This window comes from Sphingobium phenoxybenzoativorans, assembly GCF_018286635.1.
GTDB lineage: Bacteria > Pseudomonadota > Alphaproteobacteria > Sphingomonadales > Sphingomonadaceae > Sphingobium > Sphingobium phenoxybenzoativorans.
This window is the reverse complement of sequence record NZ_CP073910.1, coordinates 728,299-784,538: the sequence shown is the minus strand read 5'-3', so window position 1 is coordinate 784,538 and position 56,240 is coordinate 728,299. Positions and strand designations below refer to the sequence as shown.

At 63.9% G+C, this 56,240-nt stretch carries 53 protein-coding genes (2 of these 53 only partly in view); 26 read left to right on the top strand and 27 right to left on the bottom strand.

Annotation, left to right across the window (positions count from 1 at the left end):
• On the top strand, positions 1-407 hold the 3' portion of the coding sequence (gene bfr, locus KFK14_RS03880; RefSeq protein ID WP_212609938.1) for a bacterioferritin. The gene continues 73 nt to the left of window position 1, outside the view; 407 of the gene's 480 nt are visible here — the last part of the coding sequence; its start codon lies beyond the left edge, outside the window; its stop codon occupies positions 405-407.
• Between the two features lie 264 nt (positions 408-671).
• Complete coding sequence (locus KFK14_RS03875) at positions 672-995, top strand: YnfA family protein (protein ID WP_070157983.1); 324 nt, start codon at positions 672-674, stop codon at positions 993-995.
• Between the two features lie 253 nt (positions 996-1,248).
• Here KFK14_RS03875 and KFK14_RS03870 read toward each other — a convergent pair whose 3' ends face one another.
• The 6 genes from KFK14_RS03870 to panB all read right to left on the bottom strand — a co-directional run bounded on the left by KFK14_RS03870 (position 1,249) and on the right by panB (position 6,392).
• Complete coding sequence (locus KFK14_RS03870) at positions 1,249-1,686, bottom strand: Hpt domain-containing protein (protein WP_070157982.1); 438 nt, start codon at positions 1,684-1,686, stop codon at positions 1,249-1,251.
• Positions 1,687-1,755: 69 nt separating this feature from the next.
• Entirely contained in the window at positions 1,756-1,992 is a 237-nt protein-coding gene (locus KFK14_RS03865) for a sulfurtransferase TusA family protein (protein WP_425516653.1), read from the bottom strand.
• On the bottom strand, positions 1,982-3,349 hold the full coding sequence (der, locus tag KFK14_RS03860; RefSeq protein ID WP_212609937.1) for a ribosome biogenesis GTPase Der: 1,368 nt from the start codon (positions 3,347-3,349) through the stop codon (positions 1,982-1,984). The genes KFK14_RS03865 and der overlap by 11 nt, the downstream gene beginning before the upstream one ends.
• Positions 3,350-3,382: 33 nt before the next feature.
• Positions 3,383-4,732, bottom strand: a complete 1,350-nt coding sequence (locus KFK14_RS03855) for an outer membrane protein assembly factor BamB family protein (RefSeq protein ID WP_212609936.1) — start codon at positions 4,730-4,732, stop codon at positions 3,383-3,385.
• Positions 4,713-5,438, bottom strand: a complete 726-nt coding sequence (locus KFK14_RS03850; RefSeq protein ID WP_212611026.1) for a tetratricopeptide repeat protein — start codon at positions 5,436-5,438, stop codon at positions 4,713-4,715. The genes KFK14_RS03855 and KFK14_RS03850 overlap by 20 nt, the downstream gene beginning before the upstream one ends.
• An 81-nt stretch (positions 5,439-5,519) precedes the next feature.
• A complete protein-coding gene (panB, locus tag KFK14_RS03845) occupies positions 5,520-6,392 on the bottom strand; it encodes a 3-methyl-2-oxobutanoate hydroxymethyltransferase (protein ID WP_070157563.1) in 873 nt (290 codons plus the stop codon).
• Positions 6,393-6,532: 140 nt separating this feature from the next.
• On the opposite strand from panB, the gene KFK14_RS03840 reads away from it, so the two are divergent.
• The gene (locus KFK14_RS03840) at positions 6,533-7,519 is read left to right on the top strand and encodes a class I SAM-dependent methyltransferase (protein ID WP_212609935.1); all 987 of its coding nucleotides are present in this window, start codon (positions 6,533-6,535) and stop codon (positions 7,517-7,519) included.
• 92 nt (positions 7,520-7,611) lie between these two features.
• Here KFK14_RS03840 and KFK14_RS03835 read toward each other — a convergent pair whose 3' ends face one another.
• The 8 genes from KFK14_RS03835 to KFK14_RS03800 all read right to left on the bottom strand — a co-directional run bounded on the left by KFK14_RS03835 (position 7,612) and on the right by KFK14_RS03800 (position 14,772).
• Positions 7,612-10,080: a TonB-dependent receptor gene (locus KFK14_RS03835; protein ID WP_212609934.1), complete on the bottom strand. Its 2,469-nt coding sequence runs from the start codon at positions 10,078-10,080 to the stop codon at positions 7,612-7,614.
• Between the two features lie 102 nt (positions 10,081-10,182).
• Positions 10,183-10,374: a YezD family protein gene (locus KFK14_RS03830; protein ID WP_070157565.1), complete on the bottom strand. Its 192-nt coding sequence runs from the start codon at positions 10,372-10,374 to the stop codon at positions 10,183-10,185.
• Positions 10,375-10,542: 168 nt separating this feature from the next.
• On the bottom strand, positions 10,543-11,205 hold the full coding sequence (locus KFK14_RS03825; RefSeq protein ID WP_212609933.1) for an RBBP9/YdeN family alpha/beta hydrolase: 663 nt from the start codon (positions 11,203-11,205) through the stop codon (positions 10,543-10,545).
• Between the two features lie 182 nt (positions 11,206-11,387).
• Positions 11,388-11,801: an RrF2 family transcriptional regulator gene (locus tag KFK14_RS03820; RefSeq protein ID WP_212609932.1), complete on the bottom strand. Its 414-nt coding sequence runs from the start codon at positions 11,799-11,801 to the stop codon at positions 11,388-11,390.
• Positions 11,802-11,855: 54 nt separating this feature from the next.
• Positions 11,856-12,875, bottom strand: coding sequence for a glycerophosphodiester phosphodiesterase (locus KFK14_RS03815; protein ID WP_212611025.1), 1,020 nt, complete (start codon positions 12,873-12,875; stop codon positions 11,856-11,858).
• Between the two features lie 124 nt (positions 12,876-12,999).
• Positions 13,000-13,353, bottom strand: coding sequence for an ArsC family reductase (locus KFK14_RS03810; RefSeq protein WP_212609931.1), 354 nt, complete (start codon positions 13,351-13,353; stop codon positions 13,000-13,002).
• A gap of 416 nt (positions 13,354-13,769) precedes the next feature.
• Positions 13,770-14,147, bottom strand: coding sequence for a hypothetical protein (locus KFK14_RS03805; protein WP_212609930.1), 378 nt, complete (start codon positions 14,145-14,147; stop codon positions 13,770-13,772).
• A 241-nt stretch (positions 14,148-14,388) separates the two neighbouring features.
• Entirely contained in the window at positions 14,389-14,772 is a 384-nt protein-coding gene (locus KFK14_RS03800; RefSeq protein ID WP_070157570.1) for a RidA family protein, read from the bottom strand.
• A gap of 119 nt (positions 14,773-14,891) precedes the next feature.
• Here KFK14_RS03800 and KFK14_RS03795 point away from each other — a divergent pair, with 119 nt between their 5' ends.
• The 6 genes from KFK14_RS03795 (at position 14,892) to tgt (ending at position 21,303) form a co-directional block, all read left to right on the top strand.
• Entirely contained in the window at positions 14,892-15,728 is an 837-nt protein-coding gene (locus KFK14_RS03795) for an SDR family NAD(P)-dependent oxidoreductase (RefSeq protein ID WP_343227786.1), read from the top strand.
• Positions 15,729-15,796: 68 nt separating this feature from the next.
• Complete coding sequence (locus tag KFK14_RS03790) at positions 15,797-16,435, top strand: hypothetical protein (RefSeq protein WP_212609929.1); 639 nt, start codon at positions 15,797-15,799, stop codon at positions 16,433-16,435.
• Between the two features lie 47 nt (positions 16,436-16,482).
• On the top strand, positions 16,483-17,403 hold the full coding sequence (locus tag KFK14_RS03785) for a bifunctional helix-turn-helix transcriptional regulator/GNAT family N-acetyltransferase (RefSeq protein ID WP_212609928.1): 921 nt from the start codon (positions 16,483-16,485) through the stop codon (positions 17,401-17,403).
• A 126-nt stretch (positions 17,404-17,529) separates the two neighbouring features.
• Complete coding sequence (locus tag KFK14_RS03780; protein ID WP_083277056.1) at positions 17,530-19,545, top strand: putative bifunctional diguanylate cyclase/phosphodiesterase; 2,016 nt, start codon at positions 17,530-17,532, stop codon at positions 19,543-19,545.
• 79 nt (positions 19,546-19,624) lie between these two features.
• On the top strand, positions 19,625-20,119 hold the full coding sequence (locus KFK14_RS03775) for an EF-hand domain-containing protein (protein WP_246524857.1): 495 nt from the start codon (positions 19,625-19,627) through the stop codon (positions 20,117-20,119).
• 47 nt (positions 20,120-20,166) lie between these two features.
• A complete protein-coding gene (gene tgt, locus KFK14_RS03770) occupies positions 20,167-21,303 on the top strand; it encodes a tRNA guanosine(34) transglycosylase Tgt (protein ID WP_212609927.1) in 1,137 nt (378 codons plus the stop codon).
• A gap of 5 nt (positions 21,304-21,308) precedes the next feature.
• On the opposite strand, the gene KFK14_RS03765 is transcribed toward tgt, so the two are convergent.
• Together KFK14_RS03765 and KFK14_RS03760 are read right to left on the bottom strand one after the other, a co-directional pair.
• Positions 21,309-22,880, bottom strand: a complete 1,572-nt coding sequence (locus KFK14_RS03765; RefSeq protein WP_246524855.1) for a sensor histidine kinase — start codon at positions 22,878-22,880, stop codon at positions 21,309-21,311.
• Positions 22,881-22,899: 19 nt separating this feature from the next.
• Complete coding sequence (locus KFK14_RS03760; protein WP_246524853.1) at positions 22,900-23,172, bottom strand: NepR family anti-sigma factor; 273 nt, start codon at positions 23,170-23,172, stop codon at positions 22,900-22,902.
• A 340-nt stretch (positions 23,173-23,512) separates the two neighbouring features.
• On the opposite strand from KFK14_RS03760, the gene KFK14_RS03755 reads away from it, so the two are divergent.
• From KFK14_RS03755 to KFK14_RS03750, 3 genes are all read left to right on the top strand, one after another.
• The gene (locus tag KFK14_RS03755) at positions 23,513-24,307 is read left to right on the top strand and encodes a response regulator (protein ID WP_212609926.1); all 795 of its coding nucleotides are present in this window, start codon (positions 23,513-23,515) and stop codon (positions 24,305-24,307) included.
• 68 nt (positions 24,308-24,375) lie between these two features.
• Positions 24,376-24,507 (top strand): hypothetical protein, encoded by a 132-nt coding sequence (locus KFK14_RS24185; protein WP_281417175.1) that lies wholly within the window; start codon positions 24,376-24,378, stop codon positions 24,505-24,507.
• Positions 24,508-24,655: 148 nt separating this feature from the next.
• Entirely contained in the window at positions 24,656-25,273 is a 618-nt protein-coding gene (locus KFK14_RS03750) for a sigma-70 family RNA polymerase sigma factor (protein WP_070157576.1), read from the top strand.
• A gap of 32 nt (positions 25,274-25,305) precedes the next feature.
• Here KFK14_RS03750 and KFK14_RS03745 read toward each other — a convergent pair whose 3' ends face one another.
• Positions 25,306-25,449: a hypothetical protein gene (locus KFK14_RS03745; RefSeq protein ID WP_212609925.1), complete on the bottom strand. Its 144-nt coding sequence runs from the start codon at positions 25,447-25,449 to the stop codon at positions 25,306-25,308.
• A 134-nt stretch (positions 25,450-25,583) separates the two neighbouring features.
• Between KFK14_RS03745 and KFK14_RS03740 the strand changes: the two genes are divergently transcribed.
• From KFK14_RS03740 to tcmP, 7 genes are all read left to right on the top strand, one after another.
• Entirely contained in the window at positions 25,584-28,277 is a 2,694-nt protein-coding gene (locus tag KFK14_RS03740) for a bifunctional [glutamine synthetase] adenylyltransferase/[glutamine synthetase]-adenylyl-L-tyrosine phosphorylase (RefSeq protein ID WP_212609924.1), read from the top strand.
• Positions 28,274-28,735, top strand: a complete 462-nt coding sequence (gene bcp, locus KFK14_RS03735) for a thioredoxin-dependent thiol peroxidase (RefSeq protein WP_212609923.1) — start codon at positions 28,274-28,276, stop codon at positions 28,733-28,735. The genes KFK14_RS03740 and bcp overlap by 4 nt, the downstream gene beginning before the upstream one ends.
• Before the next feature lie 19 nt (positions 28,736-28,754).
• Complete coding sequence (locus KFK14_RS03730) at positions 28,755-29,567, top strand: ferritin-like domain-containing protein (protein WP_212609922.1); 813 nt, start codon at positions 28,755-28,757, stop codon at positions 29,565-29,567.
• An 86-nt stretch (positions 29,568-29,653) separates the two neighbouring features.
• Positions 29,654-30,379: a M23 family metallopeptidase gene (locus KFK14_RS03725; protein ID WP_070158215.1), complete on the top strand. Its 726-nt coding sequence runs from the start codon at positions 29,654-29,656 to the stop codon at positions 30,377-30,379.
• A 93-nt stretch (positions 30,380-30,472) separates the two neighbouring features.
• Positions 30,473-30,799, top strand: a complete 327-nt coding sequence (gene erpA / locus KFK14_RS03720; RefSeq protein ID WP_070158214.1) for an iron-sulfur cluster insertion protein ErpA — start codon at positions 30,473-30,475, stop codon at positions 30,797-30,799.
• Between the two features lie 356 nt (positions 30,800-31,155).
• Complete coding sequence (locus KFK14_RS03715; protein WP_212609921.1) at positions 31,156-33,453, top strand: DNA translocase FtsK; 2,298 nt, start codon at positions 31,156-31,158, stop codon at positions 33,451-33,453.
• A 117-nt stretch (positions 33,454-33,570) separates the two neighbouring features.
• Positions 33,571-34,287, top strand: a complete 717-nt coding sequence (gene tcmP, locus KFK14_RS03710; RefSeq protein WP_212609920.1) for a three-Cys-motif partner protein TcmP — start codon at positions 33,571-33,573, stop codon at positions 34,285-34,287.
• A gap of 93 nt (positions 34,288-34,380) precedes the next feature.
• Here the strand turns inward: tcmP and KFK14_RS03705 are convergent, their stop codons facing one another.
• The 4 genes from KFK14_RS03705 to KFK14_RS03690 all read right to left on the bottom strand — a co-directional run bounded on the left by KFK14_RS03705 (position 34,381) and on the right by KFK14_RS03690 (position 37,838).
• Positions 34,381-34,695, bottom strand: a complete 315-nt coding sequence (locus tag KFK14_RS03705) for a transposase (protein WP_343227811.1) — start codon at positions 34,693-34,695, stop codon at positions 34,381-34,383.
• Positions 34,696-34,722: 27 nt separating this feature from the next.
• Complete coding sequence (locus tag KFK14_RS03700) at positions 34,723-35,946, bottom strand: IS256 family transposase (RefSeq protein WP_066768497.1); 1,224 nt, start codon at positions 35,944-35,946, stop codon at positions 34,723-34,725.
• On the bottom strand, positions 35,912-36,751 hold the full coding sequence (locus tag KFK14_RS03695; protein ID WP_246524851.1) for a transposase: 840 nt from the start codon (positions 36,749-36,751) through the stop codon (positions 35,912-35,914). The genes KFK14_RS03700 and KFK14_RS03695 overlap by 35 nt, the downstream gene beginning before the upstream one ends.
• A 331-nt stretch (positions 36,752-37,082) precedes the next feature.
• Positions 37,083-37,838, bottom strand: coding sequence for a DUF5131 family protein (locus tag KFK14_RS03690; protein ID WP_212609919.1), 756 nt, complete (start codon positions 37,836-37,838; stop codon positions 37,083-37,085).
• 202 nt (positions 37,839-38,040) lie between these two features.
• Between KFK14_RS03690 and KFK14_RS03685 the strand changes: the two genes are divergently transcribed.
• The 5 genes from KFK14_RS03685 (at position 38,041) to KFK14_RS03665 (ending at position 42,187) form a co-directional block, all read left to right on the top strand.
• Positions 38,041-38,355, top strand: coding sequence for a helix-turn-helix domain-containing protein (locus tag KFK14_RS03685; protein WP_070157929.1), 315 nt, complete (start codon positions 38,041-38,043; stop codon positions 38,353-38,355).
• A 551-nt stretch (positions 38,356-38,906) separates the two neighbouring features.
• Positions 38,907-39,536, top strand: coding sequence for a LolA family protein (locus tag KFK14_RS03680; RefSeq protein WP_212611020.1), 630 nt, complete (start codon positions 38,907-38,909; stop codon positions 39,534-39,536).
• A 292-nt stretch (positions 39,537-39,828) separates the two neighbouring features.
• Positions 39,829-40,626 carry an exodeoxyribonuclease III gene (locus tag KFK14_RS03675; RefSeq protein ID WP_212609918.1) on the top strand — a complete coding sequence of 266 codons (798 nt, stop codon included), beginning with the start codon at positions 39,829-39,831 and terminating at the stop codon, positions 40,624-40,626.
• Positions 40,626-41,684 carry a GTP cyclohydrolase II gene (gene ribA, locus KFK14_RS03670; protein WP_212609917.1) on the top strand — a complete coding sequence of 353 codons (1,059 nt, stop codon included), beginning with the start codon at positions 40,626-40,628 and terminating at the stop codon, positions 41,682-41,684. Before KFK14_RS03675 ends, ribA begins: the two co-directional genes overlap by 1 nt.
• Complete coding sequence (locus tag KFK14_RS03665) at positions 41,681-42,187, top strand: L,D-transpeptidase family protein (protein WP_212609916.1); 507 nt, start codon at positions 41,681-41,683, stop codon at positions 42,185-42,187. The genes ribA and KFK14_RS03665 overlap by 4 nt, the downstream gene beginning before the upstream one ends.
• 15 nt (positions 42,188-42,202) lie before the next feature.
• Here KFK14_RS03665 and KFK14_RS03660 read toward each other — a convergent pair whose 3' ends face one another.
• Positions 42,203-44,983, bottom strand: coding sequence for a [protein-PII] uridylyltransferase (locus tag KFK14_RS03660; RefSeq protein ID WP_212609915.1), 2,781 nt, complete (start codon positions 44,981-44,983; stop codon positions 42,203-42,205).
• 66 nt (positions 44,984-45,049) lie between these two features.
• Complete coding sequence (mutS, locus tag KFK14_RS03655; protein ID WP_212609914.1) at positions 45,050-47,638, bottom strand: DNA mismatch repair protein MutS; 2,589 nt, start codon at positions 47,636-47,638, stop codon at positions 45,050-45,052.
• Between the two features lie 185 nt (positions 47,639-47,823).
• Between mutS and KFK14_RS03650 the strand changes: the two genes are divergently transcribed.
• Positions 47,824-50,085: an NADP-dependent malic enzyme gene (locus KFK14_RS03650; protein ID WP_070158265.1), complete on the top strand. Its 2,262-nt coding sequence runs from the start codon at positions 47,824-47,826 to the stop codon at positions 50,083-50,085.
• A gap of 201 nt (positions 50,086-50,286) precedes the next feature.
• On the top strand, positions 50,287-50,616 hold the full coding sequence (locus KFK14_RS03645) for a DUF1905 domain-containing protein (RefSeq protein ID WP_212609913.1): 330 nt from the start codon (positions 50,287-50,289) through the stop codon (positions 50,614-50,616).
• A gap of 12 nt (positions 50,617-50,628) precedes the next feature.
• Here KFK14_RS03645 and KFK14_RS03640 read toward each other — a convergent pair whose 3' ends face one another.
• From KFK14_RS03640 to KFK14_RS03625, 4 genes are all read right to left on the bottom strand, one after another.
• On the bottom strand, positions 50,629-51,129 hold the full coding sequence (locus KFK14_RS03640) for a hypothetical protein (RefSeq protein ID WP_212609912.1): 501 nt from the start codon (positions 51,127-51,129) through the stop codon (positions 50,629-50,631).
• Positions 51,130-51,158: 29 nt separating this feature from the next.
• Positions 51,159-52,097 carry a right-handed parallel beta-helix repeat-containing protein gene (locus KFK14_RS03635; RefSeq protein ID WP_212609911.1) on the bottom strand — a complete coding sequence of 313 codons (939 nt, stop codon included), beginning with the start codon at positions 52,095-52,097 and terminating at the stop codon, positions 51,159-51,161.
• Positions 52,098-53,416: 1,319 nt separating this feature from the next.
• Positions 53,417-56,146: a methionine synthase gene (gene metH / locus KFK14_RS03630; protein ID WP_281417174.1), complete on the bottom strand. Its 2,730-nt coding sequence runs from the start codon at positions 56,144-56,146 to the stop codon at positions 53,417-53,419.
• A 15-nt stretch (positions 56,147-56,161) separates the two neighbouring features.
• Positions 56,162-56,240 carry the final stretch of a homocysteine S-methyltransferase family protein gene (locus KFK14_RS03625; RefSeq protein WP_212611019.1) on the bottom strand. Its footprint extends 968 nt past the window's final position, so 79 of the gene's 1,047 nt are visible here — the last part of the coding sequence; the start codon falls outside the window, past its right edge; the stop codon is at positions 56,162-56,164.

Genomic DNA, 56,240 nt, shown 5'->3' with positions numbered 1-56,240 from the left:
ATTTCCTGCATTACCGCATGCTGAATCACTGGGGCGTCACCAAGCTCGCCAAGTTCGAATATGAAGAATCGATAGACGAGATGAAGCATGCCGACAAGCTGGCGGAGCGCATCCTGTTCCTCGACGGCCTGCCCAACTTCCAGCTTCTGGGCCGCCTGAAGATCGGCGAGACCGTAGAAGAAATCCTGAAGGCCGACCTTGAGCTGGAATATGAGGCGCTGCCGCTGCTGAAGGACGCCATCGCCCATTGCGAGAGCGTGCGCGACTATGTGAGCCGCGACCTGTTCCAGAAGATCCTCGACAGCGAGGAGGAACATGTCGATACGCTGGAAACCCAGTTCGAAATGATCGAGCGTATGGGCATCCAGAATTATATCCAGCTCCAGTCGGAAGCCGCCGAGGACTGAGAACCCGCACCCTTTCCTCCATCGGGAAAGCGCGAGACAAAAAGCCGCCGGGCGATCCGGCGGCTTTTTTGTTGGCCGGGCCGATGAACTGGCGGAACGGGATGTTGGGACGGATCGGCATTCAGCCCTGACGGCCTGCCAATGGCCGCCGCCCACCCGTCATTCCCTCCGCCATCCGGCCCGCCCCCCCCTGTGGGAAAGGCTGGCGCGAAGGCCAACGGGAAAGGCTTGCGGTATCGCTGCCGGGCTGTCACCCAACCGGCTATGGCTGTTCTTGCGTATATCGGGGCCGCTCTTGCGGAAATCGCCGGCTGTTTCGCCTTCTGGGCCTGGCTGAAACTGGGCAAGTCGCCCTGGTGGCTGCTGCCCGGCATCGCCTCGCTATGCCTGTTCGCCTATCTGCTGACGCTGGTGGAAAGCGGCAATGCCGGGCGGGCCTATGCCGCCTATGGCGCGATATATATCATGTCGGCGATTTTCTGGCTCTGGGCGGCGGAGGGCGTCAGGCCGGACCGCTGGGACATGATCGGGATGGGCATCTGCCTTCTGGGCGGCGCCGTGATCCTGTGGGGTCCAAGGCCAGCCTGAAGCGCGGTCCGGCAAGCGGGCGCCGCACCTCCTCCTGCGAAAACAGGAGTCCATCCCGAACAGGGAGCCAGATCAAAGCGGGAGGCCGGGTCCCCGCCTGCGCAGGACCGCGCGTCCCTTCACGCGGGACAAGCTCTGGCGCATTCGCACATCGGATGAACCCACCGGATGCCCTGGGCAGCGCGAGAAAACCGCGCCAGCGCCCAATATATCCATGTATGGGATGCCCCTTCCGTCGCCGGAAGGGTGCGGATCACATGCGGCCGAAGCTCGGCGCAGCGCCTTCGGGACGGCGGCCGAACACCGCGGGCTTGCGGGCGACCAGCGGGCTGCTCGCCTTTTCCAGTTCGACCAGCGTTTCGTTGAAGCAGTTGCGGATCTCGACCACGGTCTCGATCAGCTCCTCCGGGCTTTCATGATATTCGACGCAGCGGCGCGCGACCGTCTCGATTTCCTCGGCCATGTCGCCCAGCCGTTCCGCGCCGAACTGGCGGGATTCGCCCTTCAGCGTGTGGGCGGGCAATACCAGCGCGGTGGCGTTGCGGTTGCGCATCGCCTCCTCGATCGCGAGCACGGATTTGGTGCCGTCCTCCCGGAAATAGCCAAGGATGCGGACGAAGCCCGCGCCCAGTTCAGTCCGCGCCTGCGCGAACCCGGCCGGGTCGATCAGCTTTGCGTCCATATGTCCCACGAGGTGCTCCCTGCGGCAATTCCACGTCCCTACCTTCGCACTTGTAAGGCGGGCGCAGTAAACGGCCGGTTAAAGCACCGTTTTGACTATGTTTTCTTTCTCGATGAGAAAACATGGCCCCAGCGGATCGGCAATATCGGTCAGCCGCCAGCCGCTGGCGGCCAATGCGGCCAGTTCTTTCGGGGCATTGGGGTCGTCGGCCCATATCATCACGCGATCGGCCGCGCGCATCGCCTTTGCGGCCCGCAGGGCGGGCCAGGGGCAGCGCATGCCCCGCGCATCGATCCGAACCGGATCAATTATCAAAGGGGTTCTTCGTACTGCGCAGGGTGAGTCGCACCGGCACCGCGCCAAAGCCCAGTTCGCGCCGGATGCCGTTAACCAGATAGCGTCGATAACTTTCCGGCAGGGCGTCAAGCCGCGTGCCGAACAGCACGAAGGATGGCGGCCGCGTCTTGATCTGGGTGATATAGCGCAGCTTGATCCGCTTGCCGCCGGGCGCGGGCGGCGGATTGGCCTCCAGCGCCTTTTCGAACCAGCGGTTGAGCTGCCCCGTCGACACGCGCTGCGACCAGGTGGCCCGGCTTTCGAACGCCACCCGCAACAGCTCGTCCAGCCCCTTGCCGGTATAGCCGGACACGGTCAGGATCGGCAGGCCCTTCACCTGCGCCAGTCCGTCCTCCAGCGCTTTCTTGATGCCCTGATACAGGCCGGAGCCATTCTCCACCGTATCCCATTTGTTGAGCGCGATGATAAGGGCGCGGCCCTCCTCAATCACCTTGTCGGCAATGCGCAGGTCCTGCGCCTCCAGCCCGCGCGTGGCGTCGAGCAGCAGCACGACCACCTCGGCGAAATTCACGGCGTTCAGGCCGTCGGACACCGCCAGCTTCTCCAGCTTGTCCTGCACCTTGGCGCGCTTGCGCATGCCCGCCGTGTCGATCAGCCGCACATGCCGGTCCCGCTGGTCGATGTCGGTCCACACCCAGTCGACGGCGATGCTGTCGCGGGTGATGCCCGCCTCCGGCCCGGTCAGCAGGCGGTTCTCGCCCAGATAGCGGTTGATGAGGGTCGACTTGCCCGCGTTCGGCCGCCCGACAATGGCGAGCTTTAGCGGCGCGCTGTCATCATCCTCGGCGAAATCCTCCTCCGGCTCCTCATCCTCCTCCTCCCGCTCCAGCAGGGGAAGCAGCGCCTGGAACAGATCGGACAGGCCCTGGCCATGTTCGGCGGAAAAGGGGATCGGTTCGCCCAGCCCCAGCCCGAACGCCTCCATGACGCCCGCGTCGGCCGCCTTGCCCTCCGCCTTGTTGGCCATCACCACGACCGGCACGTCATTGCCGCGCAGCCAGCGGGCGATTTCCTCGTCCAGCGGGGTGATGCCCGCCCGCGCGTCGATCATGAACAGGGCGACGTCCGCCCCGTCCACCGCCGCCTGCGTCTGCATCCGCATCCGGCCCGGAAGCGTATTCTCGTCCTCATCCTCATAACCGGCGGTGTCGACCAGCCGGAAATCCAGGCCGAGCAGCGACACGTCGCCCTCCCGCCGGTCGCGGGTGACGCCGGGCTGGTCGTCGACCAGCGCCAGCTTCTTGCCCATCAGGCGGTTGAACAGCGTGGACTTGCCCACATTGGGCCGCCCGACAATGGCTACTACGGGCAGCATATGCGTGCCTTGCTTCCTTCTTTGCGCGTGGCCTTATTTCAGGGCCATCAGCTTGCCGTCATCGGCAAGGATATACAGCGTCCTGTTCGCCACCACCGGGGACAGCGACATCGGATGATGCATGTCGATCGGTTCGGCGGCCTTTCCGGTCTGCGGATCGACAGTGACCATATCACCCAGCGTCGAGACCAGATACAGTCTGTTGCCCGCCAGCAGCGGCCCGGTCCAGCGCACCGCGCCGGTCTTTTTCTTGACCTTCTTGAAGCGCTGGAGCTGGCTGATCCAGCGGATCTTGCCCGTCGCCCGCGCAACGCAGAGCAGCTTGGCGTCGTCGGTCACCACGAACACCCACTCGCCGACCACGGCCGGGGTGGAAATGCCCGCAATGTTGATTTCCCAAAGGCGCTGGCCGCTGACCAGTTCGTAGGACGCCATGCGCCCGCCCTGCCCGATGGCGAACACGCGGCCGCGGTCGATCACTGGGTCGGCGTCGATATCGGCCAGCGAGGCGACCGAGGTCGAGATGCTGGTGCGCGACAGCGCGTCGCCCCACAGCGACCGGCCATTTTCATATCGATAGGCGGAAAGCTCGCCGGAGCTGTATCCCGCGATCACCGTGCCCTGCCCTGCGGCGGGCGCGGCGACGCCGAACACGCCGGTCGCCTCCATCGTGCCGCTGTCAGTCCACTGGGTTGCGCCGTCCTGCTGCGCCAGCGCGAATATCTGGTTGTCCTGGCTCATCACATAGACCGAGCCATTGGCCAGCGTCGGCGCGCCGCGCAGCGGGCCGCCGGGGCGCTGCTTCCACACGATCTTGCCGTCCGACGCATTCATCGCGACCACATCGCCTACGCCGGTGCTGGCATAGAGGCGGTCGCCGAGCACGCTCACGCCGCCGCCGAACAGCGACCGGCCATTGCCTTCGGAGGGCAGCGCCGTCTGCCAGATTTTCGAACCCGTCGCCGCGTTCATCGCGATCACGCGCGCCGACGCATCGATGACATACAGCTTGCCGTCCGCCACGACCGGGGCGGAGGCAAGGCGCGCCTTGGGCGTGCTGCCCTCTATCGACACGCTCCACGCCTGGCGCGGCGCGTCGGACAGCGCCAGATGGCCCATCGTCTTGTAGGGGTTGCCGCCCGGCTGCGACCATTGGTCGTTCACCGCCTGCTCCGGCAGGACCACGGCGACATCGGCAATCGTCGGCTCGACCGCCACGCCCTGCTCGCTCGTCAGGATCGATGTGCGCTTGCCGACGACCGGCGTTTTCTTGCCGCCATTGCCCTTGCCGCCGCCCAGCACGGCGCAGCCCGAAAGCATCGCGACGCAGCCGAGCAGCGCGCCCAGCCGCATCATCCGTTTCTTACCCACCCGAAGTTGCATTCGCACCGCCATCCTCGCCAATCCCCACCGTCGCGTCTACCGCATCGACTCCCAATAGCCCCGCCATCTGTCGCGCACGTGAACGGACAGTTTCCGGCACCTGCGCATCCTTTGCCAGCGCCGCGAACAGCGGCCCCGCAAGGTCGGGCTTGCGCATCTTCATATAGGCGACCGCCGTCATTTCCCCGGCGCTGCCGAACCAGGGGTCGCCCGCGGCCGCGAAGGGCTTCAACCGATCGACCACATCCTGCGGCTTCATGCTGTCGAACTCCAGCGCCGTCTGGCGGATCAGGCCCAGGTCGCGATAGGGCTTGGCCAGGCTGCTGTCCGCCGCCATGCCCTTGAAGATCGCGATCGCGCCCTTCGTGTCATTCTTCTTCACCGCCACGGCGGCCTTCGCCAGCATCGCGGTCGCGCGATAACCCGGCTGGCCATCCTTGGCGAGCGCATCCAGCTTCTTCATGTCGGGCGCGCCGCCCGCGGCGACCACTTCCAGCAGGCCCTGCATTTCCTCGGCCGTTTCGCCCGACTTGCCGGCGCTGTGGTGGTTCCAGTAGAGCCAGCCGCCAAACGCGGCCAGACCCGCCGCCACCAGGATCGCGATCCACCGGCCATAGCGTTTCCAGAACCCCAGAAGCTGGTCCTGCCGCACGGCGTCATCGACCTCGCGCAGGAAGGCTTCGTTGGATTGCGGCGTCAATGCCAAGGTCATTCTCCGGGAAACACAGGGAAACGGGGCGGATAGAGAGAGGCGCCGGACATTAGCGGCGCGGCGGGCAAGAGCAAATTACTTTTTCGGCCGGTAAACCTGCTCGTCGGTCGGAAATGTCCGGGCGCGGACATCGGCGGCATAACGCTCCGCCGCGCCGGAAATCATCGTCGCCATGTCCTCATAGCGTTTCACGAACTTGGCGGTGCGCTCGAACATGCCCAGCATGTCCTCAGTCACCAGCACCTGCCCGTCGCAACGCGCGGACGCGCCGATGCCGATGACGGGGATGTCGACGCTTTCCGTGACGGCATCGGCCAGCGTTTCCATCACGCCCTCCAGCACCACCGCGAACGCTCCGGCGTCGGCGACGGCGCGGGCGTCGGCCATGATCTTGGCATGCTCCTCCTGGCTCTTGCCCCGCGCGGCATAGCCGCCCAGCGCATTCACCGCCTGGGGCGTCAGGCCGACATGGGCCATGACCGGGATGCCCCGCTGGCTGAGGAACGCAATGGTCGGCGCCATCGCCTGCCCGCCTTCCAGCTTGACCGCCGCGCAGCCGGTTTCGGCCATGACCCGGCTGGCGCTGGCGAATGCCGCTTCCGGCGAGCTTTCATAGCTGCCGAACGGCATGTCGACGATGACCAGGCTGTGATAGCTGCCGCGCACCACCGCCGCGCCATGGGCGATCATCATGTCGAGCGTGACCGCCAGCGTGGACGGCAGACCATAAATGACTTGCCCCAGGGAGTCGCCGATCAGCAGCATGTCGCAATGCGGGTCGAGAAGCTGCGCCTGCCGCGCCGTATAGGCGGTCAGCATGACCAGCGGCTCGGCGGTCTTGCCTTCAAACTTCCGCCGCTGGATCGCCGGCACGGTCAGCCGCTTCATCGGCGCAGGCGTCGGATTGGCGCGGCTGGTGGAGGTGTCGAGGGTGAAGGTCGTGGACATGGCGGCGCTTTACCGCAGCCGGGGACCGTGTGCAAACCAGACGGATCGCCCCATGCGCCGCCGCTGTCCTCCTGTCATCTGTAGATGACAGGAGCAGGCTTTGTGTTAGAGGTGAAACCCGCCTGAGTCAGGGGAATGCCATGCAAGATTGTGTGAACGGTGCCTATTTCATCGTGCGGGAAGATTGCCCGGTCTGTGCAAGCGCCCATTGCGAGACATTCTATTCCGTTCCGTTTACGCAAGACCCGGTCCGCTCTTTCTTGGAAAGCCATTTCCGTGAGCAGGGCCATATCGAATGGGCGACGCTGGAGGGCACGAATTTTACGCTGGCCGAGTGCCCTGAGTGCAAGCTGGTGTTCCAGCGCAACGTGCCCAACGACGCTATGCTGGGGCGCGTCTACACGGAAATGATCAGCCCATCTTTCCTGCGGGCCTATGAGGACGACCTGTTGACCGTGGACAATTTCCGCCAGATAGCGGGCGAGATGATGATGCTTTTCCGCATGATCGACAAGCCGGCGGGTCAGATCGCCTTTCTCGATTATGGTTTCGGCTTCGGCCGCTGGGCGCGCGTCGCCCGCGCGCTCGGCGCGACCGTCTATGCGACGGAAATCGGGGAGGAGAAGCTGGCGATGGCCGCGGACATTGGCGTGCGCATCATCCCGGATGAGGCAGTGGACGGCATGCGCTTCGACATCGTCCATACCGAACAGGTGCTGGAACATCTGGTCGATCCGCGCCGGGAATTTCGCCGCCTTGCTGCGATCACCGATGGCGTGATGAAGGTGTCGGTGCCGCCCGCCGGGCCGATCCGCAGCACCATAGAGAAAAAGGGTCTCGCAGCGGAATCGCCCTTCGTCCGGGCGCACGCTATGCGCGGCGACGATCTGGCGCATATGGCGGTGCAGCCGCTCGAACATATCAACGCCTTTTCGGTGAAGTCGATCGAGCGATTGGCATCGGAGAACCACATGAAGATCGTCGATCAGGTGCGCCGCCGCGCCACCATGATGGACATTGGCTCGCCCAAGCGCTTCTTGCGCTCCCTCGCCGATTTCGGGATAGCGCTGGGCAAGGCGGCGTTAAAGCCGCATACGGGCTATTATCTGCTGCGACCGGAGCGCTGATCCGCGCATCCCGTTCGGGTGGGCAGGGACGGCGCTGAGAGGGAGCCGCCTTCCCTGCCCTGTTTTACTGACCGGGGGGGGGGGGTCAGAACTTAAAAGCTGCCCTTGATGGTCATGCCCCATGTGCGGGGATCGCCGGGCTGGCCCGCGATCAGGCCGACATTGCCCGGCGCGACCTGCAGCAGATCGATATAGTTGACGTCGAAGGCGTTGCGGACCCAGCCGAACACATCGAACCCGTCACCCCGGAAACCGGCGCGGAAGTTGGTCAGCGCATAGCCCTTGACCTCGGTGTAGATGGACGGCGAGGCGTTGGAATTCCATTCCGACCGGTAATTGCCGTCGACGCCCAGATAGGCCTGCCCTTCCTTCGCCAGCAGCGTGACCGGCGCATTGACCTCCACACCGTAGGAGAAGGCCCATTTGGACACGCCGGGCAGGGCCTGACCGGAAATGTCGCACTGGCGCGGGCTGAGCGCACCGGGCACGCCCGGCTGCGAATAGTCCGGCGTGGCGTTGGCCCCCTGCAGCGTGCCGCCCGACAGTTCCGGCGGGCAGGGCGCGTTGGTGAACTTCTTATATTTCGCGTCGGTATAGGCGGCGTTGGCATAGGCGCTCAGCCGCTCGTTCGGCGTGACCTTGAAATCGGCCTCGATACCCTGCGAGCGCACCTTCTCTGCATTGGCCAGATAACCGCGCACCGTGCCAAACTGGCCGCCATTCACCGTCGCCTGGAAATTCTTGATCTCCGTGCGGAAGGCCGAAAGGTTGAATGTCGCCCGGCGGTCCAGGAACTGGGTCTTCAGGCCGATTTCGAAATGATTGACCGATTCCGGCTTCACCGTGCCCGCGTCGTAGTTCACCGTATTGTCGGCGTTCAGCGGCAGGCCGTTCTGGTTGATGCCCAGCGTCTTGAAGCTCTTGGCGTAGGTTGCGTAACCCAATATGTCGCGCGCGAACTTGTAATTGACGTTGAAGTCATAGGTGAAGTTCCACGCGCTGTCGGACGGCGAACTGACCTGCGGCTGGTAGACGCCGCACTGCGCCGCGAGGACCGAACCGGCGGCCGGCGTCGGCGTGCAACTGATCACTTGCCCAGCGCCGTTGGTCACGATGCGCTCGTAGAAGCCGGACTTCTTGTCATAATTGACGCGCGCGCCGGGCTGGATGGTCAGCGCGTCGGTCACTTTCCAGCTCACCTGGCCGAACAGCGCGGCGCTGGTGCTCTTGAGATACTGGGTGTTGCTGGCGGTCAGGCCGTTGAGGATGGCGGCGTTGGCGGCCTGCGTCCCGGTCAGGCTCCACCGGCTGGCATCCGCGCCCTGCTGCTCGGTGCCCTGCGTGTCGATGCGCTGCTTGAACCCGAACGCGCCCAGAACGAAATCGAACTGGTCGCTGGTGTAGTTATAGCGGAACTCCTGGCTATACTGGTCCTGCTGCGACGGGTTCTGCGACAGCGAGACGATCGACAGGCCGGTGAAGTCGCGGTCATTCTCCGGCTTCCAGTCCCAGAAACGCCAGGCGGTGACGGAGGTCAGCGTGCCGGACCCCAGGTCCCACTTCACCTTGGCGGACGCGCCGCCGATCTTGTTGCCCGCGTTCAGGCTGGAGTCGAGATCGGTCAACCGGTCATAGGGATTGCGGCTGGGCACGGCGTAGTTGCGGCCGGGATTGGCGGCGTTCACCGCCGCGACCAGCGCATCATATTGCCGGTTCAAAGCACGCTGCGTCGTGCCGACGCGCACGAACACGGTGCCGCAGCATTCCGGGTCCTGTCGGCTGTAATCGCCCGACAGCGTGATGCTCAGATCCTCGGTGGGCTGGAACAATAACTGGCCGCGCAGGCCCAGATTGTCCTGCTCGTTGATCCACTGGCCGCTGGCGACATTGTAGATCGTGCCACGGCGGCTGGTGGAGGCGATGGCGAGACGGGCGGCGATCTTGTCGGTCAGCGGACCGGAAATCGCGGCCTTCGCCTGCTTGTAGTTCAGATTGCCGACCGTCAGCTCCGCGCGGCCTTCAAAGTCGAAGGTTGGCTGGTTGGTCGTGATGTTGATCGCGCCGGCGGTGGTGTTCTTGCCGTAGAGCGTGCCCTGCGGTCCGCGCAGCACTTCCACCTGCGCGACGTCGAGGAAGTCGAAGGTCGCGGAAGCGACGCGCGAGTTATAGACGTCATCGACATAGATGCCGACGCCCTGCTCGAAACCGTCGCTGGTCAGGCCGAACGGCACGCCAAGGCCGCGGATATTTACCGAGGTGTTGCGCGGGTTCGACGTGTAGACCTGCAAAGTCGGGGCAAGCTGCTGCAGCTTGACGATGTTGAAATTGCCCGTGGATTCGATGCTGTCGCCACGGATCACGGAAATCGCCAGCGGCACTTCCTGCGCGGCTTCCTGGCGGCGGCGCGCGGTGACGATGATGACTTCGCCACGGCTCGGCTCTCCCTGATCGGCCTGCTCTGCCGCCTCGGCCGGCGCCGTCGACGCATCCTGGGCGAAGGCCGCAGGCGCAAGAATGGATGCGCTCGCCGCGGTGGCGAGCAACAGTGAACGCACGATCATAAAATTCCCCTTCCGGATGTCCGGTTGTCTGTGTGTCAACTTGGCGTCTCCGGCGACCCGGCGGATGCCTGTTTTTTCTGTTCTTTCCCTACTGGGCTGATCTCAATCCTTGCCGGCCGCGCCGTTGAACCGGCGCTTTTCGGTGACGTCGAGTTGCACGACGCGCGCATCATGGACGGTCAGGGTGATCGACCCGAACCGCAGCGACTCCAGCGCGGAACGCACGGCGTCGATGCTGCTGATAATGTCCGGCCGCACTGGCTGCGCCCAACGCTCGACTTCTTCAATGTTCATTCGCTTACCTCGTGCCGCACTCATATCTCAACTTTTTCGATAGACAAAAAAGCAATGCTCTACCCCCTGATAGTTTCTCTATCCCTTGAGTAGATTTATGCTTTGTAGATTTATGCCCGGTAGCTGTGCGCTTGTTACTTCAAGCCCTGCGGATGCGCGCCGGGCCGGTTACGCCTGGCCCAGCAGCGGCGCCTGACGGTCGCCCGTCACCATCGCGGCGGGCCGCAACTGCCGGGCCAGCGCCGTCTGGTCGGCGGCAAGGCCGATCAGCTTGTCCAGCAGCGATTGCCCGAACCGCCATTCGCCCAGGCCCGACTCCGCATTGATATGGCCGCTATGGCCAGCGTCGATGATCTGGCTGCCCCAATATTTGCCGATGCTGTGGGCGCGCTCGTAGAAGATGTACGGATCGTTCCGGCTGGCGACCATGATCGACGGGAAGGGCAGCGTCGCTTTCGGCACCGGGCCAAAACCGCCGATCGTTTCTGGCGTTTCCATCCGGTCGCAGTCGGGCGGCGCGACCAGCAGCGCGCCGACCACCGGCCAGCCATAGGCCTGGCTCTGCAGCGCGCCCCACCAGGCGACGGCAAGGCAACCCAGGCTGTGCGCCGCCAGCACGATCGGGCCGTTGACCGCGCGGATCGCAGAGTCCAGCCGGTTGACCCACGCATTGCGGTTGGGGCTGGCCCAGCTACCCAGGTCAACCCGTTCGCAATCGCCGCGCTTCTGTTCCCAGATGGTCTGCCAATGGCCGGGGCCGCTGTTGTTGAGGCCGGGAATGGTCAGCACCACCGGCTGGCGCGCGTCGCTCGCATGTCCGAATCGATCCATGTCCTGCTCCTCAAAAGCTTTGGCGGGAGCCTTCGATATAATTCTATAATTTTAATAGACAATAGGCGGGCGACGAAATGTGGCAAAATATGGGCAGCCGGAATGGCCCCGCTTACATCGTTGAATTCAGGTTAATATCCGCCGTTTCGCAAAGCGATATACCGTCGCGTTCCCCGTTGCATTTATACGGCGAACTGCTCCGCCAGGCTGATCCCGTCCAGCACCTTGGCCATTTCGTCCCGCACCCGCAGCATCACGCGATGCAGGCGGCATTCTTCTTCCGGCAGGCAGTTTTTGCAGGTTTCGTGGGCGAACCGGCTGGCGCAGGGCACCAGCGCCAGCGACCCGCGCGTCAACCGCACGATATCGCCATAGCTGATGTCGATCGGCGACAGCGCCAGCCAATATCCCCCGTCCCTGCCGCGCTGCGTGGCGACCAGCCCCTCGCGCGACAGCTCGGACAGGATAACCGTCAGGAATTTGGACGGGATATTCTGCTTTTCGGCAATCTCGGTCAGGGGGACCGGACCCTGCGCATAATGATCGGCCAGATGCTGGAGAGCGCGGATGGCGTAACGGGTCTTTTGCGACAACATCGCCGGACATTCGGCGCAACCGCGACGAAATTCAAGCGGGTTGGTTGGGAAATATCAGGGTTGGAGGGCCGCCCGCGCCAGTCCCGGAAAATCGCTGAACAATCCGTCCACGCCCGTCGCCGCAACGGCCCGCACCGCCCCTGCGAAATCGCCATGCGCGGCGGGGTCGTCGCCCTTCTGGAACGCTTTGGGCAGGAACATGTTTTCCGCCCGTAACGTCCAGGGATGCACCTGCAGCCCGGCCGCATGCGCCGACGCCACCAGCCCGCTGTCCGCCCCGTCCGGCCCGATCACCATGTCGAAGCTTGGCCCGATGCCGTCGGCATAGCCGGCGACCGCCTTCAGCCCCTCCGGCGTCATCATGTCGGCATAGGCGATGCCCGCCATGTCCGGCGGCCCGCCCTGCGACGCGACAAGCTGGATCAGGCGCAGCCGGGTCTTGCCGCGCAGCAGCTTCAGATTGCCGACTTCGAAGGACTGGATGAATACCGGATCGTCGGGCGCGCCATAGCCATATTTCTCCAGCATCGCGAGCAGCGGCGCTTCATGCGGCAGGCCGATGGAGGCGAAATAGGTCGGGTGCTTCGTCTCCGGGTAAATGCCGATCCGGCGGCCGGTTTCCGCTTCCCGCGCCTTGGCCAGCTTGATCACCTCCTCGAACGTCGGGATCTGGTACAGCCCGTCGAACCGCTTGTTCGCCGTCCGCACCTGCGCCAGCCGCTCCTTCGCGCGCAGCGTCCGCAGTTCGGCCAGGGTGAAATCCTCGGTGAACCAGCCGGCAATATCCTCACCGTCGATCTTTTTGGTCGTCCTGCGGCTGGCGAATTCGGGATGGTCGGCGACATCGGTCGTGCCGGAAATCTCATTCTCATGCCGCACCACCAGCACGCCGTCCTTCGTCAGAACCAGATCAGGCTCGATGAAGTCGGCCCCCTGATCGATGGCCCGGTCGTAAGCGGCCAGCGTATGCTCCGGCCGTTCGCCGCTGTCCCCGCGATGGGCGATGATGATCGGATCGGCCATGGCGGCTCCCGGAACGGCAAGAAGGGCGGCGGCGACCAACGCCTTGAGCATCGGCAGCGCCTTGAACATATGTGGGGCTTTGAACATCGGTCCTCCTGCCCCGGCGCTAGGCGCGCCGCATGACGGCAATATTACTGGTCGGATTATTCCTGCCCAACCTCTACTGCCCCAGCCCCTACTGCTTGGCGAATGCCTCAATATAGACGTCCGGCTTGAACCCGACGATCCGCTTTTCGCCTAGGTCGAGCACCGGCCGCTTGATCATCGACGGATTGGCCAGCATCAGCGCCACCGCCTTGTCCGCGTCGATCCCCTGCTTGTCCGCGTCGGGCAGCGCCCGGAACGTGGTGCCCGCCCGGTTCAGGATCGTTTCCCAGCCATGCTCGGCCACCCATGCGCGCAACTTCCCCTCATCCGCGCCGGAAGCCTTATAGTCATGGAAGGCATATTCGACCCCGTGCGTCTCCAGCCAGGTCCGCGCCTTCTTGATCGTGTCGCAGTTCTTAATTCCGAACATGGTTAACGACATTACTCTATCCTGTTTTCAATCGAGTAGTTGGGTCTGAGCTAATCCACCCTAGAAAATAGCGACATGCTTCATCTTCCGAGGAAAAATCGCGACGCCCAGTCTCCAAACCTCGCTCGCTGTAGTAAGTCACCCAACGATCTGGTTCGCCGGCCAAAGCCGATCTACGAAGCTGGATGACGTAAGTCTCTGGTCGCCCGTCAAAGCTATAGGCCCGAGGATTGATTTTCTCGGTTTCCAGAGATTCCGAAAGCTGCTGAATATCCATAAATCAAGCCCACTTAAGGAGCGATTTATCTACAACCATTACGGTATTGCTCGCAGTTTTTAATTCCGAAAACCGTAATGCTCACTCGCCGCTCCACCTTAAGCCCATAGCGCCCTCGTAGCCCAGAACAGTCTGCGATCAAATCGGCGCGTCAAACCTCCCGCCCGCCAATCTCACCAGCCGAGCCAGCAACATCCGTGATCTGACGGGAGCGAAAGAGGAGCATGTCGATGTCATCGACAATGTTTTCAATTTCATCGAGTGACAGAACCCAAGGTGCTGCGGCATCTTGAAGATACTGCGTCCGCTGCGCCATGCTCATCGACCACCACCCATTTTGGACGCTGTTATCGAATACGCCCTTGGCAATCTGCCATAAGTCCTGCCGATTGAAGGCCGAACCTGATGACCAATGCCCACCTTCCAGTGATCGACAAAGTTCACGTATCAGTTCGGCCAAGCGTTCATGAAAGAGCATCTCAGGGTCAAGGCGCTCTCCAAACTTCGCCTTTATGAGCAGCGTCAGCATTATGCTCGCGCAGCCGTTCAGTTCGATTGTGTCCGTCGCTGGATCATATGTTGGAAACGGGGTCATAGGCACCTGTGGTTGCCTTTGGGCGGGCAGTCGCAAGGCTGTTTTCTGCCACTCACTATAGTGTGACCGGCCTTGGTAGGCCATGTCTCAGAAACGCCCGAGCGACGGAGCGGCTTTTGTGTCTACGTGCGAAACAGATTGCGCACAATTCTTGATGCCATGGTGATGGGCATGGTCAATCCTTCCGCAGCGCGGTCACTTCTATCTCTATCTTCATTTCGGGTTTGATGAGGCCGGACACAAGGCAGGTCGCCGCAGGACGGATGCCGCCGAACGTGCCGCCCAGCACCGGGCCGATCTGATCCCAATAGGCCGGGTCAGTGATATAATAGGTCGCGCGCACCACATCCTCGAAGGAAAAGCCCGCCTGCTCCAGCGCCTTGCCGATCACCTTCAGCGCATTGGCCGCCTGATCCGCGACGCTGTCGGGCATCGCCTTCGTTTCCGGGTCATAGCCGGTGGTTCCGGCGACGAAGCACCAGTCGCCCTGAACGACGGCGCGGGAATATCCGACCTGCGCCTCGAAAGGCGAGCCGGAGGAAATCAGCGTGCGGGTCACAATCGCTATCCTTGAAAAGAGTGGCCCGGATGCCGGTCCGGGCGGGTCAGGTTTTTGATTCGGCAAATGCCGGGCGGCCATAGCATGGCTGGACAGGCAGCCAAGACGCTATCGCCCGGATGCCATTTCTTGCCCGCATCAGGCGGCTGGCCTCGACACCCGCCGGGCGCTATGCCCGCGCGATGACACGCTTTGCCAACCAGTCCGCGCTTATCACTGGCGCAGCATCGGGCATCGGCCTTGCCTGCGCGCACCGGCTGGCCGGAGAGGGCGTGTCGCGCCTGGTGCTGGCGGACATTGACGCCGCCGGGCTGAACGCCGCCTGCGCCGCGCTCGACCGGCCGGGCCTCGCCCTCGAAATGCTGTGCGGGGATGCAGGCGACCCTGCATATTGGGAAGGGACCGGCGCGGCGCTGCAGGGCGTCACCCTTGGCGTCGTCAACGCCGGGATCGCCGACAATGGCGCGATAGCCGACATGCCGTTCGACCGCTGGCGCAGGGTAATGGCGGTCAATCTGGACGGCGCATTCCTGACGCTGCAGGCGTTGATGGCGTCGATGACCGCGGCGGGCAAGGGCGGCGCGATCGTCCTCACCGCATCGGTATCGGGGATCAAGGCGGAGCCGGGAACGGCGGCCTATGGCGCATCGAAGGCCGCCATGCTGCAATTGATGCGCGTCGCCGCGAAGGAGGGTGCGCCGCATCGCATCCGCGTGAACGCCATCGCGCCCGGCGGCGTCGAAACGCCGATCTGGGGCAAGACGCCTTTCTTCGCCGATCTTGTGCAACAGACGGGCAGCGAGACCGCCGCCTATGCGGCGCTGGGCGGGGGCACGCCGCTCGGCCGGTTCGGCACGGCGGATGAGGCGGCGGCGCAGATCGCTTTCCTGCTGTCGGCCGACGCCGCGATGATAACCGGCGCGGCGCTGGTCAGCGACGGCGGCTACAGCCTTTGATACGCACCGGCTTTGGCGCGCGGCGGGCGTGGTTGAAATCTGGTGCCGCCTATGCTTTGCATCATCGCATGACCCGCTCTCCTTCCATCCGCCTGGCCCTGCCGCTGGCGCTTTCCTTCTCCCTGATGATCGCCGCCTGCGGCCGCCAGGAACCCGTGGGCGACCTGCCCTCGTCGGAAGATCTGGCGGAGGCGGCCAACGCCGCCGCGGCCGAAGCGGCGCAGAATGTCAGCCGGGACGAGACGGAGGCGGAGGACAACCGCAATTATGTGAACAATGCGCGCGGCTTCTCGATCACCTTGCCCGAAGGCTGGGTCCGCGACGCCGCCGCCAGCAACGAGAATGGCGTTGTCTCCGAAGATCCGGGCGCTGGCGCCGACATCCGCATATTCTGGTCGCAGAATGCCGGCGACAAGGATCTGCAGCAAGTCGTCGAGGGCATGACGCAGGGATCGGAAGCCGTCGACGGCGACTTCATCGGGACCAACGAATATCGCGGCACCGCCAATGACGGGGAAGGCAACAGCGTCGCCGTCCGCCTGATCCGCAAGCCTGACGGATCGCTGATCACCGCAACCTTCGTATTCCCCGAAATGTTGAGCGAACAATATCTCGCCATCGGCCAGAGGACGCTCGACAGCCTGCGCGTTTTCACGGCTTCGCCCCCAGCCGGGGAAGCCCCGGCGGACAACGCCACGGAAGGCTGATCGCAAATAGTTGACAAAATCAACTAATTTGCCCTAGCCGGTGTGGCATGGCCGACACCGTTGCATTCCTCCGCGCATTTAATCGCTTTCACACCCGTTTTTCCGGCGCTCTGCAGCCCAGTTATATGGAAAGCGGCATGGGCCTGACGGCGGCCCGCATGCTGTACGAAATCGCCCAGGGCGGCACGGCGGACGATGGCGGCGTGCTGGCGATGGAGTTGCAGAGCCGGCTCGACATTGATTCCGGCTACGCCAGCCGGATATTGCGCGGTTTCGAAAAACAGGGTTGGATCGTGCGCGGGCGGGGCGCCGATGCCCGCCGCCGCCCGATCCGGCTGACGGAGGAAGGCCAAGCCGCTTTCGACGCGCTGGACGTGCGGACGCGGGCGCACACCGAAGCGCGCATCGCGGGCCTGGACGACGCCGCGCGAAAGCGCCTGGCGGACGCGCTCGCGACCGCGCGCCAATTGCTCGGCGATCCGGTCGACGACCCCTGGCATATCCGCACGGCGGAACCGGGCGATCTGGCGCTGGTCGCATCGCGGCAGACCGTCCTTTACGACCGCGATTATGGCTGGGGGCGGCCGATGGAGGTGCTGCAGAGCGAAGTCACCACCGCCTTCCTCAGCGCGTTCAAGCCGGGGCGGGAGCAATGCTGGGTGGCGGACCGGCATGGCCGGATGCTGGGCGCGGTGATGATTGTGGACGCTGGCGACGGCGTGGCGCAACTGCGCCTGCTGCATGTAGAGCCTGACGCGCGCGGCATGGGCATTGGCGGCGCGCTGGTCGACCAGTGCATCGCCTTCGCGCGGGAGAAGGGCTATTCCAGGATGCGGCTATGGACGCACACCATATTGGAGGGCGCGCGCCGCATCTATCAGCGGGCGGGTTTTTCGATCGTCAGCGTGGAATATCACGATCATTTCGGCGAACCCATTCAGGGGGAAATTTGGGAAATGGCCCTCTGACGGCTATTCTCTCGCTATCTCATCAGCTTACTGATTTTTCGGCATAGAACCGAATTGGGTCGAATTGGTCGCGCCGGACGCCGGAAAGCGACGATCTATTAACCAGATGAAAAGACGCGCTGGGGCATGACCGGTCAAACGGCGGAGGCAGCCCGGTTGCGGGACTTTTTGAAAGATTTCTGGAAAAGATTGGCGGGACAGGGGCAGCCGGATCGCGGCGCCGGCTGGAATCCCGTCGATACCTATCGCCCGGCCGCCCTGCTCATGTCCGCCAGCACGCTTGCGGCCGCCGGTCTGTGCATCGGCATCGCCCTGCTCGCGGCGGACATGCCGATCGCCATTCTGGCGTCGCTTGCCGCGCTGGTCGCCTGCACCCGGCTGATGGCCGCCACATTGTTCCACAGGCGGCTGGGCACCGACGAGACCGAGAGTTCCCGGAAATGGGAGCAGATGCATGAGGCTGGGTCATGGTCCTGCGCCGTGCTTGCCGGACTTCTCGCCTGCACGACCCTCCTGCGTTCGCCGGATACTGTCCTCCATTTGCTCTCCATTGCGCTGGCGACAAGCTATGCGGGCGGCATCTCCGGCCGCAATGCGGGCCGCGTATCGACCACGATCGGCCAGTCGGTGCTGGTCCTCGCCCCCACCGCCGCCGGCCTGTGGCTGACCGGAGAGACGGGCTATCGCCTGCTCGCCATCGTGTTTGCGGTGATGATGTTCGGCGTTGCGGAGATCAGCGCCACCACGCAGCGCCTGATCGTCGAGTCACTGCGCGGACAGCGGGACAAGGCGCAACTGGCGGTCAAATATGAACGGCTTGCGCGTTATGACAGCCTGACCGGCGTCGAGAACCGGATGGCGATGCAGATGCGGCTGCGCGACATCTTCGAACGCAACCGGAAACCGCAGGATGCCGTCGCGATCCTGTGGATGGACCTCGACCGGTTCAAGGAGATCAACGACACGCTGGGGCATATGGTCGGCGACCAGTTGCTTTGCGCCGTGTCGGAAAAACTGGCCGAGGCGCTGGACGGGCGCGGTCATGTCGCGCGCTTCGGCGGCGACGAGTTCGTCCTGATCTGTCCGGAGACCGGCCGCGAAACCGCCCGCGCCATCGCCGCCGATGTGATGGATCATTTCCAGCACAGCTTTGAGGTATCCGGCCATAATCTGAATATCACCGCCTCCATCGGCATCGCCATCGGCCCGCAGGACGGGCGCGACATGGACGAGCTGATGCAGCATGCGGACGTCGCCCTCTATGAAGCCAAGCGCGACGGCCGCAACCGCGCGGTCATCTTCACCTGGTCGATGAAGGAAGTGTTCAACCGCATCCATGAGGTGGAGAACGGTCTGCGCCAGGCGATCGAGAAAGGCGAACTGGCGCTGCATTTCCAGCCGATCTTCGATCTGGCGACCGGCAATATCGTGACCTGCGAGGCGCTGATGCGCTGGGAGCATCCGCGCCTGGGCCGGGTGCCGCCTTCCGAATTCATCCCGGCGGCAGAACGCATCGGCATCATCGAACAGCTCAGCATATGGGCGCTGCGCGAAGCCTGCACAGCCGCCGCCGAGTGGCCGAGCGATGTGCGCGTCGCGGTCAATATCTCGCCTGCATCGCTGACCTCCGGCGAGCTGCCCCGCACCGTCATCGCCACGCTGCTGGAGACCGGCCTGCCCGCGCGACGGCTGGAACTGGAAGTCACGGAATCGCTGTTCCTGGAGGATAACCGGCACACCAGCCAGATGCTCCGGGAACTCCAGCTTATCGGCCTGAAGCTCGTCCTCGACGATTTCGGCACCGGCTATTCCTCGCTCAGCTATCTTCGCTCCTACAGCTTCGACACGATCAAGGTCGACCAGAGCTTCATGGCGGCCATCGGCAACAGCCGCGAGGATCAGGCGATCATCCAGGCCGTCAGCCATATCGCCAAGACGCTGGATATGGAGACGGTCGCCGAGGGGATCGAGACCGAGGATCAGCTCCGCCATGCGCGGGAGGCCGGGTTCAACAGCGGCCAGGGCTTCCTGCTCTGCCCGCCACAGCCGCGCGACCGCATGTCGGAAGTGCTGGCCGCCGGGACCGGCATGCCGGACGCCCTGGCGCCCGCGCGCCCCGCCGCACGCCGCCGCCGCGCATAAGGCCCATCAATTTTTCAGACATTGCGGCGCTGCCCGGCTATGCAGAGCCTCGCCTTTGCGTCCGGGGAATTAGCTGAACATGCGTTATCCGATCATCCTGCTCCTGATGCTCAATCTGGCTTCGGCCGGTCTCGCCAAAAAACCCGCTCCCGCGCCGCCGCCGACCCGCCCGACAATCACCACCTCTCCCGTCGCGCTGATGATCGCGGCGCTCGACAGCGATGACGACCTGCGCGTGACGCGGGCGGAATTTGATGCGGGGGTGAAGCGGTCCTTCGATGACGCAGCCAAGGGCAAGGGCGAAATCTCCCCTATCGATCTGGATCTCTGGGGCGCGCGATGGCTCGGCAGCAGCGGCGCCCTGCCCGGCCTGCTCGATTTCGATACGGACGGCGACAACCGGATAAGCCGGGAAGAATTTACCGCCCGCTTCGCGATGATCTTCGCGGGCTTCGATAAAAATAGCGACGGCGTGCTGGACCGTTCCGAACTCATCAACATCGGCAGGCCCCAGTCCGAACCGGGCGGCAGGCCCGGCGCGCGGCCGGGCGGCAACGGCGCGCCCCCGCGCTGACCAGCCCCGGCTAGGCATGGCGGGCGAAAGCCAGTAAGGGCCGCGCCATGACTGAACGTCCCCGTTTTTCCTTCACCATCGCCGCCACCGACGGCAAGGCGCGCACCGGCGTCATCGCCATGAAGCGCGGCGACATCCGCACGCCCGCCTTCATGCCGGTCGGCACCGCCGCCACTGTCAAGGCGATGCGCCCGGCGGAGGTTCGCGCGGCGGGCGCGGACATCATCCTGGGCAACACCTATCATCTGATGCTGCGGCCCGGCGCGGAGCGGATCGACCGGCTGGGCGGGCTGCATGGCTTCATGGGCTGGGACCGGCCCATACTGACCGACAGCGGCGGCTACCAGGTGATGAGCCTGTCCGCCCTCACCAAGATGAGCGAGGAGGGCGTCGCCTTCGCCAGCCATATCGACGGGTCGCGCCATATGCTGACGCCGGAACGGTCGATGGAGATCCAGCGCCTGCTCGGCTCCGACATTGTGATGGCGTTCGACGAATGCACGAAGAACGGCGCCACGCGCGACGAGGCGGCAACATCGATGGAGCGGTCGATGCGCTGGGCGAAGCGGTCGCGCGACGGCTTTGACGCCGGGCATGCCCATGCCGCCCGGTCGGCGCTGTTCGGCATCCAGCAGGGATCGCTGGACGAGGAATTGCGGCGGCAGTCAGCGCAGCAGCTTATCGACATCGGCTTTGACGGCTATGCGGTCGGCGGCCTCGCGGTCGGCGAGGGGCAGGAGGCGATGTTTGCCACGCTTGACTTCGCGCCCGGCCAGCTTCCAGCGGACAAGCCCCGCTATCTGATGGGCGTGGGCAAGCCCGACGATATTGTCGGCGCGGTCGAACGCGGCATCGACATGTTCGACTGCGTGCTGCCCACCCGTTCAGGCCGCAACGGTCAGGCCTTCACCTGGAACGGCCCGATCAACATCCGCAACGCGAAATTTGCCGAGGACCCGGCGCCCATCGATGCGGCCTGCGGCTGCCCAGCCTGCACGACATGGAGCCGGGCCTATCTCCATCACCTCGTCAAGGCGGGGGAAATATTGGGCGCGATGCTGATGACGGAACATAATATCCATTTCTACCAGCAGTTGATGCAGCGGCTGCGCGACGCCATCGCTGCCGGTACGCTCACCGCCTTCGCGAACCAGTTCCGGGCGGATTATTATCGCAAAGGCTGATGGGTTCAGCCGTTGACCATGATGTCGATGGCGTAGCTTCCGTCATTCTCGTCATAGAGCAGCGGCGCGCGAAGCTGCCGCGACAGGCCGGTCAGAATACGGCCGAAGCGCGCCTCCAGATAGGCATGCATGCGGGGAGAGGCGCGGTATGCCGCCGATGCGATGAGCAGCGTCGCATGCCCCGCCTCCTCCGCCGAATGCACCGATATCCGCACGGTCGATCCGGGATCGGTCAGCATCGCCAGTTCGACCAGCTCGGTAATCAGGAAGGCGACGGGAACGGCGACGTCCTGCGTGACATAAAGCTGATCGCTGTCCACCAGCAGGGAGGCGTTCCCCGCCCCGGACGGAGCGGTCGCGCGCAGGCTGGCGCACAGTTCGCTCACCAGCGCGCGGACGCCAACGCCCTTATTCTCCTCCAGCTCCGCATAATGGTTGCGGTGCACCACTGACAGCGCATCGACCCGGCGCTGGATGGAGGCATAGGCGTCGACCGCTTCCGGTGCCTCGGCAGAGCGCGAATGGAGGTTGATAAGGCTGGCGATGATCTGCAGGTTGTTCTTGACCCGATGATGGACTTCGCGGGTCAGGCGGCGCTGGCGTTCCAGGCTGTCGGCCATCTCCGCCTCATGGGTGGCGACATCCTCGCTGATTTCGCGGAAGGTGTTACCAAGGTCGGCAATCTCCAGCGCGGGAGTTCGCATCCGCTTCAGCGGCTCCATCACCTCGCCGGGGCGATAGGCGGCCACAGCACGCCGCAGCGTGACCAGCGGCCGGATAAGCAGCCGGTTCACCACAAACCAGCCGATCGCCGCCGCCGCGAACCACATGACCAGTGGCAGGAATAGCGAAAGCGCGCGCGCCAGCGTAACCGGCGGGTCGCGCACGACCATGGTGAGGGTGATGTCGGTGGGCGGCAGCGGCGCAGACACGCTGTCAACGGAACGCCCCTGCACGGCCAGCACGCCGCCAATGTCCATCCGCTTCTTTCCCTGCTGCAGCAAGGTATGGCGGTTTTGCAGGGAGGACGCCGGATCGGTCACCTGATCCAGATAGGCCCGGTCATAGAAGGTCAGAGCGACGAGGCGCTTGTCGTTGCTGAGCGTGCGGATCATCAGCAGGCCGCGATGCGGGATCAGCTCCGCCGCCGCCGGATCGAACCGGCGCTCCGGGGGGATGCCGTCCCGCCATCCGTCATAGGAGCCGCATATCCGCCTGCCGTCGCGCATATATACGGCAAAGCGGGTGTCGGACGACGCGCGGGACCGCAGGAAGGAATCCGCCCTGTGGCACATGTCCGGATCGCCCCTGCCGACGGCGAAGGTGTTGATCGCCAGCTTGAGCGCGGTCTGGTCCGACATAAGTTCGGCGCCCAGCTTCCGCGCGCTCTGCGTGGCCGCGATCCGCAGCAGCGCCTTCTTCTCCACATCCGCCGCCCGGATCGACTGCAGCGACGCGACCAGCGCCACGACGCCCAGCGGCAGCAGGGCCAGCGTCAGCAGCACAAACATCTTGAAACCGGTGGATCGGAAAAAATCGAAGCTGGAGCCTCGCAGGGGCGTGTCCGCTTGAGGCATTACGCCTATGTCCCGCCCGTCAGTCGAGTTTGCTCAGAAGATCGAGCATCTCGGCTGGAATCGCCTCGTCCACTGCCTTTTGATATACAGACCGCAGGACATTGCCGACGGCGCTATCGCTATTGGAAGCTTCGGTTTTGGGAGAAGGGGTTTTCGGAGCGGTCTTGGCGCTTTTGGGGGGGTTTTTCGGACGCGCGGATTGGGCCGGCGCAGCGCCGGATGCAGCGTTTCCGTCCCGGCCGCCGGGCGCGCCCTCCTCGACGATATTGTCCGGCCGCATATCAGAAACCAAAATTTGCCCCTCTTGCCGTCCCGCTACATTCGTACACGGTCTAATTGCCGTAACGCACCAAGACGTCAATCCGTCGTCACGTGCATCATTCCACGCTCAGTTAAAAAAACCGAACGACCGTGAAACAATTTTCTTCCTCGATGGTTCCATTGTCGTTCGAATTTTCCTTGTCTTGCTGACGGCTAGGGAAAGGGGCGAACATCGGGGTCGCGGGTTGGGCTTGCCAAGAGGGGTGTTCACCCTTCATCCTGCATCCGGTTCAAAACCCGGCGGCAATCCAATGCCGTTGGGAAGCATTATTCGGCCCGCCGTTGCGCGGGTCAGGGAGAAGTACCGCTTTATGTCGCTCGGCCAGCAGTTGCACCCGCACCTCCCCTTCCTCCGGCGCTATGCCCGCGCGTTGACCGGTAGTCAGGCCCATGGCGACACCTATGTCCGCGCCACGCTGGAAGCCATTGTCGCCGCGCCCGATGAATTTCCCCGCGATGTCGATCCCCGGCTTGGCCTTTACCGGACCTTCCACGCCATATGGTCATCCTCGCACCTGGAGGATTCGCCGGGTGCGGCATCCACTGGCGCGCGGGAGACGATCGCCAACGCTAGGCTGTCGCGCATCACGCCGCTGTCGCGTCAGGCGCTGCTGCTGACCGCGATGGAGGGGTTCAGCGACGAGGACGCCGCCTATCTGGTGGATGTCGGTCCGGCCGATATCGAATCCCTGGTCAACGAAGCGCTGAAAGCGATCGAGGAGCAGACCCGCGCCAAGGTCCTGATCATCGAGGATGAGCCGATCATCGCGATGGACATCGAAACCATCGTGCGCGACCTGGGCCATGACGTCACGGCCATCGCCGTGACCCGCGACGAAGCGGTGCGGGAAGCCAGGGCCGAACGCCCCGGCCTGGTTCTGGCCGATATCCAGCTTGCCGACGATTCCAGCGGCATTGACGCGGTGAAGGACATTCTCTCCGAATTTTCGGTGCCGGTGATCTTCATCACCGCCTTCCCGGAACGGCTGCTGACCGGCGAACGGCCCGAACCGACCTTCCTGATCACCAAGCCGTTCCAGCGGTCCACGGTGAAGGCCGCCATTTCCCAGGCGCTGTTCTTTGACGAGGCCACCGCCCCTGCGTGATCGCGATAAAAGGCGGAACCACGCCCGACTCCCTGCGTTATCCTTGCGTAACGATAGGGAGACGACCGTTGCAGGAAAAAGAACAGCATATCGACACGGAAGCGGTCCGCGCCGGGAGCACGCCGCACATAGTGCGCTATGTGTTGGTCATATCCCTTGCCCTGGCGATTATCGCGATGGCTTTCGTCCTTGCAGTCTGACGATATACCCGCATCGTCCAAGCATCTTACTGGAGCTGACCTTTCCATTTATGCCAGATACAGCGTCATATCGCCGGGCAGTCACACCACGCTCCCCAGGATGCACGGCAATGCCAGCATGCGCAGCAATGTTTAGCGCGGTCCTGTCATGAGTGATGAAACCGCCATCGCGGATGCCCCGCGCGAAACGCTGTCGGACGCCGATTTCAAGCGCGAACTGGCGGCGGTCATTCCGCACCTGCGCGCCTTTGGCCGGTCGCTGTCGGGCAATCGCGACCTGGCCGACGATCTGGTGCAGGAAACGCTGCTGAAGGCATGGGCCGCGCGCCAGCGTTTCCAGGCCGGAACGAATATGCGGGCATGGACCTTCATCATCCTGCGCAACCATTATCTGTCGCAGATGCGCCGTGCGCGCTTCCGCGGCGAATGGGACGACCTGACCGCCGACCGCCTGCTCGCAGCGCCCGCCGGGCAGGACAAGCATATTGAACTCAGCGACATGCAGCGCGCCTTGCTGCAACTGCCCCAGCCCCAGCGCGAAGCGCTGATTCTGGTTGGCGCGGGCGGCTTCGCCTATGAAGAAGCCGCGGAAATCTGCGGCGTTGCGGTGGGCACCATCAAAAGCCGGGTGGCGCGCGGACGCGCCGCGCTGGAACAGATACTGGATGGCGGCGATCTGCCGTCCCGCCGCCTGCAGAAAACATCGGAAGCCGGCGCGCTGAGCGAAATCATGGATGATGTGGACAAGCTGAGCCGAGGCAATTGAGCGGTCCGCCTTGATGGAGGACCGCCCTCTATTTACAGCTTGTCCAGCCGTTGCAGCAGGCGCGCCATTTCGTTAGGCAAATCATCGCCCTTCGCAATATAGGCCGCACGCAACGCCCGGCCCACGCCCTCGTGCGCCATCGGCGGTTGCACGGCGACATAGCGAGCGGGTTCCATGCCTGCTTCCTTTCCCTGCGCTGTTCCGTTTGGGTGGGCCATAACCTACTGAACGAAGCCATGCGGCAAAAGTTTCTGGTTTTTTGGCAACTATTGCCGCCAAAATGTCCCATAAATGGCGGAGTGGAGGCCTGATGTCCTGCGAGTGGCGGAACGCACTGGAGAGAGCGGAAAACGGCTCCTCCTTCCTTGCCCGCCTGATGGCCCTGCATGAACCGGTCACGCAGGCGTTGCGATCCGCCGATGGGGAAAGCGCGTGGGCGCTGGCGCGCGCGGCGGGACAGGCGGGCGCAAATGCCGGGCAGGCCCTGCGGCTGCAGCGCGGCGCCGTAGCGCTTGTCACGGCCATTGCCGATCTGGCCGGCGCATGGGATCTGGATCTGGTCACGCGCCGCCTGTCCGACTTTGCCGACGAAGCGCTGGACACGGCCCTCGCCGCCGCCTTCGCCGAACGCTATCCGGGCGAGGAGCCGCGCGGTTTCGCCGTGATCGCGCTGGGCAAGCATGGCAGCCGGGAACTGAACTACAGCTCCGATATCGACCCCATCCTGATCTACGATCCCAGGACGCTGCCGGTGCGGGAGCGGGAGGAACCGGCGGAGGCGGCCGTCCGTCTCGCCCGGCGGATGACCGAATTGCTGACCACCCGCGACGGCGACGGTTATGTCTTTCGCGTCGACCTGCGCCTGCGCCCCTCGCCGGAGGTCACGCCGATCGCGCTGCCGGTGGAGGCGGCGATCAGCTATTATGAGACGATGGCGCTCGGCTGGGAGCAGGCGGCCTTCATCCGCGCCCGCGCCGCCGCCGGCGACCGGCCGCTGGGCGAATATTTCCTGCAGCAGATACGCCCCTTCATCTGGCGGCGGTCGCTGGATTTCGGGGCGATCGACGCCATCCTCGATATTTCCCGGCGCATCCGCGACCATTATGCCCAGGGCCAGGCGTTCGGTCCGGGATATGATCTGAAACGCGGACGCGGCGGCATAAGGGAGGTGGAATTTTTCGCGCAGGTCCACCAGCTCATCCATGGCGGCCGCAATCCCCATCTGCGCGCCGGGGCAACGCGCGAGGCGCTGGCTGCCCTGTCGGACGCGGGCATTATCGAGGCCGATGTCGCGCATCATCTGGACGACGCCTATGTCATGCTGCGCACGGTCGAGCACCGGCTGCAGATGGTCGATGACCTCCAGACCCATGAACTGCCCGCCAATCCCGGAAGCATAGACAATGTGGCGCGCCTTCAAGGCCTGCCTGATGGCGCGGCGCTGCTCGATCTTCTCCGCCCGCATGTCGAATGGGTGGGCGCGAATTATGACCGACTGACCCGCGAGGATGGGGAGGACCGGCTGCCGCACGACGGCGAGGGGCTGAGGGCGGCGCTATCCGCCATGGGCTTTGCGGAGGCCGACCCGCCCGTCGCGCGCATCACGCGCTGGCGCGACGGATCGGTCCGCGCGCTGCGCAGCGCGCCCGCGCGCGAGGCGCTGGAGGAGGTGCTGCCCGGCCTGATGGCGGCGCTGGCCAAGGCCCCCGACAGCGCCACTGCGCTCAACCGGCTCGACGACCTGATCGGCCGCCTGCCCAGCGCGATCAATTTCTTCAAACTGCTCGCCGCCCGCCCGGCGCTGACCCAGACGCTTGCCGAAATCCTGAGCCATGCCCCGGCGCTGGCCGATGCGCTGGGCGCGCGCGCCGAGCTGCTGGACGGGCTGATCGACGCCACCGCCTTCGATCCCGTGCCGCAGGTCGATGTCCTCGCCCGGCAATTCGCCGCGCTCGACAGCGGGGAGGATTATCAGGTCTTGCTGGATCGCGTGCGGCAGCGGGTCGGGGACAAGCGGTTCGCGCTCGGCGCGCAGATCGTGCGCGGGACCGCCGATCCGCTGGAGGTAGCCGCCGGCTATTCCCGCGTCGCGGAGGCAGCGATCGAGGCGCTCGCCAGCGCCACCATCACCGAATTTGAGGAGGCGCACGGCAAGGTTCCCGGTGGAGAGCTTGTGATACTGGCCCTCGGCCGTCTGGGCGGCGGGGCGCTGACCCACGCCTCCGACCTTGATCTCATCTATCTGTTCACCGGAGACTTCGCCGCGGAATCGGACGGGCGGAAATCCTTGGGCGCGACCCAATATTTCAACCGGCTGGCGCAACGGATCGGCAATGCGCTGTCCGTCCCCACGGCATCCGGGCCGCTTTATGAAGTGGACACCCGCCTGCGGCCATCGGGCGCGCAGGGCCTGCTCGCCGTCAGCTTCGACAGCTTCGCCCGCTATCAGAAAGAGGAAGCATGGGCGTGGGAGCATCTGGCGCTCACCCGCGCCCGCCCCGTTTTCGGCCCGGAGGAAGCACGCCGCAAGCTGGAGGGCATCATCGCCGATGTTCTGCATATGCCGCGCGACATCGACCGCCTGACCCGCGAGGCGGTGAAGATGCGCGGCGACATCGCCAAACACAAACCGCCCGCCGGCCCGCTGGACGCAAAGCTGGCCGAGGGCGGCCTGGTCGATCTGGAGTTCCTGACGCATGTCACCCAGTTCCGCCACGATATGGGCTTTGTCCCGCAACTGGGCAAAGCGCTGCAATTGCTGGCCGATGCCGGGCATCTCCCCGCCGACCTGCTGCCCGCGCATGACCTGATCACCCGTTTCCTGATCGTATCGCGCCTCGTGTCGCCCAAATCGACGGAGCCGCCCGCGGCGTCGCAGGCGCTGGTCGCGCGGGCGTGTGGCGAGGAGGACTGGCAGGCGCTGCTTGCAAGCTATGACGCCGCACGGCAAAGCATCGCGGCGCGCTGGGGCGACATCGCCACGGCCTATGGAGACGAAGCATGATCAAGGAAGGGGACAAGGCGCCCGGCGCATCGCTGGAGGATATGGACGGTGCACCTTTCACGCTCGCCCAATTCGCTGGCAAGCCGCTGGTCGTCTATTTCTATCCCAAGGCGGACACGCCCGGTTGCACGAGCGAGGCGCAGGCGTTCACCGCCCTGGCGGATGACTTCGCGGCGGCGGGCGCGCCGGTGATCGGCGTGTCGAAGGACAAGCCCGCAAAGCTCAGGAAATTCACCGACAAATATGGCCTGAAGGTTCAACTCGCCTCCGATGAGAAGGGCGGCTTTTGCGAGGCATTCGGCACCTGGGTCGAAAAGAGCATGTATGGCCGCAGCTATATGGGGATTGAACGATCGACCTTCCTGATCGGCGCGGACGGCACGGTGCTTAAGGTCTGGCCCAAGGTGAAGGTCAAGGGCCATGCCGAGGATGTGCTGGCGGCGGTCAAGGCGCTTTGACGGCCTCCGCATTCTTGAGATGACCAGCCTGGCCCATGCCTGCCGCAATGTCCTGCTGACCGCCGATCCCCATGCGAAGGTCATGGCGGCGCGCGCCGCCACGCGCGACTGGCGGCTGGGACGGCTGGATCACCGGTTCGACGTCGCCATGCCGGACCGCCCCGCGCGCCCGACGCGGCCGGACCTGCTGCCGCCCAACCGCATGCCCAAACGCGGCAAGGTGGGGTCGGAACGGTCGCGCATCGCGATGCTGCATGCGCTGGCGCATATCGAATTTGTCGCGATCGACCTCGCTTATGATTGCGCTGGGCGCTTCGGCGCGGGTTTCGGCCCGGCCTTTGCGGACGACTGGATGCAGGTGGGCGCGGAGGAGGCCATGCACTTCGCCCTCCTCTCCCGCAGGCTCCGCGCGCTGGGGTCGGCCTATGGCGATCTGCCCGCCCATGACGGCCTGTGGGAAGCGGCGGAGGAGACAGCGCATGATGTGATGGCGCGGCTGGCGATCGTGCCGATGGTGCTGGAGGCGCGCGCTCTGGATATTACGCCAGCGACCGTCGAGCGCTTTTCAAAGGCGGGCGACTTAAATTCGGCCCGCATGCTCGGCCGGATCATGAAAGACGAGATTCGCCACGTCGCGGCGGGGACAAGATGGTTCGTCTCGGCGGCGAACCGTGCTGGATTCGATGCCCCGGAATATTACCAAATCCTTGTAAACCGCCATTTTCGCGGCAGCCTCAAACCTCCGTTCAACGACTCAGCGCGTAGCCAAGCCGGTTTAACGCGGGAATTCTATGCTGCGCTTGCGTCATCACGGTTAATTTGCACTCTGTGACCTACGGGGGCAGCACAAGCTGCTTATAAATAGGGTCAAGTGCCACGCTGGCTGGGTCGGCCAACGCGGTAAGAGTCGGGGTTCGCATGTCGCAAAACCATAAAAAGAACAATCGTCGCAATCATTTGTTCCAATCCGCCAAAACCTTCCTCGCCGTCGCCGCCTTTGGCGCGCTGTGCGCAGCGGCTCCCGCCCGCGCCGCGGCCGATGATGAAGACGGCCCCTATGCCGACATTAACGAGGCCGACGCTGGCGCCCTGGGCAAGGGCGACGCTGGCTTCCAGTCCATTTTCTCCAGCCTGAAGCAGATGGATGGCGGGATGCAGTCCGCTGTTTACATCCCGTCGGGCCGCCCGGTCGACAAGATGATCGGCCTGACCAGCAGCTTCGGCGTCCGCTCTGACCCGTTCAACGGCCACGCCCGCATGCATAAGGGCATCGACATTCCCGGCGCTGTCGGCACCCCGATCTACGCGACCGCCGATGGCATCGTCAGCCGCTCCGGCTGGGCCAGCGGCTATGGCAATCTCGTCGAAATCTCGCACGGCAACGGCATGCAGACCCGCTATGGCCACATGTCGAAGCTGATCGTCGAACCCAACACCCGCGTCCGTCGCGGCCAGATCATCGGCCTGATGGGCTCGACCGGCCGCTCCACTGGCAGCCACCTGCATTATGAAGTGCGCGTCGATGGCGCTGCGATCAACCCCGTGCCGTTCATGGCCGGTTCCGAATATCTGATCGCCATGAACACCAAGCCCCCGGTCGCAATGGGTGGTCCGACGCCGAAGCAGGAAAACGACGCGGACTGATCCGACTTATCAGCCGGTCTCTGGACCGGCCCATCAAAAGGCCCGGAAGCGTAACCGCTTGCCGGGCCTTTTGCTGATCCCTATCTTAGGGCCATGAGCGATATCGACCTGACTTCATCGGCTGCGGCGCGTGTCGCCTTCATCGCCACGAAAACCGGCAAGCCCGCAATCCTGCGCCTGGCGGTGGAGGGCGGCGGCTGCTCCGGTTTCCAGTACCGCTTCGGCCTCAGCGAAGGCGTGGAGGAGGACGATCTGGCCGTGGAGCGCGACGGGGTGACCCTGGTGGTGGATGCCATGAGCCTGGACCTTGTGCGCGGATCGGCGGTCGATTTCGTCGAGGATATGGGCGGATCGGCCTTCAAGGTGACGAACCCCAACGCGACGGCCGGCTGCGGCTGTGGGTCGAGTTTTTCGGTGTGATTGTCGCTTGGAGAGCAGCCAGTTTACAACAATCGTTAGCGGAAGCTCAGTTCCACCTTTATCCGTCATCCCGGCGAAAACCGGGACCCAACGCGCCTTTGGCAAATGGTTAGTGTGAGGGAAAGATGGGTCCCGGCTTTCGCCGGGATGACAAAGAGGGCCGTTCTCTCTTCAAGAAAGTGTAAGGCTTCGACAGGCTCAGCCCGAACGGATAAAAAAGGCCCCTAGTCCGCTCCCCCACCATCCCTCCACCCAAACACTGCCCCCCCATCACACTGATTCCCGCGGACTCTTGACGGGGACTCCCCGCTTGGCGCATTGTCCTAAAACGGAACATTTGGGGGACGAAGGCGATTATGGCGGCCAGCCGCGCCACGAAACGCACGCCGGACTGGCGTGATATGCTCAAACGCAGCATCATCCGCAGCGGCGCGCTGATCGGGTCGCTGGCGCTGTTCGCCTTCGCCGTGTTCCTGACGCTGGCGCTGCTCAGCTACGCGCCGAGCGACCCGTCGATGAACACGGTCGCCGCCGCGACGACCAAGAATATCATGCAGACGCCCGGCGCCTACACCGCCGATTTCCTGCTCTGGCTGTTCGGCGTCCCCGCCGCGCTGCTTATCCCGTTGATCTTCCTCAGCGCCCATCGCCTGTGGGGCGATGAGGATATGGCGGGGTGGAAGGGGCAGTTCGCCAAATGCCTGACCGGCATCGTCCTGCTCGGCATCGGCCTTGCCCTGTTCCAGCGCGAGCCGCTGGTCGGTCTGCCTGCGGGTTGGGGCGGCATTATCGGCCTGGTCGTGTCGAAGGGGATATTCAGCCTGTCTGCCGCTGCGCCTCCGGCCGGTCAGCCCTGGATCATCGGCCTGCTCGTCATGGCGGCGGTCATCACCGGCCTTGCCGTCTGGTATCGCAGCCTTGCCCTGGAAAAGCCGCTGTTCGCGCTGTTCCGCCCCACTTTGCCGCGCTTCTCCATGCCCCGCCTGAAGGTCACCGAGGCGGGCGAGGAAGTGATCGAGGAACAGGAGGCCGCGCCCCGCCGCCCCGTCTCCGCCGAGCCGAAGCCGCCCATCACCATCCAGTCGCCCAAGCCCGCCCCGGCCCAGCGCGCCATCGCGCCTGTGTCTCAGGATGACCTGTTCGGCAACAGCTCGCTGCCGTCCGCCGACCTGCTCTCCGCCCCGCCGCCGTCGCAGGGGCAGAAGATCGACCGCGCGGGCCTGGAGCGCAACGCCCGCCTGCTGGAAAGCGTGCTCGACGACTTCCATGTGAAGGGCAACATCATAGAGGTGCGCCCCGGCCCCGTCGTCACCATGTATGAGCTGGAGCCGGCGCCGGGCATCAAGGCCAGCCGCGTCATCGCGCTGGCCGACGACATCGCCCGCAACATGTCGGCCCTCTCCGCCCGCGTCGCGACCATCCCCGGCCGCACCGTCATCGGCATAGAACTGCCCAACGCCAAGCGCGATTCCGTCGTCCTGCGCGAACTCATCACCAGCGAGCAGTTCGCGGCGGAGGGCACGCTGCCCATCGTGCTGGGCAAGAATATCTCCGGCGAACCGATCATCGCCGATCTTGCCCCCATGCCCCATCTTCTGATCGCGGGCACCACCGGATCGGGCAAGTCGGTCGGCCTCAACTGCATGATCCTCTCGCTGCTCTACCGCATGACGCCGGACGAGCTGCGCCTGATCATGATCGACCCGAAGATGCTGGAGCTCAGCATCTATGACGACATCCCCCACCTCCTCTCGCCGGTCGTCACGGAGCCGCAAAAGGCGATCCGCGCGCTCAAATGGGCGGTGGAGCAGATGGAGGACCGCTATCGCATGATGGCGTCCATTTCCGTGCGCAACCTCGCCAATTATAATGAGAAGGTCCGCGCCGCGAAGGCGAAGGGCAAGCCGCTCGGCCGCCGCGTCCAGACCGGCTATGACCCGGAGAGCGGCCAGCCGGTCTATGAGGAGGAGCAGCTCGATTTCCAGCCGCTGCCGCAGATCGTGGTGGTGGTGGACGAACTGGCCGACCTGATGATGACGGCGGGCAAGGAAGTCGAATTCCTGATCCAGCGCCTCGCGCAGAAGGCGCGCGCCGCGGGCATCCACCTGATCCTTGCGACGCAGCGCCCCTCGGTCGACGTCATCACCGGCGTCATCAAGGCGAACCTGCCCACCCGCATCAGCTTCTTCGTCACCAGCAAGATCGACAGCCGCACCATCCTGGGCGAACAGGGCGCGGAACAATTGCTGGGCAAGGGCGACATGCTCTACATGGCGGGCGGCAAGGGCCTCACCCGCGTCCACGGCCCGTTCGTCAGCGATGATGAGGTGCGCGCCATCGCCGACCATTGGCGCGCGCAGGGCACGCCCGACTATATCCAGGCCGTGACCGAGGAGCCGGAGGACGGCAGCTTCGCGCTGGACGGCGTGGACCTCGGCGACGACAGCCCCGACGCGCAACTATACCGCAAGGCGTGCCAATTGGTGTTCGAAAATCAGAAGGCTTCGACAAGCTGGCTGCAACGCCAGCTCCGCGTCGGCTACAACAGCGCCGCGCGGCTGATTGAGCGAATGGAGGAAGAGGGGCTGGTCGGCGCGCCCAACCATGTGGGACGGCGCGAAGTGCTGCGCGATGAGAATGGGCAGGCGGTTTGAGGGGGTAGCGGTTCGCGGATAGTAGCCGCTCAGACATCTAAAATGGACCTTTCGTTTCTTGAGAAGCTTAATTAGTTTAATTAGTTTTGACCTCGCTGAAGTATTTCAGGAGGATAAATGGGGGGCAAAAAACGTATAGCCCATCGCTTTGGAGGCGTTTGGACGGAGATTAAACTTCGAGCACTAACCGATTATCTTGGGTTCTATCAGAACGCCTTGAAAAATCAGGGGTTTGAGACTTGGTACATCGACGCATTTGCCGGGACTGGTGATCGTCATGCCGAACTCAAAAGAGGTGGCATCTTCGAGAATAGTCCCATTGAGCAGGTCGAGCACATTCTTGATGGTAGTGCTCGAAAGGCCCTTAAGATCGACCCACCATTTACCCATTACTGGTTTTCTGAACAGCATCGTGGTCGGGCAAAGCAGTTAGAAGAGCTAAAGGACCAATGGCCGTACGACATTCAAGTTAAACCAGGAGAAGCAAACGCTGAATTGCAGACTCTTTTTTCTTCAAAACCTTGGTCAGGAGGAAATAAATCCGGCCGACAGCGTGGGGTAGTTTTTCTTGACCCTTATGGAATGAGTGTCGATTGGAAAACGCTTGAAATGCTAGCAGCCACACGACGAGTAGATGTTTGGTATCTTTTCCCACGCGCCGCGGTAATTCATCAACTGGCAAACGACCTTGCGGGAGTTGACGAGGGAAAACGGCGAGCGCTTGCTAGAATTTTTGGTAGCGAGGATTGGGAAGAGCAATTTTACAGCGCTCAACCAGCTGGGCGCCTCCATTTACCCGGCGGATTTGACGGTGCGGGCGTTGTGAACGCCTGATGCGCGAGGTCGGGCTCAGAGATTGCCGGATCTCCGGTCATTTCGGCCGCTTGGCTTTGGATGGCATGGCGCTTTCGCGCCATCCAGGCGCACCTATCCCTCCGCCGCACGAGTTTCGTGGAAGATCAGCCGGTGCATGTTGAACGCCAGGTTGGCGAGCGTGATCTTGGCCTCGGCGCGGGCAATGCCGATGGTGCGAATGAACAGACCCATCTTCGCCTTCTGATGAGCAAAGACATGCTCGACGCGGGCGCGGACCTTTGACTTGGTGGCATTGCCGCGCCGGACATGTTCGGGCATCGGCCTGCCCTTAGGCTTGCGGCGGTGGATGCGGCTGACCCGGCCTTGCGCCTTGAGCCATTTCTCGTTCGCCTGACTGCGGTAGGCAGTGTCGGGGACTGTCAGGATTTCCGTGTGTGGGCGGGCGGTTAAACATTACGCCGCCATGGCCTTGATGAAGCGTTCGCCGAACAGGACGGCGAACTGGGCCTTGGCCATGGACCACTCACGCGGCGGCATTTTCCACTCTTTCTCGGATCTGTTCAAGATCAGATAGAGCAACTTGGTCGCGGCCTCGTCGTTGGGAAAGTGTCCTCTGGCTCTGACCGCCCGCCGGAGCTGGGCATTCAGGGCCTCAATGGCATTCGTGGTGTAGACGATCCTGCGGACCTCGTCGGGGAAGGCGAAGAAGGGAATAACTTCACTCCACGCCCGCCGCCAGCTCTGGCCGATTGCAGGGTAGCGCCGCCCCCATTCGCTGTCCTCGAAGGCCGTGAGTGCTTCCTCGGCGGCCTTGGCGTCGACGGCGCGGTAAATGCCCTTCAGTGCCGTGGCCAGCGGCTTGCGGTCCTTCCAGGAGACGAAGTCCATTGAGTTGCGCAGCAGATGGACGATGCACGTTTGGACCACGGCTTCTGGGAACACGGCGGTGATTGCGTCAGGGAAGCCCTTGAGGCCATCGACAACGGCCAGCATGATGTCCTCGACGCCACGGTTCTTCAGCTCGTTCATGACGCGCAGCCAGAATTTGGCGCCTTCGTTCTGCTCGATCCACAGGCCCAGAACGACCTTGGTGCCATCGGCCAGCACACCCAGCGCGATGTGGATCGCCTTGTTGCGGACCATGCCCTCATCGCGGATCTTGACCCGAATGGCGTCGAAGAAAACCAGCGGATAGGCCGGATCGAGCGGGCGGGCCTGCCAGGCGGCGACCTCCTCGAGCACGGCGTCGGTGACGGTCGATATGAGGTCCGGCGAAACGTCGATGCCGTATAGCTCGCGCAGATGCCCGGTGATCTCCCGCGTGCTCATGCCGCGCGCGTACATCGACACGATCTTGTCGTCGAAGCCGGGGAACCGGCGCTGGTACTTGGCGATCAGTTGCGGATCAAAGCTGCCCTGCCGATCGCGGGGTACCTCGATCTCGATCTTGCCGGTGTCCGTGACCACCGTCTTGCGGCCATAGCCATTACGGTTGTTGCCGGCCTGGTCGCCGTGCCCAAGATGATGATCCATCTCAGCATTGAGGGCGCGTTCGGCCAGCGCCTTCTTCAGCGAATCCAGAAGGCCACCCTGCTGAAGGGCTGCCGTGGCATCGCCGCCAGCCAGAAGTTGATCCAGTAAATCAGCCGGAATTACCGGCTCCTTGCGTCGGGACATAGTGGGACTCCTTCTTGCCCATTATGCCCGCCCACACACGGAAATCCTGACAGTCCCCAGTGTCGGCCCAAACGTCGGAGGCGGTGTTGTCGCCCGTCACCACGTCCCGGAGCATGCGCCCGTCGTAGCGCGCGCCATCGGTAGTCTTGCCCTTGCGGATGAAGCCGAAGGCGCGGCAGATCGACACGCTGCTCTTGTAGCCGAAGCTCGGGATCGCGATGTCCGGCTGCGGCCTGCCGTCGGCAGTCGGGCGCGCCTTGGCGAACTTCAACGTCCAGCGGGCGTCGGTATCCTTCTGGCGCGCCTTGGCGGGCTCGTCCGGCCAGATCTCGGCCGCGCTCTTGCCTTCCTTCACCGCCGCCTTCTCAGCCTCGGTGTTCCTCTGCTTCGGTGCCGCCACCAGCGTCGCATCGACGATCTGCCCACCCATCGGCAGATAGCCGCGCTCCTTCAACTGCCGGTCAAAGTCGGCGAATACGGTGTCGAGTGCACCGTCGGCGGTAAGCCGCTCCCGGAACACGCGGATAGTGTTGGCGTCGGGTGTCGGCGCGCCAAGGTCAAAGCCCAGGAAACGCAACCAGCTCAGCCGGTCGCGGATCAGATACTCCATGCGCGCGTCGCTGACGTTGTTCTGCGCCGCGAGCACCAGAACCTTCAGCATCGTCACCGGGTCATAGGGCGGACGACCGCCCTTGGCACCATCCGAATAGGCCAGCGCCGCCACCAGCGTCGGTCGAAACGCCTCGAAGTCCACTACCTGCGCCAGCACTTCCAGCGGATCGCCAAAGGCTGACAGCCGCTTCAAGTGGTCGGATAGTCCAAAAAGGCCAGCTTGCCGCATCTTCGCTCCCGCTCGTCAGGAACAATGAATCATACAGCAGCCGCTATGGCGAGGGGTAATTGGAGGCGCCCAGCTCAAATGCGACTCTTTGACTCAGCCCCAATTCAACAGAAAGGTAGGCACGCAACACCCGCCGAGATCGCAGCGTTTGCTAGAAAACAGTTCGGCAAAATATTCTGCTACGTTTCAGACCCGCTACCATTGATTATAAACGGTCACGACTATTTTGAGCTCTATTGCTTATCAAACAATGAGAAAGCCATAAGTCTAATTAAGAAAGGCGTTAATCACGTCATTAAGAAATATACGCCGGCATCTCGTCGTACGTCCTTCCTCCCAACAGGCGACCGGTAGCTTTCTTATTCACTCCGCCCCACTGTTTGAAGAAGAAGGCCGTGTCATAACGACGGCAGAGTCGTTCAATCGCCCATACCCATTGCTCTTCCATCAAACGCGCTGCTGGGCCAGATTCACCGCCGACGATCGCCCACGCAATCCCTTCCAAATTGACATCGAAGATCGGGCCGATCAGCGGTTCAAAAGATATAAATCTAATTGCTGCTGGTGTGGCTCGGAGATGGTCGATGCGATGAACCACATCCGGTCCTTCCACACTCGTCCCTAACCAGACGTTTGGAAGGACTTTAAGCTCCCCGGCCGACAACACCTCCCGCATTCGATCGGGGCGTTTAGTCAGCAATTGATAGTCATGCCGCGGCGTCGCCGCCATAGTATGCCAAACTTCGCGAATAAATTCGGCGGGAACCTCCTCATGGAATAAATCTGACATCGAGTTGACAAACACCTTACGAGGGCGGCGCCAACGGTGGGGAACGGACAGAGCCTTGTGGTCACATCGAACAGCTCCAGTCCATTTAGCCCGACCACCGGACTTCCTAGTCAAACCATTATACTTGGCAACGCCCATCGCTTCCAGTCTAGCCGCCATACGCATGGCGTAGCAGTTGGTGCAACCAGATGATGCCAGGCTACAGCCAGCGACGGGATTCCAAGTAGCATCAGTCCATTCAATTGGCGAGTTTTCGGCCATTTCGATCCCTAGCGGCAGATGCCTGTTTACACTCAGCCGGTTGAATCATCACGGAGTGAGGCTGGCAATAAAAATCGTGTCAGAAATGAGGGGGCTCGGCAGCAAATCTGTAGGAAGTATCTTCACAGCAGCCATTCCCAGAACTTTGCACCCACTCCCCACCCCCTGTCCTACACCCCACCCGCCATGCTTCACTCGCCGCATGGAACAGCACCCTACCCCCACCCCGCCGCCCGCCGCGCCTCGTGGCGTGACATCCCCCAACCCCGCGCACTGGACGCCCGCCAAGCAGCGCATCTTCCTTATGGCCCTGGCCGACACCGGCAATGTCGTGCGCGCCGCGCGGGCGGCGGGGATGACGTCGCGGAGCGCCCATCGGCTTCGCGCAAAGCTGTCGGGCACGCCGTTCGACCGCGCCTGGTCGCAGGCGATCGCCCATGCCGTGCGGATGCAGGGGGACCCGTTCGATCCCCTCCACATGCCCGCCCGCGCGCCTGCGGCCAGGGCGAAGTCATGATCCGCCACTATTTCGCCCTCTCGCGAGCGCGCCGAGGGAGCGGTCCGGGTGAGACGTATATGGGACGCAAGTGGGACTCATATGGGACGTAAGTGCGACGCAAGTGAGACGTATGTGGGACGCAAGTGCGACGTGGGAGGGACGCATGTGGGACGCAGGAGGGACGCACATGCGACCTACATGGGACTCAGGAGGGACTTTTGTGGGACCTACATGCGACTTCCCGGCCAAAACGCGTCACAACCCGCAACTTCCGCAACTTCGTTGGATTTTCTCTGCCCGGCGCTGCGTTTGTCCCGGCCTCCAACCGGGCTGATCCTCCTGCGCGGACGGGGGTATGGCGTAGGGATGGAGCCAAAAAGCGGCCGCATAGGATGCGCGCGAAATCCGCGCCGCCGCACCTTTTCCTTGCCCTTTCGGAACGATCGGGTTCACAGCCGGTTCAACGGCGATGCCGCAGGCTGGCGCACATCTGGCCCCCCGGCCCAACATTCGGCCCGACGATTTGGAGAGACGAGATCCCCGTGAAACGCCCGTTCAAGACTATCGCAATGGCCCTTGCTGCGACGGCCCCGCTTGCCCTTGCCGCGCTGCCGGTGGACCGCGCCGCCGCGCAACAGGCCCCCAATGCTCAGCAGGCCGACCTGCAGAAGGTCAACGCCTATATCCGCGCCGTCACCTCCATGACCGCCGATTTCACCCAGACCGACCGCAACGGCCAGTCGCTGACCGGCAAGCTGACCCTGAAACAGCCGGGCAAGATACGGTTCCAGTATCAGAAGGGCGTGCCCCTGCTGATCGTCGGCGACGGCAAGGCGCTGACCGTGATCGATTATGAAGTGCGGCAGGTGCAGCGTTGGCCGATCGGCAATTCGCCGCTGGGCGCGCTGCTGGACCCGACCCGCGACCTCAGCAAATATGGCAAGGTGATCCAGACCGGCGACCCGTCCGTGCTCAGCGTAGAGGCGCGCGATCCCAAGCGGCCGGAGTTCGGCACGATCACCATGATCTTTCAGCGCAAGGCGTCCGCGCCCGCGGGGCTGGAGCTGTACGGCTGGGTGGCGCTCGATTCGCAGAACAACCGGACGTCGGTGCGACTCGCCAATCCGCAATATGGCGTGCCGGTGCCGGATTCGGCCTTCAAATGGACCGATCCCCGTCCGAAGGGGCGCGCGGGCTGATGAAATGGGCCTGATGAAATGTGGCCCTGGCGCGATGGTTCGTAAGGCTGACGCTTTCGTTCATCTGCCGCTCATATGGCCGGGGCTAATCAGGAACTCACGGCGCGGTTGAGGCCGGGGATTTCCCCCCTGTTACCCTTGGCTCTCGGCTCCGTCGCGAAGCGCACAAAGGCGCGATCGAGACCCCCGTTCCACGCCCCCGGAGCGGGGGTCTTTCGTTGCCCGCGCCGGGTCAGGAGCATGGCGCGCCCATGCCCTTGCGACTCTCCCCTTTGGTCCGTAGTGGGATGGGATGTCCGAACCCCTGAAGATCGCCTCCTGGAACATCAACAGCGTCCGCGCCCGGCTTGATATCGTGGAGCGGTTCCTGGTGGAGGAGGCCCCCCATATCCTCTGCCTTCAGGAAACGAAGGTGATGGACGACATCTTCCCCGGCGACCTGTTCCGGCGGCTGGGCTACACTTGGCAGATCCTCCACGGCCAGCGGATGCACCACGGCGTCGCCATCATGAGCAAGGTACCGGTGCGGGAGGATGACCGCTTCGACTGGCAGGCCAATGGAGAGGCCCGGCATGTCGGCGTCTGTCTGGAAAACGGCGTGCGGATCGAAAATGTCTATGTGCCCGCCGGTGGGGATATTCCCGACGCGGACCTCAATCCGAAATTCGGGCAGAAGCTGGCGTTTCTGCAGCGGATGATTGACTGGTCCACCGCGCTGGACAGCAAACCCACGATCCTGACCGGCGATTTCAACATCGCCCCGCTGGAATGCGACGTGTGGAGCCACAAGCAGCTTCTGAACGTCGTCAGCCATACGCCGGTGGAATGCGAGATACTGGGCCGGCTGCAGGCGTCGAATAACTGGGTGGACCTGGGCCGCCAATTCTACCCCGCGCCGCAACGTCTCTACACCTGGTGGAGCTACCGGGCGCAGAACTGGGCGGAATCGGATCGCGGCCGCCGGCTCGACCATATGTGGGTGACGCCCGACATCGCCGGCAAGGCGGTCAGCCACCGTGTGGCAGAGCCTGCGCGTGGCTGGACAAAGCCCTCCGACCATGTGCCGCTGATTACGGAATTCGCATTCTGATGGACCCGAAAGCCGCCGCCCGCGCAATCGACGCTCTGCGCCGGGGCTGGCCGGTCGAACTGCGCGCGTCGGACGGCGCATGCCGGGTGATGGCGATCGAGGGAGCGGACGACGTGACCCTCGCCGCGTTCGACCCGGAGGGAAAGGCGGCGCTGCTCATCTCCTCCTCCCGCGCCGAAACGCTGAAACTCACCAACCAGCGCGCGGCGGCGGACCCGGAGCTTCCAGTGCTGATCGAACGGTCTCCCTGGATCGACCGGGATGTCGCGGCAGCCATTGCGGACCCCGTGCGCGACCTTGGCTCTCCGTTGAAAGGGCCGTTCCGCGCCGGAAAGATCGATGCGCCGCTGGCGGCCAAGGCCGCGCTGCGGATCGCCCGGCTGGCCGGGATATTGCCCGCCTTCTTCGTCGGTAGCGAAGGACCGGTGGAGGCAAGCGTCAGCGCCGACGAGATCGCCGCCTATGACGATGCCGCGCGTCTGGCCATCGCAACGCGCGCGCGCCTGCCGGTGTCAGCCAGCGAAAACGCCGAAATCGTCGCCTTCCGCAGCCCGGAGGAGCCGCGCGAGCATATCGCCCTGATCGTCGGCAACCGCGACGGCAGCCCGCCGGTCGTGCGCCTGCACAGCGAATGCCTGACCGGCGACGTGCTGGGATCGCTGAAATGCGATTGCGGGCCGCAACTGCATGAGGCGCTGCACCAGATCGCTGACGCGCCATGGGGCGTTCTGCTCTATCTGCGGCAGGAGGGGCGCGGCATCGGCCTGGTCAACAAGCTGCGCGCCTATGCATTGCAGGATCAGGGGTTCGACACAGTCGACGCCAACACACGGCTGGGTTTCGCCATCGACGCGCGCGATTTTTCCGTTGCGGCGCGGATGCTGGACCTGCTGGGCGTGGGCGAGGTGCGTTTGCTGACCAACAACCCGGCGAAAGTCGTGGGGCTGGAGGCGGCGGGCGTGAAGGTGAAGGAGCGGCTGCCGCTCGCCATCGCCGCCAATCCGCATAATGAACGCTATCTGGTCACCAAGCGCGACCGGACGGGGCACCAGCTTTGACCATCATAGAAGTCGACGCCGCCGCCGGGCGATTACGGTTTGGCGACATCGACATTCCCTGCGCCATCGGCAAGGGCGGTAGCTGCCCCGCTTCATCAAAAAGGGAAGGCGATGGATGTACGCCACTGGGCGTCTGGCCAGTGCGCGGCGTCCTGCTGCGCCCCGGCAGGGTGTCGCTCGACCGCTTTCCTTCAGCGCCGTGGCGGTGGACGCGCGAGGGCGACGGCTGGTCGGACGATGCGGCCGACCCAAGCTACAATCGGCCGGTGCAGTTGCCGCGCGGTTTTTCAACCGAAACGCTGCAGCGGGACGACCAGGCCTATGACGTCATCGTGGTGCTCGGCCACAATGATTCCCCTCCGCAGTCAGGCGCGGGCAGCGCGATCTTCTTCCACATCTGGGTCGAAGGCAGGCCAACGGAAGGCTGCGTGGCGATCGCGCGGGAGGAGATGTTGCGGATCGCGCCCATGCTGAAGGGCGACACGGCGATGCGAATATTCTGAGCTATCCGGCCCCGTTCAGGCAGGCGCCGTTTCCTTTACCTTCTCCGCCGGTTCCTCGGTAATCGCGCCCGCCGCTTCAAGAAGGCGGCGTTCTAGGCTCTGCAGACGCGCCTTGCTCTCCACCTTTCCGCCGAGTAGATCGGTCAGGTAGAAGGTGTCCACCGCCCGCTCGCCATAGGTGGCGACATGGGCGCTGTGCACCGTCAGCTTCGACTGGAACAGCGCGTTGGCCAGAGAGAAAAGCAGCGCCGGCCGGTCGCGGGCATTGACCTCCACCACGGTAAAGCGGTTCGACGCCTTGTTGTCGATCAGGACATTGGGGACGATCTGAAACGCTTCGGCGCGGGTGCGGGGCAATGGCCGCGCCTCCAGCTTCGTGACCAGCTTGTGCCGGTTGGCGAGCGCTTCCTCGATACAACGCTTGATGCGGGCCAATTGGTCGGGGCTGTCGAAACGGCCGCCAAGCGGGTCCTGCACCAGGAAATTGTCGATCGCCATGCCATCCCGCATGGTGTGAATACGCGCGTCGATGATGTTCCCGCCCGCCAGATGAATGGCGCCCGCGATCCTGTAGAACAACCCAGGATGGTCGGCGGCATAGACCGTGACCAGCGTCGCGCCCCGGCGCGGATAGCCCTCCGCCGCGATGGACAAGGGCGAATCCCCGGCAGCGAGGATATGGCGGGCGTTATGCTCCAATATGTCCTCTGGTTCGGCCACCCAGTAGGATTCGGGGAAACGCTTCTGCAGCGCCGAGAAATCCGCATCCGGCAGGTCCAGAATATCGCGCAGCGCCTGCTGCTTGGCCGCCACTCGTTCGCTGCGCCCCTTCTGCTTGTGGCCCAGGCGCAGAACCTCCTCGGCGGAATCGTAGAGGTCGGTTAACAATTGCCGTTTCCACCCATTCCAGACGCCGGGGCCGACCGCGCGGATATCGACCACGGTCAGGATCAGGAGCAGGCGCAGGCGTTCCGGGCTTTGCACCACCTCAATGAAATCGAGGATGGTCTTGTAATCCGAAAGGTCGCGCTTGAACGCCGTCGCCGACATCAGGAGATGGTAGCGGACCAGCCAGGACACCGTTTCCGTCTCCGCCGGGGTCAGTCCAAGCCGCGGACACAGGCGCAGCGCCAGCTCCGCGCCCAATATGCTGTGGTCGCCGCCCCGCCCCTTGGCGATGTCGTGCAGCAGCACCGCGACATAAAGCGCACGGCGGGAGATTAGCTTGTCCATCAGGTTCGAGGACAGGGGATGATCGTCCTTGAAATCGCCCTTTTCAATCTTCGCCAGCAGGCCAACGGCGCGGATGGTATGCTCGTCGACAGTGTAGTGATGATACATGTCGAATTGCATCTGGGCGACGACGCGGCCGAAATCGGGAATGAAGCGGCCGAATACGCTGGCCTCATTCATCCAGCGCAGCACGGTTTCCGGGTCGCGCGGCGATGTCAGCACATCCATGAAGGCGGCGTTGGCGCGCGGGTCCTTGCGCACCCTGGCGTCGATCAGCCGCGCGTCGCGACTGGCGGTGCGCATGGCGGCCGGGTGAATGGCCAGGCCGTGACGATCCGCCACCGCGAATATCTCCAGCAGGCGCACAGGGTCTTCGACGAAGAAATTGTCAGACGGCAGCGCGATCCGGCCGCGATCCAGGATGAAGCCGTCCAGTTTTCGCGGGCGGCGGAAGAAAGAGGGGATATAACGCCGCCCGCGCGCGGCCCAGACATCGTCCAGATGCGCGAGGAACACCGCCGTCAGGTCGCCGACGGTTTTCGCGTTGAGGAAGTAATAATGCATGAACCGCTCAACCGCCGAGCGGCCTGCGCGCGCGGCGAAGTGCGTGCGCGTGGCGATCTCAAGCTGAAGATCGAAGGTCAGCCGGTCCTCAGCGCGCCCGGCAATCAGGTGCAGGTGACAGCGGACGGCCCACAGGAAATCCTCCGCCTTCTGAAACTGGCGCAGCTCATTGGTGGTAAGGAGGCCCGCATCGACCAGTTCCGACACGGACCGGACGCGGTTCACATATTTACCGATCCAGAACAGCGTGTGGAGGTCGCGCAGTCCGCCTTTCCCCTCCTTCACATTGGGTTCGACGACATAGCGGCTGTCGCCCATGCGCTTGTGCCGGGCGTCGCGCTCGGCCAGCTTGTCGGCGACAAAGGCGCGCGCCGTATCCTCCATCACTTCGGATGAGAAGCGGGTGGCGGTCTGTTCATAGACTCCCCGGTCGCCCCAGACATAGCGCGCCTCCAGAAGCGCGGTGCGAACGGTCAGGTCGGCCTTCGCCATGCGCATCGTCTCATCGATGGAGCGGCTTGAATGGCCGACCTTCAGGCCCAGGTCCCAAAGCGAATAGAGCATGGATTCGATCACCTGCTCTGTCCAGCCGGTCGGCTTGTACGGCGTGATGAACCCGATATCGACGTCGCTGAACGGCGCCATCTCCCCCCGGCCATAGCCGCCCACCGCGATCAGGGCGAGGCGTTCTCCAGTGCTGGGATTGCTGATCGGATAAAGATATTGCGTGGTCGCATCATAGAGGATGCGCAATATCTGATCGACTAGAAAGGCGAGCGCCGACACCATCTCTCGCCCGCGCGTCGGCCGGGCCGCCAGACGGCGGGCAGCCTCCGACCGGCCATTTTCCAGCGCCACCCGCAATTCCCCCACGATCGCGGCGCGCAGTTGCGCGGAATCGCCCTTCTTTTCCTGGGCGATGGCGGCGATTGCGTCGGACAAGGCGCGGCGGTCGATAATGGCGCGGCGTTGGGGCAATGTATCGAAAGGGGTTGTCATCGCCGCCTATGTAGGGCGTTGCACGGTAAGGGGAAACAGCGATTTCAACACCCGTGCAAAGCGCGCCTATGCCTCGCCCTGCGCAATCTGCTTGAGGCGGTAAAGTTGGTCCAGCGCCTCACGGGGGCTGAACGCATCGACGTCCATGCCAGACAGGGCGTCTCGCAGGGGATCAACCCTTTCCGGTTCGGCCTGGATGGTGGCGGCAAACAGCGGCAGATCGTCAAGGCCAGCAGCGATGCCGCCCGTTTTCGCCTTCCCTGCCTCAAGCCGCGAAAGCACCTCCTTCGCGCGGGCGAGGACCGCGGCGGGAAGCCCGGCGAGGCGCGCAACGGCAAGGCCATAGCTGCGGTCGGCGGGTCCGGGCACGACTTCGTGCAGGAGCACGAGGTCGCCCTTCCACTCGCGCGCGCTGACGTGATGGAGCGAGAGCGCATCCAGCTTTTCCGCAAGCCGGGTCAGCTCATGATAATGGGTGGCGAACAGGCAGCGGCAGCGGTTCGTTTCATGCACCGCCTCCACCACGGCCCAGGCGAGAGCAAGGCCGTCATAGGTGGAGGTGCCGCGGCCGACCTCATCCAGAATGACGAAGCTGCGCTCGGTCGCCTGGGCGAGAATCGCCGCTGTCTCCACCATCTCGACCATGAAGGTCGACCGGCCCCGCGCCAGATTGTCCGATGCGCCGACGCGGCTGAACAGGCGGTCGACGAGGCTGAGGCGAGCGCTGGCGGCGGGCACATAGCTGCCCGCCTGCGCGAGGATGACAATAAGCGCGTTCTGGCGCAGGAAGGTGGACTTGCCGCCCATGTTCGGGCCGGTGACGAGCCAGAGCCGGTCGTCGCCGACCAGACGGCAGTCATTGGCGACAAAAGGCTCCCGCTCCTTTGCCAGCGCGTCCTCCACCACCGGATGGCGGCCGCCAACAATGTCCAGGCACTGGCTGTCCTCAAATTGTGGGCGGCACCAGCCACCCTCGGCAGCACGCTCTGCCAAGGCGGAGGAGACATCGAGCCGCGCCAGCGCCTGCGCCGCGGCCGCGATGGCCGAACGGTGCGCGACGACCGCGGCGATCATATCCTCCAGATGCGCGGCCTCCGCCGCGAGAGCGTGTGCGCCCGCCTGCGCAACACGGCTCGCCTGTTCATGCAGGTCGACCGAATTGAAACGCACGACGCCGGCGAGCGACTGACGGTGGGTGAAGCCGCTCCCTTCCTTCATCAGGGCGTCGGCGGAGCGTGCAGGTACTTCGACATGATAGCCAAGGACGCCATTATGCCGGATCTTGAGCGCGGTGATGCCGGTCTGCTCACGATAGCGCGCCTCCAGCGCGGCGATGGCGCGGCGGCCGTCCCCCGCCATCGCCCGCAGTTCGTCGAGCGCGGCATCGTAGCCGTCGGCGATATAGCCGCCGATCGACGCCTCCGTCGGCGGGCTTGGCACGAGGGCGCGGGTCAAATGATCAACAAGCTGGCCATGACCGTCGAGCGCGGGGAGCAGGTCGCGCAGCAAGGCGGGCTTATCCTCGCCATTGCCGATCCTTTCGCGCAGTAATCTCGCGCCGGTAAGGCCGTCGCGCAATTGACCGAGGTCGCGCGGGCTGCCCCGGCCCATGACGATGCGGCCAAGCGCGCGGCCGATGTCCGGCAAGGCCCGCAGGGCGCTGCGCAAATGGTCGCGTTGACCGCTGGCGTCGTGCAGATGGCGCACAAGGTCGAGACGCCGGTCTATCTCCCGCTGATCGAGCAGCGGCGCGGCAAGATCAGAGGCAAGCAGTCGCGCGCCCGCGCCAGTCACCGTCCGGTCGATCGCGCCGAGCAGGCTTCCGCTGCGATGGCCGGTCATCGTCTGGACAATCTCCAGGCTCTCGCGCGTCGCTGCGTCGATTGACAGATGCGTGCCCGCAGTCCGCTGCACCGGCGGGGCGAGAAACGGCAGCGTCCCCTTCCCCGCATGGTTGAGATAGGAGAGCAGGCCGGACATGGCGGAGCGTTCGGCGCGCGAGAACTGGCCGAAGCCGTCCAGCGTGGCGACGCCCCAGCAGCGGGACAGGAAAGCGTCGATCCGGCCGCTGTCGAAGGCGCTGGCCTCGAACAAATGCGCGCCATCTAATGCGATGGCGAACGCGACGGTGTGGATGATTTCGCTGGGCCGGAGACGCGCGATTTCAGCCGATAGTTGCGATTCCGTAATGACCAGCGTTTCGAACCGTCCGGTCGATATATCGGCCGCGGCAATACCGATCGCGCCGCCCGCTCCCCCGACCTGCGCAACGGCCGCGAGAATATTGTCGGAGCGCGAATCAAGCAGCGCATCTTCGGTCAGCGTTCCGGCCGTGACGTAGCGCACGATGGCGCGGCCGACGAGCGCCTTCGACCCGCGCGCCTTGGCCTGAGCGGGAGTTTCCGTCTGCTCCGCAATCGCCACGCGGTGCCCGGCGCGGATCAGGCGGGCGAGATACATTTCCGCGCTGTGCGCGGGCACGCCGCACATCGGGATAGGCTCCCCCCCATGCTCCCCGCGCGATGTCAGCGCGATATCCAGCGTCGCCGCCGCCGCCTTCGCATCGTCGAAGAACAATTCGAAGAAGTCGCCCATGCGATAGAAAAGCAGGCAATCCTCCGCCTCTGCCTTCAGGGCGAAATATTGCACCATCATGGGCGTCATGGCTGTGGGAGTGGGTTGAGCGGCGGGCTGATCCATTGTGCGCAGCGATAGCGGGTCGGCCGCCGGATCGAAAGAGGATAGAAATTGACGGCTTACGCTTGTCGAATTGGCAAAAATGCCGCTAGGGCAGGCATGAACGCAGCAATGCAGTTATGAACCCCGCTGATGGGCAAGATATGACCGAAAAATCCAACGTCGAATTTTCCGAGCGCGAGGCTCTCTTTTTCCATTCGGCCGGCCGGCCAGGCAAGATCGAGATCATTGCATCAAAGCCGATGGCGACGCAGCGCGACCTTTCGCTCGCTTATTCCCCCGGCGTAGCGGTGCCGGTGCGCGCGATCGCGGAGGACCCGGCATGCGCCTATGACTATACCGCCAAGGGCAATCTGGTCGCGGTGATTTCCAACGGCACGGCGATCCTGGGCCTGGGCAATCTGGGCGCGCTGGCGTCCAAGCCGGTGATGGAAGGCAAGTCGGTGCTGTTCAAGCGGTTCGCCGACGTCGATTCCATTGACATCGAAGTCGGGACGGAAGACCCGCAAGCGTTCATCGACGCGGTCGCCCTGCTGGAACCTAGCTTTGGCGGCATCAACCTTGAGGACATCAAGGCGCCGGAATGCTTCATGATCGAAGCCGCGCTGAAAGAGCGGATGAACATCCCGGTCATGCATGACGACCAGCATGGCACGGCGATCATCTGCGCGGCGGGCCTGATCAACGCGCTACACCTGACCGGCCGGGACATCCGCAACGTGTCCGTGGTGGTGAACGGCGCGGGCGCGGCGGCCATCGCCTGCACCGAACTGATCAAGGCGATGGGCGTTCCCGCAGACCGCGTGATCATGTGCGACCGGTCCGGCGTCATCTATCAGGGCCGCACCGAGAGCATGGACCAGTGGAAGTCCGCCCATGCGACCAAGACCGAAGCGCGCACCCTAGAAGAAGCGCTGAAGGGCGCGGACGTTTTCCTGGGCCTGTCGGCCGCGGGCGCGCTGAAAGGGCATATGGTCAAGGAGATGGCGGACAAGCCGATCATCTTCGCCATGGCCAATCCCGACCCGGAGATCACGCCGCCCGACGCAAAGGCGGTGCGCCCCGATGCGATCATCGCCACCGGCCGGTCGGATTATCCCAACCAGGTCAACAATGTGCTGGGCTTCCCGTTCATCTTCCGCGGCGCGCTGGACGTGCGGGCCACGGCGATCAATGAGGAAATGAAGATCGCCGCCGCGCAGGCCATCGCCGCCCTCGCCCGCCAGCAGGTGCCGGAGGAAGTCGCGAAAGCCTATGGCAAGCTGCATAGCTTCGGCAACGACTATATCATCCCCGCGCCCTTCGACCCGCGCCTGATGGAAGTGGTCTCCGCCGCCGTGGCGCAGGCCGCGATGGATACCGGCGTGGCGCAGAAGCCGATCGCCGATATGGACGCCTATCGCGAGTCGCTGAAGGCCCGGCTCAATCCCACGACCTCCGTCCTGACGCTCGCCTATGAAGGCGCGCGCGCGGAACCCAAGCGCGTGGTCTTTGCCGAGGCCGAGGAAGAAGTGATGCTGCGCGCCGCGATCCAGTTCCGCGACGGCGGATATGGCATCCCGGTGCTGGTCGGGCGGCAGGACGTCTATGACCGGCTGCGGGCGCTGGGCGTTTCCGACCCCCATAGTTTCGAGGTGCACAACAGCGTCAATTCGCCGCTGGTCCCCGCCATGGTCGACCTGCTGTACCAGCGGTTGCAGCGCCGGGGCTATCTGCGCCGCGACTGCGAGCGGATGGTGAACCGCGACCGCAATATCTTCGGCGCGCTGCTGCTGCGCCTAGGCGAAGCGGATGCGATGATCACCGGCGTCACCCGCACCTATGCGCAGTCGATGCGCGAGGTGCGGCGTGTAATCGGCCCGGTGGAAGGGCGCACGGCATTCGGCATCCATGTGCTTGTCGGCCGCAGCCACACGGTGTTCATGGCCGACACCACGGTCAACGAACGGCCGACCGCGCAGGAACTGGCCAACATCGCCGAGGGCACGGCCGCCGTCGCCCGCCGCATGGGGCATGAACCGCGCGTCGCCTTCCTCTCCTACTCAACCTTCGGCAACCCGATGGGCGAATGGCTGAGCAATGTGCGCGAGGCGGTGTCGATCCTCGACACGCGCAATGTCGATTTCGAATATGAGGGCGAGATGGCGCCGGACGTGGCGTTGAACCCGGCCGTCATGAAAAGCTTCCCGTTCAGCCGCCTGTCCGGCCCCGCGAACGTGCTGATCATGCCGGGCCTGCAGTCCGCCAATATTTCGGCGAAGCTGCTGCGCGAACTGGGCGGGGATTCGGTGATCGGGCCGATGCTGGTCGGCATGGAAAAGCCGGTGCAGATCGCGACGATGGGATCGACCGCATCGGAACTGGTGACGCTGGCGGTGCTGGCGGCGGGCGGCATCGCGCTCTGATTGAGGCGATGCCGGCTATGGCTGTTTTCCGTGGCATGATGCCGTCATGCCGGGCTTGGCCCGGCATCCATTAGCTCGACTGTAAAGCATTCAGGCAATGATTGCGGCTCATGGATCCCGCATCAGGTGCGGGATGACGGTGATTTATTGTACCGGCGATGGCTTCTTTCCCCGTTGCGGCGCGTGGCATAGGATATCGCCATGCCGCCCAACGACGATCCGATCGCAGATATCTCCTTTACCGCCGCGATCATTCACTGGCGCGGTCCCTCTCCCTTCTACTTCGCGGCCGTACCGGAGGAGCATGTCGGCGAGGTGCGCTATGCGGCGCGGCAGGCGAGCTATGGCTGGGGCGTGGTGCCGGTGGAGGCGGAGATTGGCGGCGTGACGTTCCGCACGTCGCTGTTCCCGAAGGATGGCGGCTATCTGCTGCCGTTGAAGGTCGATGTCCGCAAGCGCGCAAAGATCGACCTGCAGGGACCGGTTCAGGTGGCAATGCGCATTTCGGCAGGTAACTCGCAGCGATCCTGAGACGGATGCCCCCTAGTCGCGGCGGCGCAGGCGTATGGTCAGGCCGCCATCCCCGGTAAGGCTGGTTTCCTGTCCCGGCTCCAGATTGAAGGTCTGGGTCAAACCGACGCTCCGGGAAGCGTCCCGGCCTCCACAACCGTTGACGTCGGCAGGGCGGTCCCAGTTGACGGTCAAGCGGAACCCGCTCTTGCCGGCGCCATAGGACATCAGGCTGAGATTGACGGAAAGCGAGGACCGCACGCCCGAATAGCGATTTTCCTCTGCCGCACAGTCGTCAGCGGGCGCATCGCTTTTCTGCCTGCTGAAAGTCGCGGGCACGCGCCCGGCAAGGCGCATCGGGCCGGACCATAGCTCCTGCCCGCCCGCGCGGATATCAACCTCGATCGTTGCCTTCCGGCTTAACAGCTCATCGCGTGATTCCTGAAAGATAGGCGGCGGAACCCGCACCGGGGCTGGCGGAGGCGGCGGCAGAACCGCGGCCGGGGCGACGGCCAGAACAAGCCATGTCATCATATCATACCCGTCCGGTTGGAGGCGGCATGTTACCGCCGGTCAGTGACCTTGATCCCGCTCGCGATTTTGTTCGCGCCTATGCGCACGCGGTCGTCGGTCCAGTTGGCGACGAAGGTGCTCTGACGCGAAAGGCCGGGGACGAAGGAAGCGCTATTGTCCGCGATTACCAGGCCGGACGAGTCATGCTCCCGGCCCTCCGGCGCGACGGTGATGAAGGCGCTGTAATTTTCCTTGTCGCGGCCCTGCACCATTTCATTGCCGCTGATCGTGCCGGATGCGCCGTTGCTGAGATCGATCATATAGTTGGTCGCGCGGCCGGCGCTGTCGTCGAAGCTGTTGCCGGTGATCGTCACGCGCGGGCTGCGGGTCTTGAGATAATGGCCGCCATTGCCCGCCTCAAACCGGGAGCGGGTGACGGTCAGGCTGCCGTAATTGCCGGTATAGACGCCATGCGCGCAGTCGAGATCGCGGTCGCAGCGGCCGAGGCGCTGGAACGTGCTGTGGTCGATGCGGATCGCGCCGTTGGCGTCGTCATGGGTGAGGATGCCTTCCTCGCTGTTGCGAAAGACCGCACCCTCCACATCCAGATTGCCCTGCTCCAGCCGGATGCCCGCGCCATTGCCGTCCGGCACGCGCAGGTTCTGGAAGATGAGGCCGTCGACATGGGCGGCACGGCCGCGCAGGACGAGCGCGGCCTTACCCTCGCAGATCGCGCCGTCGAAAATGACCGTGCGGGGCTGTGCGGCGCGATAGGCGATGTCGCCGCCCTCCTGCACCGCGCATTGACGGTAGGTGCCGGGCGCGATGACGATAGTCCCCGCGCCGTCGCCAATGGAGGAGACGGCGGAGGCCAGCGAGGCGAAGCTGCGGCCGGTTTCCGCAACGGTGAAGGCGGTGCCTCCCCCCTGCGCGGTCGCGGTGGCGGCGATGGCTGCGGTGAGCAACAGGGCGATGGGCAGGATACGCATGATCGGCCTTTAGCCTATCGGCGATGAAGGGGCGATGGAGGTAAGTGGTTAACCTGCGAACGTGGATCAGGCGCTTTTTCCAACACATAATCCTCTGCTGACCCCAAAAATCCAACGAAGTTGCGGAAGTTGCGGGTTGTGACGCGATTTGGCCTGGAAGTCGCATGTAGGTCGCACAAAAGTCGCATGTTGGCCTCACCTACGTCGCACCTGCGTCTCATGTACGTCGCAACAAGGTCGCACTTGCGTCGCAGATGAGTTCCGGTTGCGTCGCATCGGCGCTTTGGCTGAATGGATAGCGTGACAGCTTGCGCGGCGGGTGCGGCGGAGAGTTTCATGTGGGGGAGTAGAGCATGGACGCCGGGCTGTAGGACAGGAATGTCTGGAAACGACCATCAGCGGAAATTGACTGGAAACGTCCTATCGCCGAAAAGCAGTCGCTATGACGATCAAGACGTCATCGATATGGTTTGCCGTGTCAGCAGTGGCATTTGCTGTCTGTTGCCTCGTCATGCTTAAAATCGGTGGTTCCATGAACGCTCCGATATTGGTTTATCCTTTTATGGCCGTTTGGGGAGTAAGCGCACTCGCATGGCCACTGCTACTTGTTTTGCTGATACGCCGGGCCATTTAGGCAGCTTTTCTCAAGTCACGCCCGTAAGCAGGCAGTCCGCAAACCACCCCCTTTTGTCATCCCCGCGAAGGCGGGGACCCAACGCGCCTTGGGCGTGGAAGGCGTAGGAGGGGAGATGGGTCCCGGCTTTCGCCGGGATGACGAGTAACAGTGCCATCTTGCGACCATAAGCAGTGCTTTGGCAAAGGCAGCGTGCTCCTCCCAGGGCCAAGTTGCCCCACCTCACCCTGGTTTCCTGCGTTCGCAGGAACACGGCGTTTTCAAAAAGACGCCAGTCCGTTTCCCCCCTTACAACTCCCCTCCCTGCAAGGGAGGGGCTGGGGGTGGGTTCGTCGCGAAGCGGCGATGGCTGTGTTGTGCAAAGAAGATGTGCTCGCTGCGCTCGCGACCCACCCTCGATTGGAGTCACGCGCCTCCAATCGACCCCTCCCTCTCAGGGAGGGGAAGAGAGACGACCATTTGCCGATGTATAATCCTCCCCTGCAAGGGGAGGGAGACCAGCGACCCGAAGGGCGACCGAAGCTCAACGCTGGGATCTCGTGAGGCTATGGAGGACTTTATGGCCTGAGACCCCAGCCTTCGCTGGGGTGACGGAATAAGAGACGGGAAGGAATCGGGCGATGATGGTTTCCCCATCACCCTTTTCTGCCATCGTGGATTTGATCCGGTCGCCGCCGGAAACGGCTCAATCCAAGTTCGGCCGCAGATAGCGCTCCGCCGTTTCCAGATCGATTCCGCGCCGCGCAGCATAATCCTCCAACTGGTCGCGGCCGACGCGGGCGACGCCGAAATATTCCGCCTGCGGGTGACCGAAATAGAAGCCGCTGACCGCCGCCGTCGGCAGCATCGCGAAGCTCTCCGTCAGCGTGATGCCGGTCGCGTGATGGGCGTCCAGCATTTTGAACAGTATCGGTTTCAGGCTGTGTTCCGGGCAGGCGGGATAGCCGGGCGCGGGGCGGATGCCGCGATATTGCTCCTTGATCAGCGCCTCATTGGTCAGTTGCTCGCCCTCTGCATAGCCCCAGAGCGCGGTGCGAACATAATGGTGGAGTCGTTCAGCAAAGGCTTCGGCCAGGCGGTCGGCCAGGGCCTTCAGCAAAATGTCCGAATAATCGTCAATGGCATTTTTGAAGCGGGCGAGGTGCGGCTCGATGCCGTGGATGCCGACCGCAAAGCCGCCGATCCAGTCGCCGTCATGGCTGATGAAGTCGGCCAGGCACATATTGGCGCGCCCCTCGCGCTTCTGGATCTGCTGGCGCAGCATCGGCAGGCGGACATGATTTTCATCCTCCACATGGACGATGATGTCGTCGCCCTCGCGCCGGCAGGGCCAGAGACCAGCGACGCCGCGCGCCGTCAGCCAGTTTTCCGCGATCACCTTGTCCAGCATCGCCTGCGCATCGTTGAACAGGCTGGTGGCGCTTTCGCCCACAACCTCGTCGCTGAGGATCGCGGGATAATTGCCCGCCAGTTCCCAGGCGCGGAAGAAGGGCGTCCAGTCGATATAGTCGCGCAGGTCCTTCAGGTCCCAGTTGGGGAAGCTGTGAACGCCGGGCAAGCGCGGGCGCGGGGCCTTCAGGCTCTCGTCAATCTCGAAGGCGTTGGCGCGCGCATCCTCTATGCTGACCAGCTCGCTCTGCCCCTTATTGGCGCGGGCGATGCGGACATGCTCATAATCGTCCTTGGTCTTTGTAACGAAGTCCGCCTTCTGCGCTTCGCTGAGCAGCGCGGTGGCGACGCCGACGGCGCGGCTGGCGTCCAGCACATGCACGACCGGGCCGGTGAAGGCGGGATCGATGCGCAGCGCGGTGTGGACGCGCGATGTGGTCGCGCCGCCGATGAGGAGCGGCATCGTCATCTCCGCGCGCTGCATCTCCTGCGCCACCGTCACCATCTCGTCGAGCGAGGGGGTGATGAGGCCGGACAGGCCGATCATGTCGGCGTCATTCTCATTCGCGGCCTTGATGATGTCCTGCCAGGGCACCATGACGCCCAGGTCGATCACCTCGAAGCCGTTGCACTGTAGCACGACGCCGACGATGTTCTTGCCGATGTCATGGACGTCGCCCTTGACGGTCGCCATGATGATCTTGCCCTTGCCCTTTGCGCCCGGCTCCTTCGCCGCCTCGATGAAGGGCAGCAGATGGGCGACGGCCTTCTTCATGACGCGGGCGGACTTCACCACTTGCGGCAGGAACATCTTGCCGGATCCGAACAGGTCGCCGACGACATTCATGCCGTCCATCAGCGGACCTTCGATCACCTCGATCGGCTTGTCGGCGGACAGGCGGGCTTCCTCGGTATCCTCGACCACATACATGTCGATGCCCTTGACCAGCGCATGCTCCAGCCGCTTGGTCACGGTCCAGCCGCGCCATTCCTCCGCCGCCTTTTCCGCCGCCGCGTCGGTGCCGCGATATTTCTCCGCGATGGTGACGAGACGCTCGCCAGCCTCCGGGTCTCGGTTCAGCAGCACATCCTCGCAGGCGGTGCGCAGTTCCGGGTCGATCGAGTCATAGACATCGAGCTGCCCGGCATTGACGATCGCCATGTCGAGCCCGGCGGGGATAGCGTGGTAGAGGAAGACCGAGTGCATCGCCCGGCGCACCGGCTCATTGCCGCGGAAAGAGAAGCTGAAGTTGGAGAGGCCGCCGGAAATATGGACGTGCGGGCAGCGCGCCTTGATCTCCCGGCATGCCTCGATGAAGTCGACGCCGTAATTATTATGCTCCTCGATCCCCGTCGCGACCGCGAAGATGTTGGGATCAAAGATGATGTCCTCCGGCGGGAAGCCGATGCCCATCAGGAGATTATAGGCGCGCTCGCAAATCTCGACCTTGCGCGCCTGCGTGTCGGCCTGCCCCACCTCGTCGAAGGCCATGACGACCACGGCGGCGCCATAGGCCATGACGCGGCGGGCGTGATAGAGGAACGCCTCCTCGCCTTCCTTCATGCTGATCGAATTGACGATCGGCTTGCCGGACACGCATTTCAGGCCCGCCTCGATCACCGACCATTTGGAGCTGTCGATCATCACCGGCACGCGGCTGATGTCCGGTTCCGCCGTCATCAGCTTGAGGAAGGTGGTCATCGCCGCCTCGGCGTCCAGCAGGCCCTCGTCCATATTGACGTCGACGATCTGCGCGCCATTCTCCACTTGCTCGCGGGCGATGTCGATCGCCGCGGCATAATCGCCCGCCATGATCAGCTTCTTGAACTTCGCCGATCCGGTGACGTTGGTGCGCTCACCGATGTTCACGAAATTGGCGGTGGTGTTGGTGGTCATCGGCTTGGTCTTTGATCCGTTCGGGCTGAGCCTGTCGAAGCCCTGTCCTGTTCTTGAAGAGAAGTGCAGCCCTTCGACACTGACACGAGTCGCGTACCTCGGGTCAGCAGGGCGAACGGAGGAGAGCATGTCCTCCGGTTAATTCTAGGCCGCTATATGCATTGGCTCCAGACCTGCAAGCCGTGTCACGACCGGCAGGTCCGGCACGACGCGCGGTTTGTGT

What these genes read in the sequence shown, in the direction of transcription:
- KFK14_RS03875 (WP_070157983.1), top strand. Translation starts at nt 672, where the DNA reads ATGGCTGTTCTTGCGTATATCGGGGCCGCTCTTGCGGAAATCGCCGGC.
- der (WP_212609937.1), bottom strand. Translation starts at nt 3,349, where the DNA reads ATGCTGCCCGTAGTAGCCATTGTCGGGCGGCCCAATGTGGGCAAGTCC.
- KFK14_RS03855 (WP_212609936.1), bottom strand. Translation starts at nt 4,732, where the DNA reads ATGCAACTTCGGGTGGGTAAGAAACGGATGATGCGGCTGGGCGCGCTG.
- panB (WP_070157563.1), bottom strand. Translation starts at nt 6,392, where the DNA reads ATGTCCACGACCTTCACCCTCGACACCTCCACCAGCCGCGCCAATCCG.
- KFK14_RS03840 (WP_212609935.1), top strand. Translation starts at nt 6,533, where the DNA reads ATGCAAGATTGTGTGAACGGTGCCTATTTCATCGTGCGGGAAGATTGC.
- KFK14_RS03835 (WP_212609934.1), bottom strand. Translation starts at nt 10,080, where the DNA reads ATGATCGTGCGTTCACTGTTGCTCGCCACCGCGGCGAGCGCATCCATT.
- KFK14_RS03830 (WP_070157565.1), bottom strand. Translation starts at nt 10,374, where the DNA reads ATGAACATTGAAGAAGTCGAGCGTTGGGCGCAGCCAGTGCGGCCGGAC.
- KFK14_RS03825 (WP_212609933.1), bottom strand. Translation starts at nt 11,205, where the DNA reads ATGGATCGATTCGGACATGCGAGCGACGCGCGCCAGCCGGTGGTGCTG.
- KFK14_RS03820 (WP_212609932.1), bottom strand. Translation starts at nt 11,801, where the DNA reads ATGTTGTCGCAAAAGACCCGTTACGCCATCCGCGCTCTCCAGCATCTG.
- KFK14_RS03815 (WP_212611025.1), bottom strand. Translation starts at nt 12,875, where the DNA reads ATGCTCAAGGCGTTGGTCGCCGCCGCCCTTCTTGCCGTTCCGGGAGCC.
- KFK14_RS03810 (WP_212609931.1), bottom strand. Translation starts at nt 13,353, where the DNA reads ATGTCGTTAACCATGTTCGGAATTAAGAACTGCGACACGATCAAGAAG.
- KFK14_RS03805 (WP_212609930.1), bottom strand. Translation starts at nt 14,147, where the DNA reads ATGCTGACGCTGCTCATAAAGGCGAAGTTTGGAGAGCGCCTTGACCCT.
- KFK14_RS03795 (WP_343227786.1), top strand. Translation starts at nt 14,892, where the DNA reads ATGCCATTTCTTGCCCGCATCAGGCGGCTGGCCTCGACACCCGCCGGG.
- KFK14_RS03790 (WP_212609929.1), top strand. Translation starts at nt 15,797, where the DNA reads ATGACCCGCTCTCCTTCCATCCGCCTGGCCCTGCCGCTGGCGCTTTCC.
- KFK14_RS03785 (WP_212609928.1), top strand. Translation starts at nt 16,483, where the DNA reads ATGGCCGACACCGTTGCATTCCTCCGCGCATTTAATCGCTTTCACACC.
- KFK14_RS03780 (WP_083277056.1), top strand. Translation starts at nt 17,530, where the DNA reads ATGACCGGTCAAACGGCGGAGGCAGCCCGGTTGCGGGACTTTTTGAAA.
- KFK14_RS03775 (WP_246524857.1), top strand. Translation starts at nt 19,625, where the DNA reads ATGCGTTATCCGATCATCCTGCTCCTGATGCTCAATCTGGCTTCGGCC.
- tgt (WP_212609927.1), top strand. Translation starts at nt 20,167, where the DNA reads ATGACTGAACGTCCCCGTTTTTCCTTCACCATCGCCGCCACCGACGGC.
- KFK14_RS03765 (WP_246524855.1), bottom strand. Translation starts at nt 22,880, where the DNA reads ATGCCTCAAGCGGACACGCCCCTGCGAGGCTCCAGCTTCGATTTTTTC.
- KFK14_RS03755 (WP_212609926.1), top strand. Translation starts at nt 23,513, where the DNA reads ATGTCGCTCGGCCAGCAGTTGCACCCGCACCTCCCCTTCCTCCGGCGC.
- KFK14_RS03750 (WP_070157576.1), top strand. Translation starts at nt 24,656, where the DNA reads ATGAGTGATGAAACCGCCATCGCGGATGCCCCGCGCGAAACGCTGTCG.
- KFK14_RS03745 (WP_212609925.1), bottom strand. Translation starts at nt 25,449, where the DNA reads ATGGAACCCGCTCGCTATGTCGCCGTGCAACCGCCGATGGCGCACGAG.
- KFK14_RS03740 (WP_212609924.1), top strand. Translation starts at nt 25,584, where the DNA reads ATGTCCTGCGAGTGGCGGAACGCACTGGAGAGAGCGGAAAACGGCTCC.
- bcp (WP_212609923.1), top strand. Translation starts at nt 28,274, where the DNA reads ATGATCAAGGAAGGGGACAAGGCGCCCGGCGCATCGCTGGAGGATATG.
- KFK14_RS03730 (WP_212609922.1), top strand. Translation starts at nt 28,755, where the DNA reads ATGACCAGCCTGGCCCATGCCTGCCGCAATGTCCTGCTGACCGCCGAT.
- KFK14_RS03725 (WP_070158215.1), top strand. Translation starts at nt 29,654, where the DNA reads ATGTCGCAAAACCATAAAAAGAACAATCGTCGCAATCATTTGTTCCAA.
- erpA (WP_070158214.1), top strand. Translation starts at nt 30,473, where the DNA reads ATGAGCGATATCGACCTGACTTCATCGGCTGCGGCGCGTGTCGCCTTC.
- KFK14_RS03715 (WP_212609921.1), top strand. Translation starts at nt 31,156, where the DNA reads ATGGCGGCCAGCCGCGCCACGAAACGCACGCCGGACTGGCGTGATATG.
- tcmP (WP_212609920.1), top strand. Translation starts at nt 33,571, where the DNA reads ATGGGGGGCAAAAAACGTATAGCCCATCGCTTTGGAGGCGTTTGGACG.
- KFK14_RS03700 (WP_066768497.1), bottom strand. Translation starts at nt 35,946, where the DNA reads ATGTCCCGACGCAAGGAGCCGGTAATTCCGGCTGATTTACTGGATCAA.
- KFK14_RS03690 (WP_212609919.1), bottom strand. Translation starts at nt 37,838, where the DNA reads ATGGCCGAAAACTCGCCAATTGAATGGACTGATGCTACTTGGAATCCC.
- KFK14_RS03685 (WP_070157929.1), top strand. Translation starts at nt 38,041, where the DNA reads ATGGAACAGCACCCTACCCCCACCCCGCCGCCCGCCGCGCCTCGTGGC.
- KFK14_RS03680 (WP_212611020.1), top strand. Translation starts at nt 38,907, where the DNA reads ATGGCCCTTGCTGCGACGGCCCCGCTTGCCCTTGCCGCGCTGCCGGTG.
- KFK14_RS03675 (WP_212609918.1), top strand. Translation starts at nt 39,829, where the DNA reads ATGTCCGAACCCCTGAAGATCGCCTCCTGGAACATCAACAGCGTCCGC.
- ribA (WP_212609917.1), top strand. Translation starts at nt 40,626, where the DNA reads ATGGACCCGAAAGCCGCCGCCCGCGCAATCGACGCTCTGCGCCGGGGC.
- KFK14_RS03660 (WP_212609915.1), bottom strand. Translation starts at nt 44,983, where the DNA reads ATGACAACCCCTTTCGATACATTGCCCCAACGCCGCGCCATTATCGAC.
- mutS (WP_212609914.1), bottom strand. Translation starts at nt 47,638, where the DNA reads ATGATGGTGCAATATTTCGCCCTGAAGGCAGAGGCGGAGGATTGCCTG.
- KFK14_RS03650 (WP_070158265.1), top strand. Translation starts at nt 47,824, where the DNA reads ATGACCGAAAAATCCAACGTCGAATTTTCCGAGCGCGAGGCTCTCTTT.
- KFK14_RS03645 (WP_212609913.1), top strand. Translation starts at nt 50,287, where the DNA reads ATGCCGCCCAACGACGATCCGATCGCAGATATCTCCTTTACCGCCGCG.
- KFK14_RS03640 (WP_212609912.1), bottom strand. Translation starts at nt 51,129, where the DNA reads ATGATGACATGGCTTGTTCTGGCCGTCGCCCCGGCCGCGGTTCTGCCG.
- KFK14_RS03635 (WP_212609911.1), bottom strand. Translation starts at nt 52,097, where the DNA reads ATGCGTATCCTGCCCATCGCCCTGTTGCTCACCGCAGCCATCGCCGCC.
- metH (WP_281417174.1), bottom strand. Translation starts at nt 56,146, where the DNA reads ATGCTCTCCTCCGTTCGCCCTGCTGACCCGAGGTACGCGACTCGTGTC.